Here is a 54965-nt window from a genome sequence, read left to right on the forward strand (position 1 = left end):
GTTCGCCGTGCGCGCGCGGGTGAGTAGGTCACATGGGAGACCGTCATCCCGCCCAGGGGCAGGATGCGGATGGCGCCACGGAAGTCGTCCGCGTGGTCGCTGTGGAGCACGACAGGCATCGACGGTTGCGCCACGTTCTCCCACCACCAGGCGAACCGGTGCTCCTTCGGCTGATCCGCGCTGCGCAATGCGATCTCCATCGCCCGCCCCCTCGACAAGCCCGACAGTTCCTCTCCCCGGCGGTTCATCAGTCCAGCAGTTCGGGAATTGTCTGGCAGCCGGTTCGCGGGCCGTGGACAAACGCCGGTGACGTGCGCGTCCTGCTCCGGTGGGAGGTGGGGCCGTGCTCCGGGTGGCGCCGCGCCGGTGGGGAGGCGGGCGCGGCTCAGGCGGCGTCTGCCGCGGTGAGGCGTTCGACGGTGGTCCACAGTTCGCGTTCGCGCCGCGGGTCGTAGGACTCCTCGGAGGAGCGGACCGGGCGGTCGCGGTCGATGTAGGAGCCGGTCGGGGCCTGGGTGGTGCCGAGGACGGCGGCGGCGAGGTGGCGGCCCGCGGTGGCGCGGCCGGTGGCGAGCGGGGTGAGGGTCAGCGCCGGCAGGAGCCGCCGCACGGCGAACCGCGTGACGGGGCCGGCGTCGCGGGTGAGGCCGGTGCCGGGGACGAACCCGGGGTTGTGCGCAACAGCGTCGATTCCGGCTGGCAGGCGGCGCGCGTACTCGTGGACGAGGTGGATGACGGCCAGCTTGCTCGTCGAGTACGCGGTGCGTCCGGCGGACGGGGGAAGGCGCCGGGGCGGGCCAGGACGTCCGGGGAGGCCCAGGCCGGACCCGGCACCATGCCCAGGTTGTGCCTGAGGTCGCCGAAGTGGGTGTCGCTCGCGGTGATCACGATCCGGGCGGGGGCGGCGAAGCGGTCCTGGAGCCGGCGGACGAGCAGGTGGTTGGCGAGCACGTTGACGGCGAAGGTGGCTTCGAACCCGTCGGGTGTCCCGGTGAGCGCGTCGGTGTGCTGGACGCCCGCGTTGCCGGCGAAGCCGCGCAGCGGCGGCAGGTCACCGCTGTCGAGCCGGTCGCCGATCTCGGCGGCGGCCGAGCGGACGCTCTCCAGCGCGCCGAGGTCGGCCGCGACGTGCGAGACGGCGCGCCCGCCGGCGGCGAGTTCCGCGGCGAGCCGCGCTCCGGAGGACCCGCGGGCGACGACGAGGAGGTGCACGTCCGGCGAGGCGCGCAGGATGTGCTCGGCGGCGCTGCGGCCGATTCCGCGGCTCGCGCCGGTCATCACGACGGTGTGCTTCATGGGTGGCTCCTTCACGGGTCAGCCGGTGGCGCCCGGTCCGGGCGCGGCACCACGTTCGCCGCTCGCCCCACCGCCCGGCCAGTGCCGTCCCCGTCGGCAGGACCGGCAGTACCCAGGCTGATGCGGCGCCGCGCGGCCACAATGGGCCCATGGCTTCCTCCCGCCCCGCGTTCGCCGGGCTCCTGCGTGCCTGGCGCGACCGCCTCTCCCCCGCCGACGCGGGCTTCCCCGCGGGGCCCGGCCGCCGGGCTCCGGGACTGCGCCGGGAGGAGCTGGCGCAGCTCGCCGGGGTGTCGGTGGACTACGTGCTGCGTCTGGAGCAGGGCCGGGCGAGGAACCCCTCGGCCCAGGTCGTCGGCGCCCTCGCCCGGGCCCTCCAGCTCTCCCGCGCCGAGCGGGACCAGCTCTACCGGGGCGCCGGGCTGCTGCCGCCGCGGGACGGGACGGTCGGCACCCATGTGCCCCCGGGCGTCCAGCGGCTCGCCGTGCGCCTGGGCGACGTCCCGATCGGGGTGTTCGCCGCCGACTGGACGCTGGTGTGGTGGAACGGCATGTGGAGCGCCCTGCACGGCGACCCCGCCGATCTGGCGGCCGACCAGCGGAACCTCGCCCGCGCGCTGTTCGGTGCGGGACCGGCCCGCGCCGCGCTGCGTCCCGTCCGGTCCGAGCGGGGGCCGGACGCCTTCGAGGCGTCGATCGTCGCCGACCTGAAGGACGCCGTCTCCCGCTATCCCGCCGACGCCCGGCTCGGGCGTCTGGTGCGGGAGCTGCGGGCGGAGTCCCGCGCCTTCGCCCGTCACTGGGACGCGGGGGCGGCCGCCGCCCCGCACACGACGGAGCGCAAGACCGTCCGGCACCCGGAGGTCGGCGAGATCCTGCTCGACTGCGACGTCCTGCTCGTCCCGGGCGCGGACCTGCGCATGGTCACCTACACGGCCGCCGCGGGCAGCGGCGACGCGGGCCGGCTCGACCTGCTGCGGGTCACAGGCGGCCGCACCGCGACGGCCGTCCCGTGACCCGCGGGAGCCGGGTGGCGGGGGTGGGCGGGTGACGGGGCGTGCCGGTGACGGGGCGGCGCGCGGTCAGGAGAAGATCGCGTGCACCTGGTCGCGCGCCGCCTGGTGGGCGAGGTCGGGCGAGTGATCCGCGCCTCACCGCCGAGGCCGGGAGCGGTCGGTAGGGCGCCGCAGGCGAGGGCTCACCGGGTCCCGTCGCCCGCCAGGAGGACCTTCCGGACGATGGGTCCGGCCGTGTCCGCGCCGTGGCCGCCGTTCTCGACCACGGCCGCTGCCGCCAGGTCGCCCGAGTACCCGGCGAACAGGCTGTTGGGCTGGTCGCCGCCGGTCTCCGCGGAGCCGGTCTTCGCGCCCTTGGGGAACGGGACGCCCGCCATCACCTCGGCGGCGGTGCCGTACGGCGCGGTGGCGGTCAGCTCCAGCATCGAGCGCAGCCGGGCGGCGGTGGCGTACGGCAGGGGCTGCGCCGTGGCCTGCCCGCCGTCGATCAGCGACGGGTCCACCAGCACCGGCTGCCGGAAGACGCCCTCCTCGGCGGTCGCGACGACCGACGCGACGGTCAGCGCGTTCATCTGCACCTTGCCCTGGCCGATGTACGACGCGGCCGTCTCCGCCTGCGACGACGGCGGGACGCTGCCGTCGAAGGACGCGATGCCGGTGTGCCACTCCTCGCCGATGCCGAAGTACTTCTCGGCGGTCCGTCCCAGGGCGGTGTCGGCGACGCCGAGCTCGTCGAGCTGTTTGACCGGCTTGATGAAGGCGGTGTTGCAGGACCGGGCGAAGCTGGTCGCGTAGCTGCCGTCCGGGATGGAGAAGCCGTCGAGGTTGGTGAACGTCCTGCCGTACCAGGTGGCCTCGGGGGTGCAGGGCGCCGGGCTGTCCGGGGTCGCCAGGCCGTGGTCCATCAGCATGGTCGCGGTGATCATCTTCATGGTGGAGCCGGGGGCGAGGCGTCCTTCGAAGGCGGCGTTGAACTCGTCGGTGCGGTTGTTGGCCACTCCCAGGACGTTGCCCGTGGACGGCTCGAGGGCCACCACGGACGACATGGCGTACTGCCGCACCGCCTCCTCGGCGGCCCGCTGGATCCCGGCGTCCAGCGTCGTCGCCAGTCGCGCGGGCTTGCCCTCGGCGAGGGTCAGCAGCGTCTCGTCGGCGGTGCTCCCGTCCGTGCTCTCGATCCTGAGCTCGGTGGCCGGGGCGCCGTCCTCGGCCACCGCCGCGTAGCGCTCCCGCAATTGGGCCAGGACCGGCCCGAGCGACGGGTACCGCTCCGCGGTCAGCTCCTCGCCGTTCCGGTCGACCGCGATCAACCGGGGCGCGGTCGTCTCGCCGACCGCGAGGGTCCGGCCCTCGCCCAGTCGCGGGTGCACCACGGACGGCTGCCAGTCGACCAGCGGGGCCCCGGTGGTCAGGCCCCGGACGACGGTCAGCTCGGACGAGTACGACCACGGCTCGCGCTGCCCGTCGTGGGCCACCACGGCCTTGACCGAAAAGCGCACGGTCGCCCCGACCCGGGTGCCCGGGGTCAGCGCCACCTCGGCAACATGGGCCTCGTCGCGATAGCCGGTGAGCGCGGGCCCGGCCTCCTCGGCGTTGTTGGTGAGCCGGGCGGCCCTTTCGGCGTCGCCCGCCGCCCAGGCGGCGAGGAACGCCCCGGCGGTCTTCTCGATGTCGTCCCCGGTCAGCGGGTCGTCCGCGGATCGGGTGTCGGCCGAGGCGGTGTTCCCCAGCATGTCGTTCAGCGTGTGGTGGCCGCCGTAGGCGACGCCTCCCGCCGCCAGCAGGAACACGCCCCCGACGATGGTCACTTTCGTACCGCTGCGCACCAGGCCCCCCACAGGTCTGTGTTTCCCCTCCCCCGCCGCGTGCACCCTACGCACGGGTGGGCGAACAGGGCGCGGGCGTGCGCCGGAACAGGACGGCGCCCGGGACCGGTTGCCGCCGGAGGGGGTGGCCCCGGTCAGCGTGTGATGAGGTCGGCCAGTCGCCGGACCGGTGCGGTGGGGTTGGCCGGGTGGACGAGCTCGGTGCGGTGGACCAGGCGGGGCCCGTCCACCGGCACCGCCGCGCCGGGGAGGGTGGCGGCCAGCGGCAGGGGGAGGGTGACGAGGCCGTGTCCCGCGGCGGCGAGCGCGGCGAGGCCGTGCACGTCGGTGCCGCGGTGGCGGACCCGGGGCAGGAAGCCGTCGGCGCGGCACAGGGCGCGCAGCCGGTCGAGCGGGACGGCGGTGTCCGGGGCGTCGATCCACCGGGCCTGCGCCAGGTCGGCCAGCCGCACGGAGCGGCGCCGTGCCAGGGGGTGGTCGATGGGGAAGAGCACGGCCAGGGGCGCGTCGGCCGCGGCGAGGGTGGTGGCGGGCCCCAGGTCGGGCAGCGGCAGCGGGTCGCTGGGGGCGGCGGCGCCGTCGACGAGGGCGGCGTCGGCCTGCCCGGTGAGCACCTGCTCGACCACCTGCGCCCGGCCCAGCACCCGCACCTCCAGGTCGAGGAGCGGGGTGGCGGCGTTCAGATGGGCCAGGGCCCGTGCGAGGGCGGGTCCCGCGGCGGCGGGCGAGCAGGCCAGGGTCAGCCGGGCGGACCGGGTCCGCCGCATCCGGGCGATGTCGGCGCGGGCCGCGTCCAGGCGCAGCAGCAGGGCGGGGGCGTGCTCCATCAGCCGTGCTCCGGCCGGGGTCGGGGCGACGGGGCGGCGTTCGACCAGCCGGACCCCCAGGTCGGCCTCGAGGGCGGCGATGTGCTGCGAGACGGCGGACTGGGTGTAGCCGAGGGCGGTGGCGGCGCCGGAGAACGAGCGCCGGTCGAGGACCGCGACGAAGGTGCGCAGCAGATGCGGATCCATGCCGATCAGTTTTCCTTATGCACAGTGCAGAAGCCATCGTTGGACCTGATGCGGGAGCGGGCCGCAGCATGGTCTGCATGAACCGCACCGCACGCATCGCGCTGGTCGCGGACCGGTCCGATGCCGTCCGCTCCCACACCCGCGTTCCCGGCCTGCTCGAAGCCCTCCGCCTGCGCGACGGGCTGGACCTGGACGCCTACTGGATCCCCACCGAGGACGCCGACCGGGGCATCGACGGCTTCGACGCCGTGTGGGTGCTGCCCGGCAGCCCCTACCGCAGCGAGGCCGGCGTCCTGGCCGCGATCCGGGCGGCGCGCGAGGGCGGCGTCCCGTTCCTGGGCACCTGCGCCGGTTTCCAGCACGCGCTGCTGGAGTTCGCCCGCAACGTCTGCGCCCTGGCCCGGGCCGGCCACGCCGAGAACGATCCGGGGACCGCCGACGAGGACGCCGTGGTGGTCCCGCTGGCCTGCTCCCTGACCGACCACGAGGGAATGGTGGAGGTCGCCCCCGGCTCACGGGCCGCCCTGCTGCTCGGCGCCGAGCGCGTCCGGGCGCGCTACCACTGCAACTACGGCCCCAACCCGCGCCACATCGACGCCCTGCGCGCGCACGGCCTGGCCTTCACCGGCACCGACGAGGACGGCGGCGTCCGCATCGCCGAACTGCCCGGCCACCCCTTCTTCCTGGCCACCCTCTTCCAGCCGGAGCTGGACGGCGACGGCACCCGGCCGCACCCGCTGATCACCGGGCTGGCCGCGGCCGCCGTCGAGCACGCCCGCACCCGGTGAGCGGGCGCGCCGGTGACGGGTGCCACCCGGCCACCGCCGTGCCGCCGTCGCGGCCGGTGAGGGCGCGGAACCGGTCGGACGTCGCCGTGGTGGCGGCGGCGTCGGATCCCGGGTGGCGGCGGGGGTGTCCTGCGTGTGCCGGGCGGAGGGGTCCTGTCACCTCCCCCTCTCGGCGGTCGCCCGCGCCGCCGTCGCCCTGGTGAGCAGCATCGCCAGGTCGGTGCCCAGGCGGCCGAGCTCTGTCTCGTAGCGGCGGAAGACGGCGTTCTCGTGTCTGAGTTCCACTCGGGGGGCCCTGCCGCTTCTGCGGAGGTCCTCGAGTTCCGCCATGGCGGCCATGCGCCGGCGTACGAGCGTGATGATGGCGGTGTCGATGTCCGCGATGCGGGCGTGCTGCTCCGCGGACGGGGACGCGGTGCTCGGCTGTGGCGGCGAGGGCAACGGGGTGCTCCTTTCCTCGCTTGAGGTCGCGGGGGTCACGTCGGCAGGGGGGTCCGCAGGCCGTTCAGCCGGCCCTGCCAGGAGGCGGCGCGCTCGGGGGCGCCGGCCGGGAGGGAGGTGCCGGTCCAGGCGGTGACGGGACGCAGGCCGTGCAGGGCGTTGGTCACCCAGACCTCGAGCCCGGCGAGGTCGGGCAGGCGCCGCCGGCGGGCCCGGACCTCGATGCCCGTCCGGGTCGCGTGCCCGGTCAGGAGGGAGGCCGTGACGCCGGGGAGGGTGGGCAGGTCGGCGGCCGGGCGGCACAGCGCGTCGCCCTCCCACCACAGCAGGGAGGAGTTGGCCGCTTCGAGCACGAGCCCGTCCGCGGTGACCAGCAGCGCCTCGTCGGCGCCCGCGTCGGCGGCCCGGCGGCGGACGGCGCCCAGCGCGGCGAGGTCCGGCCCCTTGTGCCGGGGCGCCCGCCGGGGGTCGGGGACGGCCCGGCCCCAGACCCGGGCGGACGTGCCGCGCGCCGGGGCGGGGCGCAGCCGGTACAGCAGCCGGTGGCCGCCGGGCAGGACCGTGTCCGGGGGCGCGTCCGGGGCGGCCCGCTGGAGTTCGGCGCGCGGGAACCACGCGCCGGGTCCCCGTGGCAGCAGGTCCACCATGGCGGTCCAGAAGGCGTCGAGGAGCCGGTCGGGGACGCCCGCGGTCTCGGCGCAGGTGGCGGTGAAGCGGTGGCGGTGCAGGTCCAGGGCGCGCACCCCGCCGTCCTGGACGAGCCAGGAGTCCGCGGCGAGCAGGGGGGTGCCGGTGTCCGTCCCTCCCCCGTCCAGTTCGCGCAGGCCACCGGAGACGGTGAGGGCGAAGAGCCGTGTGTCTCCGCCCGGCGGGGTCGCGGTGCTCAACGGGACACCGCCGGGTCGGGGACCGCGGCGACGGCGGGCGCGGGGTCGGGGTCGGGGTCCTGGCCGGGGAAGGCGGTGCCGAGGAGCCGGAGCAGGGGGGCGGTCTTGGTGACCGTCTCCTCGTACTCGTTGTCGGGCGCGGAGAGCGCGACGATGGCCCCGCCGACGCCGTAGCCGATCCCCCGGGGTGTCACCACGGCGGTGCGGATGACGATGCTGAGGTCGGCGGCGCCGGTCAGCGAGAAGTAGCCGATCGCCCCGGAGTAGACGCCGCGCGGGCCCTCCTCGAGTTCGTCGATGATCTGCATGGTGCGGATCTTCGGGGCGCCCGTCATGGAGCCGCCGGGGAACGCCGCGCGCACGCAGTCCACGGCCGTGGCGCCGGGCCGCAGCCGGGCCCGCACGGTGCTCACCAACTGGTGGACGGTGGCGTAGGTCTCCACGTCGAACAGCTTGTGCACATGGACGGAGCCGACCTCCGCGCACCGGCCGAGGTCATTGCGCACCAGGTCCACGATCATGAGGTTCTCCGAGCGGTCCTTCTCGTTGGTCCGCAGATCCGTGCGGAGCGCCTCGTCCTCCTCCGGGGTGGCTCCCCGCGGCCGGGTTCCCTTGATCGGCTTGGACTCGGCGCGGCCGTCGGCCCCCACGCGCAGGAACCGCTCCGGCGAGGTGCTGAGCACGGCCAGGTCCTCGAACAGCAGCAGGGAGGCGAACGGCGCGGGGCTGGTGCGGCGCAGGAACCGGTAGCCCTCCCACGCGTCCACCTTGGCCTCGCCGTGCACCATGTTGGTGAGGCAGACCTCGTACGTCTCGCCCGCCGCGATCTCCTCCTGGCTGCGCCGGATGCGGTCCAGGTAGGCGTCCCGGTCGTGCCGCAGCCGCAGGTCGGCGGCGTCCACGGGCTGCGGGGGGACGTCCGCGGCGGCGACCCGTCCGGTGAGGGCGCGCAACTGCTCGGCGGTGGTGCGCAGCCAGGTCCTGGCGGACGCGTCGAGGGCGGCGCCGTCGGGGTCCGCGTCCGGGTCCGCGGGGGCGAGGGCCAGCAGGTGCGTGGTGCCGGTCAGGTGGTCGAAGACCAGGGCCCGGGCGGCGAACACCATGGTGGCGTCGGGCTCCTGGGAGCGGTGGACGAGGGGGCCGGCCCCGCACTGCGCCTTGAGCTCGTAGCCCAGGTATCCGACCCAGCCGAGCGCGAAGTCGCAGGGCAGCGGGGGCGTCTCGACGTGGAGGGACCGCAGGTCCTCGTCGATCCAGTCGAGGAAGTGCTGCCGTGCGACCCGTACGCCGCGGACGCCGTCCCGCTCCGACATCACGGTGACCGTGCCGTCCGCCACGTCGGCGGTGGCCACCCGGGCCAGGTCGCCCGAGGCGTCCCCCATCACGGAGAACCGCCCCAGGTCGCCGTCGGCGCGGCTGCTGTCGAGCCAGAAGGCGTGGTCCCCGCCGCGCAGCAGCTCGTCGAAGACGATCTCGGGGTCCCACGCGGTGGGCAGTTGCTCGGTGAGGACGCGCAGTCGGCGGCGCGGGGCCGGGCGGGTGGGCGCGGCGGCGCGGACGGGCCCGGCCGGCGCCGCGGCGGCGCCCGTGCCGTGCTCCTCGTGCCAACGGGCCGTCAGGTCCCGGAAGTTGCGCATGAGTTGCAGCCCGTACTCGCTGCATATGGACTCGGGGTGGAACTGCACTCCCCACAGCGGCCGCCGCCGGTGGCGCAGGCCCATCAGGATGCCGTCCGGTGTCCACGCGGTCGCCTCGACCACGTCGTCGGGCAGGTCGGTCACGGTGAGCGAGTGGTAGCGTACGACGTCGAACCGCGGGGGGATCCCGGCGAAGAGGTCCGTGCCCGAGTGCTCCACCGGCGAGACGCGGCCGTGCCGGGGTTCGGGGGCCCGCCGCACGCGGGCGCCGCTCAGCAGCGCGATGCCCTGGTGGCCCAGGCACACGCCGAGGACCGGGCGGTCGGCGGCCCGGACGATGTCACGGCAGATCCCGAAGTCCTCGAGGCGTTCCGGAGTCCCCGGCCCGGGGGACAGGACGACGTTGTCGAAACTTCGCAGAAGGTCGGCTCTCCACCCTGGTTCGTCATTGCGTATGACGACCGGCTCCTGCCCGTTGGCCTTTGCCAGGAGGTGGAACAGGTTGAAGGTGAAGGAGTCGTAGTTGTCCACCAGGAGTGTGCGCATACTCACCTCATCGGGTCATGGAGGGACGCATTCGAGCGGTGCCGACGTCCGGCCATGCCAGGGCGGCACGCCTCGGCGCGCACCGGAAAAGAGAGCTCGATGAATGATGGGTGGAAGCTCGAGTTCAGGCGTGCGCGGCCGTTGCCCGAATCGGCGGCGTCAACGGGTGGCAATACACGGTTCACTTGGCCAATGCCCGTTGTTTCCGCACGACTTGGCGCATCCGTCCGCTCCCAGGCGCACGACACCCAGGCAACTCCGCACCATGAACGACACATCCCCCGATTTCCGCGCGACAGAGCTCGAGGGCCGACCCGATCTCTGTTCGACATGGGAGACCGTACATCGCGTCTTGATTCTGTCAAACGCCGCCGGGGCGCACCGGCCGCGCCGAGACCCGCGGGACGGAATTCATAATTCCGCGTGATCTCGTCATGTCCGGTCTTCTGGTCTTGACAGCTTCCAATTGCGCGTCCTTAGGATGCGGAGCTGCTGAGCCCGTCTGGGCAAATCAGCCGTACAACGGGGGAAGTTGTTTCGTGATCAGCGATTTCGCGCGCCCGGAACCCGGGAGAACAGGTCCGGAAAACCACGACGGGAGCTGGATCGACGAGCTGCTCCTGCACGCCGCCGCCGGCGACGGCACCCCTGCGGTGGACATCGGTGAGCGACTGGATCGAGCCGCGCTCCGCCGCAGGACCGACGCCGCGGGGAGGGAGCTGGCGGACGCCGGGCTGCGCCGCGGCGGGTCCGTCGTGCTCCTCCTCCCGCCGTCGCTCGCCCTGCTCACCACCCTGCTCGCCGCATGGCGGATCGGGGCCCAGGTGACCCTGCTCGACCACCGGCTGACCGAGCACGAGACCGACCGGGCCCTGCGCCGGGTCGCCCCGCAGTTCGTCGTCCGCCCGGCGGGCCCGGTGCGGCGCGGCAGCCTGCGCGGATTCCACGCGGTCGCCCCCCTCGTCGAGCCGTACCCCGGGGGACGCCCGGCCGCCACCGGTCACGCGCTGGTCCAGCTCAGCTCGGGCTCGACCGGCCCGTCCAAGGTGATCGGGCGGACCGCCGAGGAACTCGTCGCCGAGGTGCACCGCTACACCGGGATCGACGGCATGCCGCGGCGGGGCGACCGCGTCGTGGTCCTCAACTCGCTCATCCACGCCATGGGGCTGATGGCGGGACTGCTGCACAGCCTGCACGCCGGCATCGAGATCGTGCTGCCGGAGCGGATGACCGCCGACGGCATCCTCGCCGCGGTGGCCGCGCGCACCGCGCCGACCGTCGTCATGGGCGTGCCCTTCCACGCCCAACTGCTCGGCTCGGTCTCCGCCCCTCCCCCGCTGCCGCACCTGGTCCGGGCGGTCTCCGCCGGGGAACTGGTGCGCCCAGGCGTCGCGGAGACCTTCACCGCGCGGTACGGGGTGCCGCTCGGCGAGGTGTACGGCATGACCGAGATGGGCGTGATCGCGACCGACCTGTCCGGGGCCCACCGTCCCGCCACGGGTTGGCCCGCGCCGGGCATCGAGGTGAGGGTCGCGGACGGCGAGCTCCTGGTGCGGCGGCCCACCAGCCCGTACCTGGGGCCCGCCGATCCGGACCGCTGGTCGGACGGCTGGCTGCGCACCCGCGACGCCGCCGAGCTCGACCCGGGCACCGGACTGCTCACCGTCCTCGGCCGGCTGGACTCCCAGGTCTCGGTGGGGGGCCTGAAGGTCGATCTCCTCGAGGTCGAGTGGGCCATGACCGAGCTCGCCGGGGTGCGGGAGGCGGTGGTCGTCCACGACGGGGCCATCGAGGCCTACGCCGCGCTCGACGAGGGCGCCACCCCCGCCGCCGTGGAGGCCCTGCTCGCCGAGCGGGTCGCCGGCTTCAAACTGCCCCGTCGCATCCACCCGGTGGCGGCCCTGCCCCGGACCACCACCGGGAAGCCGGTGCGGGACCCGGCCGCCCTGCGGGCCGCGGCACAGGGGCGGGCATGAGACGGGTGGCGCGCGGCGCGGGCTCAGCCGTCCGCACGGCGCACGGACACCGGGGTCCCCTCGGTTCCCCGCCCGCCGGCGACGCACAGCAGCCAGCCGTCGGGCGCCGCCGGCGCGGCGCTGGTCAGGTCCGCCGCGGGGGTGACTCCCCGCAGCCTCACCGGGCTCCCGGCGGGCCGCCGCGGCACTCCGGAGGCGGGCAGCGGCACGGGCAGGAGCCGCCCGCCGTGCGCCAGGCCGGTGCCGCGCACCTTGCCCAGCGCCTCCTTGTGCGTCCACACCCACAGCAGGGCGCGGGACCGCTGGGCGGGGTCGTGGCCCTCGACCCAGCGCGCCTCCTCGTCGCCGAACCAGCGGCGGGCCAGGGCCACCGCGGGAAGCTCGCGCACCGCCTCGACGTCCACGCCGACGCGGCCGCCGGTGCCGACCGCGACCGCCGTCAGCCCGCGGGTGTGGCTCACGCTCACGCTCACCTCCGCGGCCGGCACCGGCCGTCGAGCCGACCCGCCGGGAGGTAGCAGCAGGTACGGGCGTCCACCGGGTTCCCGTGCCACCGCCAGCTCGTCGGCCTCCACGCCCAGCACCGCCGCGGCGGCCCGCCGCAGCAGCGCCCGCGCGTGCCGCCGCTGGTCCCCGACCGGAGCCGCGAGCCACACCTCGACCCGGGACACCGCCACCTGCCCCTCCCCTCCGCGGCCCGCGACGGCCGCGCCCGCCGCACCACACGGACACCGGAACACCGAACACCGAACACCGAACGAAGGAGCCCCCGCCATGAGCACCCCTGTGCGCGCGTTCGTAGTGAACACCCTGGAGACGATGAACATCGACACCTCGGACCTCACGGACGACACCCCGCTGGGCGACGACGGCCTGGAGATGGAGTCGCTCACCACAGCCGAGCTCGTCATGCACGTCGAGGAGGAGTACGGGATCAAGTTCTCCGACGACGACGTGGAGGGCATGCAGACCATGACCGTCGGCGCCTTCGTCGCCGAGGTCGAGGGCCGCGCCTCCCAGGTGGCGGCCGAGGCGGGCTCGGTATGAGCGCCCCGGCCGCGGCGCCCGGCCGCGACGAGGTGATCGCCCTGCTGGCCCGGCACGGCGAGTGCGGCCCCGAGGCCGTGGGCGAGCGCATCGACTCGCTGCAACTGGCGTGGCTGGTGCACGCCGTCGAGGAGCGGTACGGCGTCCGGCTGGATCTCGACGACGACGAGCTGGAGGCCATGGACACCGTGGACGGCGCCGTCGCGGTGCTGGGATCCGCGCTGGCCGCCCTCGCGCCGGACGGGACGCCCGCATGACCGGGCGGAGCGGGGACGTCGTCATCACCGGGCTCGGGGTCGTGAGCGCGTTCGGCCGCGGCCGGGAGGCGCTTCGGCGGGGACTCGCCGCGGGGCGGCCCGCGTTCGCCCCGGTCGGCCGCTTCGCGACGGACCGGTACCGCACGGGCGTCGCCGCCGTGCTGCCGGGCGCGCCCGACCTCGACGAGGAGCTGCGCCGCGTCGTCGCCGAGGCGTGCGACCAGGCCGGGCTCGACGCCGCGCAGCGGGCGCAGGCGCCGCTGCTGCTGGGCCGCCACGCCGATCCGGCCGTGGCCCGCAGGCCGCTCGCCGCCCAGGGGAAGACGGCCATCTCGGACACCGCGGCGGAGCTGGCGCGGGCCTGCGGGCTGCGCGGAGCCGCGCGGACGTACACCAACGCCTGCGTCGCCGCCGCCACCGCGCTCGCCGAGGCCGCCGTGCGCGTCCGCGACGGCCGCGAGGACCGGGCCGTGGTGGCCGCCGGGTACCTCGTGGACGAGGACAACTTCGCCCTGTTCTCCGCCGGCCGGGCGCTCGCCCCGGACGGGGCCCTGCGGTCCTTCAGCGCCGGGCGGCGGGGGCTGCTGCTCGGTGACGGCGTGGGCGCGGTGGTCCTGGAGTCCGCGGCGGCGGCCGCCGCGCGGGGGGCGCGGCCCCTCGCCGTGCTGTCCGGCTGGGGCCTGGCGGGCGACGCGTACCACGTGTGCCAGCCGCACCCGCAGGGCCTGGGCATGGCGCGGGCGATCGGCTCCGCCCTGGCCAAGGCGGGGCTCGCGCCGGGGGACATCGGCTACGTGAACGCGCACGGCACCGGCACGCCGCACAACGACGCCGCGGAGGCCGCCGCCCTGCGCCTGGCCCTCGGCGACGCGGCCGCCACCACGCCCGTGAGCTCCACGAAGTCCGTGCACGGCCACGCCCTGGAGGCCTCCGGCATGCTCGAACTCGCCGTGACCCTCCTGGTGCTGGCGCACGGGGAGCTGCCGGTGAACGCCGGTTACCTGGGGCCCGACGACGACTGCCCCCTCGACCTCGTGCTGGGCGAGCCCCGCCGCGCGGCTCCCCGGCACGTCCTCAGCCTGAACGCCGCCTTCGGCGGCGCCAACACCGCATGGGTGGTGAGCGCGCCATGACCGGGACCCGGCATGTGGCGGACGTGGACGTCCTGGCGGAGGGCGGCTGGCCCGGCCCGGACGACACCGGGCCGCCGCCGCCCCTCACCGGGTTCGTCGTGTCCGGTTTCAGCCCCATGGCCGCCGCGGCGGCCGACCGCTGCCTGGAGCGGGTCCACGGAGCGCCGGGGGCGCCGGGCGAGGCCCTGCGGCGGCGGGCCGAGCGCACGGCGATCGTGCTGGGCAGCCGCGGCGGCGACCTGGAGACGCACACCGCGACCGCCGCCGCCGTGGACGCGGGCCGGCCCGCGGCGCCGCTGCTGTTCTTCCAGTCCGTGCCCAACGCGGTGGTCGGGCACATCGCCAAGCGCTGGGGGCTCGCGGGCCCGGTGATCTGCTTCAGCCCCGACGACGCGGCCGGCGACCCGCTGGGCGAGGCGCTCGACATCACCCGCGCCCTGGTCGCCGGGGGCGACGCCGACGAGGCGCTGGTGCTGCTGGTGGAGCAGGTCGGGCCGGACGGCGGTCCCGGCGGGGCCCGCGCCCTCCTGGTGCGGCCCGCCCGGGACACCGGGGAGGGCGCGCCGTGAGCCGGCCGCACGACGTCCGGGTCACCGGCATCGGGCTGGTCACCCCGCTCGGGTCCGGCGTGCCCGCCTTCGTCGACGGCCTGGCCGCGGGGCGCTCCGGGCTGCGCCGGCTGGAGGGGGAGGAGTGGGCCGCGACCGGCGCCGACGTGGCCGGGGTCGCCCCCGACGTCCCCGCGCCGGACCTGCTGCCCCGCACCGAGGCCCGCTCGGTCGACCGGTTCGTGCTGATGGCCATGGCCGCCGCCGACGAGGCGCTGCGCGACGGCGGGCTGACGGTGGGCCGGGACGTGGCGGCGGAGCGCACGGCCGTGGTGGTGTCCACCGGCGCGGGCGGGCTGGGCACCTACGAGGAGCAGGCCGTCGCCCGCGCCGCCCGCGGCCGGGCCGCCGTCAGCCCGTTCCTGCTGCCCGGCATGCTGCCCAACATGGCGGCGGCGCGCATCGCCATCCGTCACGGCATCCGCGGAGTCAGCAGCTCCGTCGCGACCGCGTGCGCGGCGGGGGCGATGGCGGTGGCCGAGGGGCTGCGGCTGATCCGCGAGGGCGTCGCGGACGTCGTGCTGTGCGGGGGCACGGACACCGCGCTGGCCCCCTCGGTGGCCACCTCCTTCGGCAACGCCCGGGCGCTGGCGCGGGCCGGGGCGGGCGATCCCGCGGCGGCCAGCCGCCCGTTCGACCGGGACCGCCGCGGCTTCGTCCTGGCCGAGGGTGCGGGAGTCCTCGTGCTGGAGCGGGCCGAGCACGCCCGCGCCCGCGGGGCCGCCTCCTACGGGCGGGTGCTCGGCTGGGGGGCGACCACCGACGCCCACCACCCGACCGCGCCCCGTCCGGACGGCGCGGGCGCGGCGGACGCGATGCGCCTGGCGCTGGCGGACGCGGGCCTGGCGCCCCGGGACATCGGCTACGTCAACGCGCACGGCACCGGCACCAGGGCCGGCGACGTGGCGGAGGCGCGGGCCGTCCGCGCGGTCTTCGGCGACGGCGGGCCGCCGGTCAGCTCGGTCAAGGGCGCCATCGGGCACCTGCTGGGCGCGGCCGGCGCGGTGGAGGCGGCGGCGACCGTGCTCGCCCTGCATCACGGCAGCCTGCCGCCGACGGCCAACCTCGACGACCCGGACCCGGAGTGCGCGCTCGACCACGTCCGGGGCGGGCCGCGCGCCGCGGCCCCGGAGGCAGCGGTGTCGAACTCCTTCGCCTTCGGCGGCCACAACGTGAGCCTCGTGTTCGGCCGGTCCGCCACGGCGACCTGACCGCCCCCGCCCCCGCTCCCCTCCGGAAGGACAAGGAGATCGTGACCAGTCCCCCACCCCGGGCCCCCGGACCGGCCGGCCCGGACGAGCCCCCCGCCGACCTGCTGCGCCAGTTCTGGTGGCTGCACGACGCCCGCTGGTACCAGGGGGTCGCGCGCCGGTTCGGCCAGGACGCGGCCAACGAGGTCAACGCCGAGGCGATGCGGTTCGTCGCCCGGCGGATCGCCGCCGCCTACGCGCGGGAGCGGGGGCTGCGTCCCGGGCTCTCCGCCGCCGAACTGGCCGACGCGCTGACCGGCATCTCCCGGCTGATGACCGGGGACGCCGTGGAGGCCGTCAACAAGGTCACCGGCGAGACGACCTGGGAGACGGTCGTCACCCGCAACTTCGCCCTGGAGATGCTGGCGCGGGCCGGCACCCTGGACGGCTACGACTGCCCGTGCCCGCAGATGCGCCAGGGCTGGTTCGAAGGGCTGCGGACCGAGGTCAGCGACCACCGCGAGACGTGCCTGCGCACCGGGGGCACCGCCTGCCGCTTCCGGTCCCGGGCGATGACCGGCGCCGACCGCGCCCGGGCGGAGGAGGCCCCGTGACCGCGCACGGCACCGGCGGCGCGCCCGCCGCCTACGTCACCAGCGCCGTCGAGCAGTTCACCGGGTGGGGCGAGCGCACGGCGCTGCTGCACGGCGAGCGCGCCATGACGTTCCGGGAGCTGCTCTCGCTGGCCCACCGCACGGCCCGCGTCCTGCGGGACAGCGGCCTGGGGCGGGGCGACGGGCTGGTGCTGCTGGCCGCCAACCCGCTGGAGATGACGGCCGTCGGGCTGGCCGCGCACATCCTCGGCGTCCGCTACACGCCGGTGTACGCGGGCGGCGGCGACCGGGTGACCGGGCACATCCTGCGCGACGCCGCCCCGAGCGCCGTCGTCCTCGCCGACGCGGGCCCCGCCGCTCCGGCGCACCGGATGGCGGAGGCCGCGCGCGCGGCCGGGGTGAAGACGCTGTTCGGCCTGGGTCCCGTCGCGGACCCGGAGGTGACGGACCTGTCGGCCGCCGCCGCCGGACAGCCGGACGACCCCGTGCCCGTGGCGGCGCGGGAGGACGACGTCGCCCGGGTGCTGTACACCGGCGGCACCACCGGCCTGCCCAAGGGCGTGGCGTACACCTTCGGCGCGCTGACGGCGGCCGCCGGCGCCTGGGCGGGCGCCGCGCCCCCGCCGGGGCTGCGGTTCCTGGCCATGACGCCGATGGCGCACGCGGCCGGGGCGATCGCCTTCGGCCTGCTGCGCCACGGGGCGAGCGTCGAGCTGTTCGACCGGTTCGACGCCGGGGTGCTGCTGCGGCGGGTCGGGGCGGCGTCCGCCGCCGGGCAACCGGTCACCACGTACCTGTACCCGCCGTACCTGTACCGGGTCCTGGACCACCCGGAGCTGCCGCGGACGGACCTGGCGGGGCTGGCATCCGTCGGTTACGGCAGCGCCCCGATGGCACCGCACCGGCTCGCCGAGGCGGTCCGGCGCCTCGGCCCGAGACTGCGGCAGAGCTACGCGCTGACCGAGGCGATCGCGATCACCGGCCTGGGCCCGGAGGACCACGCGCTGGCCGCCGCGTCCCGGCCGGAGCTGTTCGCCTCCGTCGGGCGCCCGGTGCCCGGAGTGACGGTCCGGGTGACCGGGCCGGACGGGCGGGCCCTGCCGACCGGGGCGGAGGGCGCGGTCGAGGTGTCGGGCCCCACCGTGATGGCGGGCTACTGGAGGCGTCCCGACCTGACCGCGGAGGTGCTGCGGGACGGGTGGCTGCGCACCGGCGACCTGGGGCGGCTGGACGAGGACGGCTACCTCCACCTGACGGGGCGGGAGAAGGACCTCGTCATCGTGGACGGGGTCAACTGCCATCCGCAGGCCGTCGAGCAGGTGCTGGTCACCCACCCCGCCGTGCGGCAGGCCGCCGTCGTCGGCGTCCCGGACGCGCGCACGGGCGAGGCCCTGCTCGCCGTGTGCGCCGCCGGGCCGGACGGGGCGGCGGGCGTCGAGGACGAGCTGCGCGCCCTGGTGCGCGACGCCCTCGGTCCCGCGCACGTGCCGGGCAGGTTCGCGTTCGTGGCGGACATCCCCACGGCGTCCTACGGCAAGCCCGACAAGGCGGCGCTGCGCGCCCGGTTCTCCCCCACGAGCCCGACGACCCCCGGAAGTGACGCATGAGCACCGAGCTGAGAACGTGGCGCCGCCCCGCCGAGCCGCAGGGCCTCGACGGCTGGCTGGAGAGCCTGCGGAACCTGCTGGTCATACCGGAGGACCTGCGCGACGAGTGGGTGGACCGGACCGGTGCGCTCGAACTGCTCCAGTGCGGGCCGGAGATCCTCGACGAGCTGCTGCGAGGCGGCCTGCCGCACGGCGGGGAGCCGGGCGCCGAGCGCTTCGACCGGTTCGACCTGGTCAATCTCGCCCTGTACTCGGGGTCGGGCACCTCCGTCCCGGAGAAGACCATGCGCTACGCCCTGCGCTGGATGCACGCCGACCCGCAGACCCTGTTCCGGCCCCGGCGCTGGGACTGCTCCGTGGCGCTGTCCCCGCCGGCCGGGGACGAGGAGGCGGACCCGGCGCGGATGGAGTGGAGCCTGGCCACGCCGCGTCCGGAGCTGCACGGGGGCTGGACCGAGTCGCTGACCGTGGGGCCGCAGGGGGCGGTCCTCGGGGAGAAGGACATCACCGCCTGCGGCACCACCGGGCTGACCGCCTCCGGGGTCCTGGTGACCTCGGGCGAGCGGCGCGAGATCCGCTCGTCGCGACTGCGGGAGATCGTGACGGCGTTCGGGCCGGACCGCTACCGCTGGGGGCGGATGCCCGAGGAGTTCCAGTGGCGCAAGGACGCGGTGCTCTCCCAGGGGTACGCGCCCTGCATCGCCGTCTGCCTGGAGCTCGCCGAGCGGTGCCGGGCCGCCGGCTTCGAGGCCCGCACCCGGCGCGGCTGGATCATGGGCATGCTCGACCTCGCCCACTCCTGGCTGGAGGTCGTGGACGAGGACGGGCTGGTCAAGACCGTGGACCCGGCCTTCGTCATCCTGGCCGACCACCACGCGGAGGCCCCGCACCCACAGATCGCGGAGGCGTTCACCGGCTCCCTGCTCAACCGCCTGATGCCCACGGAGCACCACGCGAACGAGCCGGTGAACGGGTACCGCCGGGACGGCGTGTTCCGGCACCCCCGCCACCGGACCGACATCCAGCTCTCGGCGGAGCAGCCCGCTCCGGCCGGGACGGGCGGCGCCCGCGACGGCGCCGACGGAGAAGAGAGGAACACCCATGGCCGTACTTCAGGCTGACGAGCAGCTCCAGTCCATTCTCGACCGGCTCGTGACCATGTCCGAGCGGGACTACTACGACCCCTACAAGCTGTTCCAGTGGCCCGACACGCTGCCCGAGGACCAGTACTGGATGTCCCCCGAGCTGATGTCCGTCCACGGCACCGAGGTGGCCGAGTCGTTCACCGAGCGGCAGATGTGGGCGATCAGCAAGTGGGAGAGCGTCAACTTCTACAGCCTGAACGTGGACGGCATCCGTGAGCTGATCACGGAGATCATCGCCCGGATCCACACCAAGGACTTCGCCGTCTCCTCCGAGTACTTCCACCACATGATCGGCGAAGAGAACGAGCACATGTGGTTCTTCGCCACGTTCTGCCTCAAGTACGGGGGGAAGGTCTACCCGGACAAGGGCGTCCAGTTGGAGATGCGGTCCGAGGGCGAGGCGGCGCACTTCCTCGTCTTCGCCCGGCTGCTCCTCTTCGAGGAGATCGTCGACTTCTTCAACAAGAAGATGGGCGAGGACGAGCGGCTGCACCCGACGATCCGGCAGATCAACGCGATCCACCACCAGGACGAGTCCCGGCACGTGGCCTTCGGGCGGCAGATCGTCTCCCTGCTCCACCGGCAGCTCCGCGAGAAGCTCGGCACCGAGGAGCTGGCCGAGCTGGAGCTGTACCTCAAGCGGTACCTGCGCAAGTCCGTGGACGGCCTGGTGAACCCGCACGCCTTCCGGGACGCGGGCATCCCCGACCCGTACCGGGTGCGCAACCAGGTGCTGGCCGACCCGGCGTTCCACGAGCTGGAGCGCAGGATGCTCAAGCGCTCGATGAGCTTCCTGGTGAGCGAGGGCATCTTCACCGACGACACGCTGCCGCGGTCATGAGCGGGGTCGACGGGAAGGCCACCGCGTCGAGCGGGGTCGACGCGGTGGTCCGGTACCTGCTGAGCAAGCGGCCGGACCTGACCTCCATCGACCCGGACCTCGACCTGGTCGAGAACCGGATCCTCGACTCGCTCGGTTTCGTGAACTTCCTCTATGTGCTGGAGGAGCAGACCGGCGAGGAGATCCTGATGGAGGAAGTCAAGCCATCCGATTTCCGCACGATCAATGCCATTCGAAGGAGGTTCTTCCATGAGCCCGAGCAGACCGGGTCCTGAGGCGGGTCGCACGGCCTCGACCCGGGGCGGTCTCGCCACGCTGGGGCCCGAGGCGCTCCGGCTGCGGGCCGCGCTCGACGGGGTGTTCACCGGCTGGGCGGCCGAGGTCGGCGCACCCGCGGTCCAGTACCCGCCGCTGATGCGGGTCGAGGACCTGCACCGGCTCGACTACTTCCAGAACTTCCCGCACCTGGCGATCCTGGGCGCGGCGCTGACGGAACAGGCCGCGCCCGAGTACGCGACCGGGGAGCCGAGGCAGCCCGCCGTGCCGGCCGGTCACCTCACCGAGGCCGCGTACGCGCTGCCCTCGGCCGCCTGCTACAACGTCTACCTCGACGTGGCGGGCGTCGAGCTGGCGGACGGCCCGCACAAGGTGACCACCGTCGCCACCTGCTTCCGGCGCGAGACCCACTACGACGGCCTGCGCCGGCTGCTGGGCTTCAGCATGCGGGAGATCGTCTGCGTCGGTGAGCGCGACGCGGTGCTCGACCACCTCCAGGTGTTCCGCAAGAAGGTGTCGGGCTTCCTGGCCGACCTCGGGCTCCCGGTCGACATCCAGGCCGCCTCCGACCCGTTCTTCGACGCGAGCGCGGGACGCGCCCTGATGGCCCAGCTCTTCCCGGTGAAAGAGGAGTTCGTCTTCGACGGGGCGCTGGCCATCGGCTCGCTCAACTTCCACCGCAACTTCTTCGGCGAGCGCTGCGAGATCCGCACCGCGAACGGCGAGCCGGCGTTCACCGGTTGCGTGGCCTTCGGCCTGGAGCGCTGGATCAGCGCGCTCACCTCGCACTTCGGCACCGGCGAGGCCGAGCTGGCCGACCGGGTGCAGGCGGTCGGCCGGCAGTGACCCGCACCGCGGCGGACCCGGCGCCGGCGGCGGACCCCCGGGCGGGTCCCGCCGCCGTCCTCGGGGCGGGGCCGGGGCCGGTCCCGGGCCCCGCGGCGCACGTGCCCGCCGGGCCCGGGGCCGTCCACGCGTGGTGGGCCGACGGCCGCGGGCTGCCGGCCGCCGCGGTGGCGGAGCTCGCCGCCGGGCTGCCCGAGCCGGAGCGCGGGCGGTACGACGGCGTGTCCGACCCGCTGGGCCGGGCCGAGTTCGCCCTCGCCCGGTCCGTGCTACGCCGCGCGCTGGGCCGGGTGCTCGGCTGCCCGCCCGCCCGTGTCCGCCTCACCGCGGAACCCTCCGGGCGGCCCCGGGTGGAGGGCGAGCCGGGCGTGGACGTGAGCATCGCGCACACCGCGGGGCTGGTCGTCGTCGCCGTGGGCACCGGGCTGGCCCCCGGCACCCGCGTCGGTGTGGACGTCGAGCGGGTCCGTCCCGTCCCCCGGGCCGGTGAGCTGGCCCGCCGTCTGTTCTCGGCCGCCGAACGCGCCCGCCTGGACACGGTCGCCGGCCCGGCCGCCGACCGGGCGTGGCTGGAGATCTGGACCAGGCGGGAGGCGTACGCGAAGGCCCTGGGCACCGGGGTGCGCGCCGTCGCCGACGCTCCCGAGCAGCACACCGGCCACGCCTGGCACCCGCTCCGGCTGCCGGACGGGTTCACCGGCGGCCTGGTGGTCGTGCCTCCGGCCGGGCCGGCCGGCCCCTCCCCCGTTCCCCCACCCCCATCCCCCAACCAAGGAGCACTTCCATGACTGTCGAGAACGCCGCGCAGCTCGCCGTGACCGCGGTGGGCGGCCCCACCGTGGTCATCGACCTGGGCGGGCTGCGGTTCGTGACCGACCCGACGTTCGACACCGCCGACTCCGCCTACGAGCTGGGCCCGGTGGCCCTCCGCAAGCTGGCGGACCCGGCGCTCACCCCGGAGCAGGTCGGGCCGGTCGCGGCCGTGCTGCTGTCGCACGACCAGCACCCCGACAACCTCGACACGGCCGGGCGGGCCTTCCTCGCGAGCGCTCCGCTGGTGCTCACCACCGAGCAGGCCGCCGAGCGCGTCGGCGGCACCGGGCTCGCCCCGTGGGCCGAGCACGAGCTGGAGCGGCCGGACGGCGGCCGGGTGCGGGTCACCGCGGTCCCGGCGCAGCACGGACCGGCCGGCACCGAGCCGATGCTCGGCCCGGTCACCGGGTTCCTGCTGACCGGTGAGGGCCTGCCGACGGTGTACGTCAGCGGCGACAACGTCTCCCTGGACCCGGTGCGGGCCCTCGCGGAGCGCCTCGGCGGGGGCGGCGTGGACCTGGCGGTGCTGCACGTGGGTGCCGCGCAGTTGCCTCCGTTCGGTCCCACGCTGCTGTCCATGACCGCGGAGCAGGCGGTGGAGGCGGCCGGGCTGCTCGGTGCCCGCAAGGTGCTCACCGTGCACAACGACGGCTGGGCGCACTTCACCGAGGGGCAGGACGCCGTGGCCGCGGCGTTCGCCGCGAACGGCGGTGCGGAGCAACTGGTGGCGGCGGGTGCGGGCAGCAGCGTCGCCCTCTGAGGGAGGGGCCGGGCCGGCGCCGCGCCACGCCGGACGTCCGCCGACCCGGCCCGTCCGGGGAGCCGGGGCGGCGGACGTCCGCGCGCGCGGGTCAGGCGCCCATCGCGTGGTGTCCCCCGTCGACGTGGACGATCTCGCCCGTGGTGGCGGGGAACCAGTCGGACAGCAGCGCGACGCAGGCCCGTGCGGTGGCGTCGGTGTCGGTGACGTCCCAGCCGAGGGGAGCCTTGGCCGCCCAGTCCTCCTGGGTCCGGGCGAGCCCGGGGATGGCCTTGCCCGCGGTGGTGCGCAGCGGTCCCGCGGCCACCAGGTTGGCGCGGATGCCGCGCGGCCCCAGGTCCCGTGCCAGATAGCGGTTGACGGACTCCAGGGCGGCCTTGGCCACGCCCATCCAGTCGTAGGAGGGCCACGCCCTGGTGGCGTCGAAGGTCAGGCCGACGATCGAGCCGCCGCCGGGCATGAGGGGCGACAGGGAGGTGGCGAGCGCCTGGTAGGAGTAGGCGGAGGTGTGGACCGCGGTGGCCACGTCCGCCCAGGGCGCGGTGAGGAACCCGCCGAGGCAGCTCGGCGGGGCGAAGGCGATGGAGTGCAGCACCCCGTCGACGCCGTCGAGGTGCTCGCCCACCGCCTCCGGGAGCCGCTCCAGGGCCGTCGGGTCGGTCACGTCCAGCTCCACCACCGGCGGCCGCTCGGGCAGGCGGCGGGCGACCAGCTCGACCAGGGACAGCCGGCCGTAGCCGGTGAGCACGATCCGGGCGCCCTGCTCCTGGGCGAGCCGGGCCACGGCGAACGCGATCGACCGATCGGTGATCACGCCGGTGACCACGATGCGCTTGCCGGCGAGCAGTCCCGCGCCCGGGGTGCCCGGTACGGCCTGGGCGGCCGGTGACGTGGTGGTGGTCATGTCCTCAGTGCCCCATTCCCAGGCCGCCGTCGACCGGTATGACCGCTCCCGTGACGTAGCCGGCCCGCTCACCGGCGAGCCAGGCGACCGCGGCGGCCACCTCCCCGGCGCTGCCCGCCCGGCCCGCCGGGATCTCCTTCAGATGCGCGGACCTGCGGGTCTCGGGCAGGGCCGCGGCCATGTCGGTCTCGATCAGGCCGGGCGCCACCACGTTCACGGTGACGCCGGCCGTGGCGCACTCGCGGGCCAGGGAGCGCGCCATGCCGACCATGCCGGCCTTGCTCGCGGCGTAGTTCACCTGGCCCGCGTTGCCCCGCAGTCCGGCGACGGACGACACGAAGACGATGCGCCCCCACCGGCCCCTGAGCATTCCGGGCAGGGCCCGCCTGGCACAGCGCCAGCCACCGGTGAGATTCGTGTCGAGGACGCGGGAGAAATGCTCCTCCCGCATGCGGAGCATCGGCCGGTCGTCGGTGATTCCCGCATTGGAGACGAGAATTTCGACCGGGCCGAGCTCCGCCTCGGCGGCCGCGAAGGCGGCATCGACGCTCTCCGGTTCGGAGACATCGCACCGGACGGCGAGGAATTTCCCGTCCGGTGGATCTCCGCGATGGGTCACGGCAACCCGGTCGCCTTGTCCGAGAAACTCCTCGGCGATGGCGAGCCCGATCCCCCTGTTTCCCCCGGTGACCAGCACTGTGCGTGGCAAGGAAATGCTCCGTGTGTGATCGGTTCCGCTGTTCCGTCCCGGCCGGGAATTCAGCCCTGCACGGTGGTGCTCTGGAATTCCTTCATGTAGTAGGTGCCGTTCACCAGCACCGCGGTCCAGGAGACGATGATGCGCTGGCCGATGGGCACCTGCGCCGGGTCGGTGTAGGTGTCACCGGGCTTGAGCAGGCCGCCGAGCCCGTCGACCACGGCCGTGGTGCTGGACAGGCAGCGCACGCTGAGCGGCGTGCCGATCATCCGGGTGCCCTTGAGCGGACCGGCGAAGGCCCCCTTGTAGAACTGCGTGATCGCGTCCCTGCTGGTGAGATACGCGCCATTGCTCGGAATCATGTGCCCGTCCGTCGTGAACTGGGCGGCGACACCGTGCGCGTCGCCTCTGTTCCACGCGTCGAACAGTCTGTGCGGCACGTCGGTAATGGCGCTCTGCGTGGGCGAACAGGTCGGAGTCGTCGTGGTGGCGCTCTGTTCCGAGACGGCGCTCGCCACTGTGCTGGTGCCGGCCAGAAGCGTCAGGGCGGCAGCGGCCATGAGGATACTGCGGGTACGATTCACGAAAATTCCCCCGTGGTCCTGTGAGCAAGATCGTGCGTGTAGTCTAGAGGCGCCGAGGGGGGCTGTAAAGCTTTCGGCCCGATACCCTTCCCGGTTTTCCGGGAGGGGTATCGGGCCGGGAAATGCATGGGATTCGGAACTCAGCTTTCCGTTTGTTTTTTGTTCACCCGTTCCACGCGCACGGGCACCCCGTTGAAGACGGCCGTCCCCGACAGCGGGTCGACGACCGCGCTGTCGGTGAGCGCGTTGACGCTCGCGCCCGGTTCCGCGGCCGCGTGCCGCAGCCGGGTGCCCTCGCGGCCGTGCCCCCAGCCGTAGGGCATGCTCACCACGCCGGGGCGGAGCCGGTCGGTGGGCTCGGCCGGCACCACCACCTCGCCGGCGCCGGTGCTGACCCGCACCTCGTCGCCCGCGGCGACCCCGAGGCGCCGGGCGTCCTCCTCGCTGATCTCCAGGGTGCACCGGCTGGTTCCGCCGGAGAGCGACGCGATGTTGTGGGACCAACTGTTGACGGCCTTCGGCTGGCGGCGGGAGAGCAGCACCAGGCCGCCGTCGCCGAGGTCGCGCATCCGGGCGGCGAGGCGGGGCAGGTCCGCGGTGATCGCGGCCGGGCACAGCTCCACCAGCCCGGAGGCGGTCATCACCACCTCCCGGCGCCGCGGCCGCAGCGGCCCGAGGTCGACCCCGTTCGGGGTCCGCTTCAGCCGGGCCAGGTTCAGGCCGTCCGGGCGTGCCCCGAACAGGTCGCCCGAGGGGCCGAGCCGGAGCATCAGGTCCAGTCTGCGCTCCAGGGCGCCGTCACCGGTCAGTTCGCGCTTCAGCGCCTCCGGCGAGCGCTTCGCCAGCGGGGAGCCGGGGCGGCCGCGGGCGGCGCGCAGGGTCAGGTCGATCAGCGCCTCGTCCACGCTCTCCGGGTCCCCGCCGGGTCCCTTGCCGGACGCGATCAGGACCAGCCGGGCGAGGATCTCCGCCTCGCTGGGCCGCCCCGGCTCCAGGGGGCGCAGCGGCGGCGAGAAGCGCGCGTTGCGGCGCACCGAGCGGGTGGCCAGGACCACGTCGTAGTGCGGCGACTGCAACGGGGTCGGCGGCGGCAGGATCACCGACGCGTGGCGCGTGGTCTCGTTCAGGTAGGGGTCGACGCAGACCATGAAGTCCAGGCCGGGCAGGGCCCGGTCGAGCCGCTCGCCCTGCGGCGCGGCGAGGACCAGGTTCCCCGCGATGCACAGCAGGGCCCGCACCTGCCCCTCGCCGGGCGTCTCGATCTCGTCCACGAGGGTGGCGGTGGGCAGTTCGCCGTTGACCTCAGGGAGCCCGCGGACCCGGCTGTGCCGGCGTCCGGTGCGGAACGGCTCGGCGGGGCGGCGCGTCGCGTGCGGCGCCTCGCCGAACAGCACCCCGCCGGGGCGGTCGAAGTTGCCGGTGACGATGTTCACCACGTCCACCAGCCAACTGGTGAGCGTGCCGAACTCGGTGGTGCAGGTGCCGAGCCGCCCGTAGACGGCGGCCGTGGGCGCCGCGGCCAGGTCGCGGGCGAGCCGGCGCACGGTGTCCGCCGGGACGCCGCAGGCGGGGGCGACCTCGTCGGCGCCGAAACCTTTCACCAGGTCGGCGAGGTCACCGAAGCCGGCGAAGCCCTCGCCGGGATCGACGGCCAGCCCCTCGTCCAGGAGGGTGTGGACGATGCCCAGCAGGAGCAGGGCGTCGGTTCCCGGCCGGACGGCGACGTGCTCGTCGGCGAGGTCGGCGGTGCGGGTGCGCCGCGGGTCCACGACGACCAGGCGCCCGCCCCTGGCCCGCAGGGCCCGCAGCCGCCCCGGCAGGTCGGCGACGGTCCACAGGCTGCCGTTGGTCTCCGACGGGTTGGCGCCGAGCACGAGCAGATGGTGGGTGCGGTCGATGTCCGGCAGCGGGAAGGCGAGCGGGTCCCCGTACATCCAGCCGCAGGCGACGCTCTTGGGCATGGTGTCGAGCGTGGTGGACGAGTAGATGTTCCGGGTGCCGAGCCGCTCCCTGAGCACCAGCATGTACAGCGGGAGAGCGAGGGTGTGGATGACGGGATTGCCCATGTAGAGGGCCACCGCGTCACGGCCGTACCGGTCCGTCACGGCCCGCAGCCCCCGGTCCACGGCCTCGAACGCCTCCGCCCACTCCACCTGCTCGAAGCCGCCGCCGGGCCGGCGCACCAGGGGCGCGGTCAGACGGTCGGGATCGCCGTCGAACCGGCCCAGCGAGGCGCCCTTCGGGCAGAGGTACCCGTGGCTGAAGACGTCGTCCGGATTGCCGCGCACACGGGTGACGCGCTCGTCCGACAGCGTGACGCTCAGGCCGCACGTCGCCTCGCACAACGGGCACACGCGCGTCGCCGTTCGATCCAATGCCGCCCCCGTACAACTGATCGACTGCGCGCAGTGTAGCCAAGACGCGTGAACCCGCCGCCCGACTTCGGCGAGAAGCCCGGCCGTTGCGGCGGAGCCCGCCGCTCCGCGCGGCGTCCGCGGTCGTCCCGCCTCAACGGCCCGCCGCGGAGGGGGGCGGCCGACGGTCCGCGGGCAGCGCGCAGGCCGGTGTGCCGCCCGGCATCCGCTCGCGGTTGTTCGCGACGAGCCGGTAGACACCGTGGGCGAGCGGGCGCACGGGCGGCAGCGCCAGCAGCCCGCCCAGGACCGCCCACCCGCGGCCGGAGCTCATCAGCAGCGCGGCGACGGCCCGCGCGCCACCGCGCACCGCGCCACCCGGGGCGACCCACAGCAGTTCGTACTCGGCCCGCCGCCGGGTGACGCCGAGCGCGTCCAGATCCGCGAACTGCCACGGGATGATCTCGCACCGGGGACGCAGACGCCGCTCGGCGAACCTCGCGGCGGAGGTGCAGAACGCGCAGTCCCCGTCATAAACGAGCACGGGTCGCTTCGACATCCCGCCATCATGCCCCGCCCACCCCTGCCCGGAGGAGGAGCCCCCGCCGAACCGGACCCGGTGCGCCGGTCACGGCACAGCCCGGCAGAGCCCGCCCCGCCGCAGTGGGAGGGGTTCATCGGACGGGGGTGCCGGCGAGATGGTGTTTCGGGCAGAGAGGCTTCAACGCCGTGCATAGCGAGAAATGATCAGGGACACATGCCTTGCGCTCACTCGTTCGGCAAGGAACTCGTCAAGAAGGTCGAACAGTGCTTCAACGGCTTTGGCCTCGTCCTTGTGCCCGGCCGGGGGCGGAGCGGGTGGCAAACCGACCGCCGCGAGCACCAGAGAGGACCACGTCGCGTTCGCCTCTCGCCCGGCCTTCATGGCCAGCCATTCCGGAAAACCGGCCAGCAGGCCCCATTCATTCCCGGCGTCGCAGCCGGTCACAAACGCCACATACTCTTTGTATGTCCCGTCCAATCCGTACGCCGATGGGCGTTTACGAATCTCCGAGAAAAGCCTGCGGTAATCCACTGCCCCTCCGCAAACAATCATGGAGCCGGATCGAAGCGCAAGTATTCGCCCCACTCCCAGCGGCGGCGATACTCCTCAACCGGCTCCCCGTACCGCCCTGTCCACGCATCGTATACCCTGCCGTCCTTGACGACGACATCGTGGTGCCCCCAGAAAGTGTCCTGATCCCGGTACTTGCCGAGCAGGGGAGCGCCCGCCGAATCGGTGATGCGCATCCGTTCCCCTCCGATTCTGGCTTGGATGTCCCGCGCCACGGCTTCGCATCCACTGCTGCCGGGTATGGTGCCGGTGGGTCGTGGTTGCCAGTCATCCCCGAGATCGGCGTAGTCCGGGGCGAGACCAAGGGGATCCGTCCGAGTGTGGGGGTTGTGGACGTAGGAGGATGGATTCGGCGCGGTGGCCAGGCCGAGAGGGTCGCGGCTGATGTACTGCGCTGTTTCCGGATCGTAATAGCGGCGGAAGTTGTAGCAGAGGCCGGATTCCTGGTCGAAGTACTGCCCCGGGAAGCGCAGCGGAGTGTAGGCGGTACTTCGAGAAGGCCATGCAGTGGCACCCCAGAGTGTGGTACGGGTCCGCCACACCACATCACCCGACTCACGGACCAGCTCCCGAGGACTCCCGGCGAGATCCGTGACGATTTGCGAAGAACCGTTCGTCGACATCCTGTTGAGGTGCCTGCGTGGCGCTCAGACGCTCGGTCTGGGCGATGGGATTCAGGCCGTTGTGGTCCCAGGTGAGCGTAACGGAGCTCCGAAGCTCGGCGGATGTGGATGTCTGCTCGGCGAGCGTGGTGCCGTCCCAGGCGAAAAGCACCTCCTCGAGGAAGGACGCGTCGGCGGCCGTTCTCCGTTTGGCCGTACGGCGGCCAAGAGCATCGTAGAGATACTCCCAGCGAGTGCCGTCAGGGGTGTTGACCGAAGTGAGGCGGTCTTCGGCGTCCCATGTGTATCGCCACGTCTCGGATTTGCGTACGACAGCAACAACCGCGCATGTCTCCGGCCCGGGAGACTCGCCAACGCAGACGGACGTCACCGAGTTCCACCGTCCGTGTGGGGTCCTTCTCCGCGGATCAGCAATGTGCGTCCGGGTATGTGGCTCGCCGGTCGGCTCGCTGAGCCGCGATGGCTGTGATCTGCGTGGGTGTTCCCGGGTGACACGGACGCCCGGCCCCAGCGGGAGCAGACGGACGCGAGTCGCCCCCGCGGGACGCCGGTGGGGCCTCACGCCCGCCGGCCCGCCGCGGGCGGTGGGTTCGTGTCGGTTAGGATTCGCGGCGGTATCGCGTGTCGGTCACCGGTCGGGTGAGGCATGGAGGTGCCGGGAGATGCCTTCGGAGGCATTCCTTGTCGGTTGAGTTGAATCACACGATCGTCCATGCCCGGGACAACCGGGAGTCCGCCGAGTTCTTCGCCGAGCTGCTGGGGCTGGAGATCAGCGGCGAGTGGGGGCCGTTCGTCGCGGTCGGTCTGAGCAACGGTGTCACGCTGGACTTCGCCACGATCCCGGAGGACAGGATCACCCCGCAGCACTACGCGTTCCTGGTCTCCGAGGAGGAGTTCGACGCCGCGTACGCGCGGATCAGGCAGCGCGGCATCGAGCACTGGGCCGACCCGCAGCGGCAGCGGCCCGGCGCGGTCAACCGCAACGACGGTGGTCGCGGGGTGTACTTCCTGGACCCGGCGGGCCACTACCTGGAGCTCATCACGGTGCCCTACGGTGGTTGGCCCTCCTCCTGAGGGCCGGTGCCGCGGCTCGGGTGGGGTGAGCCCATACCACGCAGCCGCATCAATACCTCGTCATCTCTTCAGGTTTTCGCTCTTTCGGGGGTTTGTCCGGTGTGAGTCGATCCGCCCGCGTCACCCTGTGGGGGACCGACGCGGCGCCGGTGACACCGGCAGGCAGCACGGGAGGGCGACGCATGAGCGTGACGGGCGGTGGGGACGGTGGTCCGCAGCAGCGGGCGGTGCTGCTGGCGGCGGGGCTGGCGGACATCGCGCTGAGCGGCCTCGGCAGCGCGGTCGGGCGGGCGCGGGATCTGCTGCGCCGCTCGGACGGGGCCGGTCTGGCGGCCGAAGCGGAGCGGGACCTCGAGGCGCGCGGGCGGCTGCTGCTGGACCGGTACGCCTCCGTCCCGCCGGCCCACCTGGAGGTGCTGGCCCGCCACGCCGCGGCCCGGCGGGCGTCTGAAGGCGATGCCTGACCGGGACGAGGCCGCCGCGCTCAAGGCCCGCGTCGACCGGGAGCTGGCCCGGTTCCTGGCGCAGGAGGCGCAGCACCTGCGGCAGATCGATCCCGATCTGGAGCCGGTGGCCGACCAGTTGTGCGCCGCGGCCGCGCACGGCAAGCGGCTGCGGGCGGCGTTCTGCTACTGGGGCTGGCGGGCGGCGGGCCAGCCGGACAGCGACGCGCTGGTGCGCGCGGCGGCGTCCATGGAGCTGGTGCACGCCGCCGCGGTGGTCCACGACGACATCATCGACGGCAGTCCCGTCCGGCACGGGCTGCCCACCGCCCATGTGGCGCTGCGCACCGTACTGCCGGCGCGCCGGCAGCCCGCCACCGCGGCGCGGGCCCTGGCGATGCTGGTCGGCGACCTGCTGATGGCGCTGGCCGGCGGGCTGTTCACCAGCAGCGGGCTGCCCGCTGCCTATCTCGCGCGGGCACGCCCCCTGTGGACGGTCCTGGCCCGGGAGCTGATCGCCGGGGAGTGCCTGGAGATCCTGCGCACAGGGGCGCCGCCGCACACCGCCGCCGCCCTGAAGGTCATCAGGTACAAGACCGCCAAGTACACCGTGGAGCACCCCCTGCTCATCGGGGGCACCCTGGCCGGCGCCGCCCCCGGGCTGCGCGCGGTGTACTCCCGGTACGGGCTGCCGCTCGGCGAGGCGTTCCAGCTCCGTGACGACCTGCTGGGCCTGTTCGGCGACCCGGCCCGCACCGGCAAGGCCGACCTGGACGACCTACGCTGCCGCCGCCCCACCGCCCTGCTCGCCGAGACCTGGCACGCCGCCGGCCCGGCCGCACGGGAGGAGCTGCGCCGTCTGCTCACCCTGCGGCGCGTCGAGCGGCGGGACCTGGACCGGATGCGCGAGCTGATGCACGACGCCGGAGCCCCGGCCCGCGTCGAGCGGATGATCGCGGACCGGGTCCGGCAGGCCACCGCCGCGCTCTGCGAGGCGCGACTGCCCGCCCCGGCGGAGCACGCCCTGACCGGCCTGGCCCGCGTCGCCACCGTCCGCGAGCAATGACCGAAGGAGCCGCTGGTGACCTACACCGACACCGCCATGGACGCGCTGCGGCAGGACGGCGACGAGCTCGCCGACGCGACCGTGGCCGCGCTGTTCGAGCGAGGGCAGGTCGGTGCGTACAACACGCTGATGCGCCACTTCTCCACCGCGGGGCAGCAGCTTCCCGAGGGTCTCCCCGAGGTGGCCCGCGCCTATCTGCGGGCGACCGCCGCGCCGCCCGACTGGGTCGACTGGGACCAGATGGAGAAGGCGCGGCTGTTCTTCATCGACAACAACGTGCACATCTCCACCGCGCTGTCCTTCGCCGCCATGCCCGCCTGCTACGTCGTCCCGCACGTCGCCCGGCTGCTGTCGGCCACCCACTCGCTGGACTACCCCGCCAGGCGCATGGCCGAGACCGGCCAGTTCACCGTCCACCTCATGCAGCCGGACGCCTTCGAGTCCGGCAGCCGGTTCCTCCCGGCCGTGCAGAAGGTGCGGCTGCTGCACGCCGCCGTCCGCCACCACCTGCGGCGCGAGGACCGCTGGGACACCGCCGCGCTGGGCACGCCGATCTGCCAGGAGGACATGATCGGCGGGCAGATGCTCTTCTCCCTGCTGGTGCTCGACTCCCTGCACCGGCTGAACATCCACATCAGCACCGAGGGGGCGGAGGCCTACTTCTACGCCTGGCGGGTGGTGGGCGCGATGCTCGGCGTGGACCAGGAGCACGCCCCCGCCGACCTGCACGCCGGCCGCGCCTTCCTGGACCTGTACCTGACCCGCCACATGGGGCCGAGCGAGGAGGGCGTCCATCTGACGCGCGGGCTCATCCGCCTCTACGAGGACGTGGTGCCGGGCACGCTCCTGGACCCGGTGGTCCCCGCCCTGATCCGCCACCTCGTCGGCGACACCTGCGCCGACTGGCTCGATGTGCCCCGCACCGCCTTCGACACCCTCGTCAAGGCCGTGCCCGCCCTGCTCGGCGTCCTGGAGAGCATCGAGGACAGCTCCCCCCTGGGCGCCTGGGCCCTGGACCGTCTGGGGCACCTCACCACGATCTTCGAGCTCAGCTCCCTCACCCGCGGCCGGGTCATGCACTACGCCGTCCCCGAACACCTCAAGAAGGACTTCGGCGTCCCCACCACCGTCCCCCCGGCCCGGCGCTGGACCCCGCCCGCCCCCACCGTGGGCGCTCCCTGAGCCGGGCGTCCCCTCACCGGATCGCCCGCGGCACCCGCTCGTCGATGAGACCGGCGTCCGCCAGGTCGGTCCACAGGCCGTCGGGCACCCGCGCGCCGAACGCGGCCAGGTTGCGCCGCACCTCCTCGGCGGTGCGCATGCCGACCACGATGCCGGCGACCGCCGGGTGCCGGAGCGGGAAGGCCATGGCGGCCTCGGGCAGCGTCACGCCGTGGGCCTCGCACACGTCGGCGACGCGGTGCGCGCGCCGCAGCACCTCCTCGGAAGCGGGCCGGTAGTCGAACCGCGCGTCGGGGGCGGGACGCGGGGTGGCGAGGAGACCGGAGTTGAAGACGGAGGCCGCGAGCACCGACACGCCCCGTTCGGTGCAGGCGGGCAGCAGGTCGTCGAGGGCGGAGTGCTCCAGCAGGGTGTAGTGGCCGGAGAGCATGACCGCGTCCACGTCGGTCTCCCGGACGAGCCGGGTCAGCATGCCGGAGTGGTACATGCCCGCGCCGACGGCGCCGACGACGCCCTCCGCCCGCAGCTCGGCCAGCGCCGGGTAGCCGTCGCGCAGCGCGGTCTCGAAGTGCTCCTCGGCGTCGTGCAGGAAGAGCAGGTCGACGCGGTCCACCCCCATGCGGGCGAGGGAGTCCTCCACGCTGCGCCGGACACCGTCGCGGGAGAAGTCCCACACCCGCCGGTGGGTGGCGGGCACCTGGAAGGAGTCGTCGGTGCGGCCGGCCGGGTCCTGGGGCACCAGCAGCCGGCCCACCTTGGTGGACAGGACGTACTCCGCGCGCGGCGACCGGCGCAGGAACTCGCCGATCCGGCGCTCGGAGTGCCCGATCCCGTAGTGCGGGGAGGTGTCGAAGTAGCGGACGCCGCCCTCCCACGCCGCGGCCAGCGCCTCGCCGGCCGCGGCGTCGTCCGGCGGCGCGAACAGCCCGCCCAGCGGTCCGCCGCCGAAACCCAGTTCCGTGACCCGCACCGAACTGCGCCCGAGCCGCTTGCTCCGCATGCCCTGTCCTTTCGCCGGCCGTGCCTGCTGACGGCACCCAGCTCACCGCCAGGACGCGGAGCGGGCAAAGGATGTAGCGCAGCGCTTAAGGGTCTGTAGCGCAGCGCTTAAGGGTCGGTGTTCGTGGCGGGAGCGCGCCCGTGGCGCCCGGCCCGCGGCGCCGCTTGGGCGACGGCGCCGGCCCGGCGGTCGGGGGAGAGCGTCGGACGCGCGCGGCGGGTCACGTCCGCCAGGTGCCCTCCGCGTCGAGGTGGACCCGTCGGCGCCCGACGAGCGGCAGTACCCCGAGGGCGCCCTGGACCGACAGGCCCGCGCGGAGTACCGCGTGGAGCCGGGTCTCGCCCGTGCCGGCCGGCACCCCGACGAGGAGGCGCAGCTCGCGGTCCACGTGCAGCGGCTCCTGCCCGACCTGGGTGAAGTCCCACCGGGCCGCGCTGAAGCCCTGCCCGGAGCTGGTCACCTTGGGGTAGAACACGTCCTGCCGGGTGCTGCGCTCCGCGGTGGCCTCCGGCCCCACCGGGACGGCGGCGATCTGGAAGGCCAGCCCGCCGCCGAAGGTGGTGGTGACCCGGACCGGGTGGGCGGCGACCTCGTCCCTGGGGCTGAGGTCGAGGACGGTGCCGTCGCAGCCGGAGAGGTCCACCAGGAGGCTGACCCAGCGCAGCCTGCACTCCGGGTGCCGGTGGGCGACGCACCGCAGGGGGAGGTCGACGGCGGTGCCCGGGGAGGTGCCGAGTTCGTGCCGGACGGCGGGGCCGGCGCGCAGACCGAACCGGTTCTCCCTGGCCAGCAGGCGGGTGCGGGTGTCGAACGAGACGGGTTCCGCCCGTTCCTCCAGCGCCGCCTCGTCGATCTCCATGGGGAAGTCGGCCTCCCCGGGGAGTCCGGTCTCCGCGGGGAGCGCCTGACCCGGCCCGCCGGGGGCGCGCCGCTGCTCGTCCGCTTTCGCTTCCTCCGCCATGTTCATCTCCAGTCGCCCACGTTGACGAACGCGCCCCAGTGGTAGAAGTGCCGCCGGTGCGGCGCCGGCCCCGCCGCCTCGCGGGCCGCGTGATGAAGCGAGTCCGCGCATCCCAGGCCGCGGGCCAGCGCCGTGTGGAAGGCGGTCAGCAGCGCGGCCGCGGAGGCGTCGGCGACCTTCCACTGGCTGACCAGGACCGACCCGCCGCCGGCGAGCAGCAGCGCGCGGGGCAGCCCCACCGGTTCGTCGCCCGGCCGGTGCTCGTTGACGCCGGTCTCGCAGCCGCTGAGCACCACCAGGCCCGCCGCGACCCGGCGGCCGAGGAGGTCGGAGGCGCGGATGACCCCGTCGGACATCTCCATGCCGCGTTCGAAGCCGTCGCCGGTGGACAGGCGCCCGTGCCCGGCCAGATGGACGAGCGCGCGGGAGGCGAGCGCGTCGAGGACACGCGCCCCGGTCACCTCGGCCCCGAGCCGGGCCTCGACCGACAGCAGGCGCGCCACCGTGCGGCCCTCCGCCGCGGAGCCCGGGAGGTTGCCGAGGGAGTCCGCGAACACGGCCGCGGCCCCGGCTCGCGCGGCCGGTCCGCGGCTCCCGCGCCCGAACAGCTCCAGCAGGACGGCGCTGCTCGGGCTGTAGCACACGGGGTTGCGCAGCAGCAGCGGTTCGCCCGCCACGGGCAGGGTGTGCAGGGGCAGGTCGTGCAGGACGCCGTGCGGGACCAGGTGGACGACGTCACCGGGCGCGGCCCATTCGGCCAGGGGGGCGACGAGCGGGGCGAAGGAGTGCCAGTCCCGCTCCCCGCCGTCGGCGCGGTCCTGCAACTCCCGCACCCCGCCCGCGCGGCGGAAGTGCTCGGCGGCGAAACGGGAGAGCTTGGCGTGGTCGAGGCCGACGGCGGCCACGCGGGGGGCGTCCCAGTCGGCGCGCAGCCCGAACAGCAGGGTCTCCCGCGGGGTGCACCGGTACTCGGCCACCACCACGCGCCGTCCGGCCGCGGCCCGCTCCTCCCCGCGCAGGGCCGCGCGCAGGTGTGCGTAGGACGGCGGCTCGGCCGTCCTGGCCTGCGCGTAGCCGTCCAGGGAGCCGTCCCGCATGGCGGCGAGGAGGGCGTCGATCTCCTGCCGCAGGGCGAGTTCCTCGGCGTCGGTCGCGGCCGGGCGCCGCTGCAACGCGCGTTCGCGGGCGAGGTGCGGGCTGTCGCGCAGCACGGAGTCCGCCGGGGTGAGGGCGGCCAGCCCGTCGAGGAGGGCGCGCGCCTTGGCCCGCTCCAGCCAGCGCAGGGCCTGTGCCGCGTCGCCCCTGCGGTGCCAGTGCAGTTCGAAGCCCAGGCGGTGGACCTCGAAGGCGGCGTGCCCGGAGGCGATGCGCGCCACCTCGGAGCGCAGCGGGCCGGTGTCCGCGGTGGCGGAGGCGGCGCGCAGGCGGTCGATCTCCGCCGCCGCGGCGGTGAGCAGGGTGTCGGCGCGCGTCCACCGCCGGTCGCGCTCCCCCGGGTCCGGGCAGCGGTCGCCCGCCTCCAGGGCGCACATGCCCCGGTGGAACAGGGTGCGCCAGATCTCCCCGCGCAGGCCCGCGGTGATGAGCAGCTCCTGTGCCCGCGCCAGCCGGCTGTCGGCCTCGTCGTACAGGTGCGGTCCCGCCTCGCGGGCCGCCTGCGCCAGCGCCAGGGCCTGGTAGGACAGGGTGAAGGCCAACTGGGGGCCGAGGCCCGTGGCGCGGGCCACCGTCTCGGCGCGCCCCAGCCAGGTGAGGCACCGCGCCAGGTCGCCGGAGAAGAACGCGGCCTGGCCGCGCTGCTGGCACACCGACACGAGCTGGTCGCGGGCCTCCAGGGTGGTGAGCGGTTCCAGCAGGGCGACCGCGCGGTCGAAGTCCTCCTCCACCCCCGCCTCGGGGGGCGCCGCGCCGCCCCGCTCGGCGGCGGCCACGGCCACCCAGGCGCGCATGGCAAGGCACTGGGCCTCGTCCACCGCCAGTCCCAGATCGCGGGCGGCCGCGGCGCCGCGCCCGAGCAGGACGCGCGCCTCGGCGCCGTCCGTGGCGGCCACCAGGTTGGCCAGCGCCATCAGCACCTGCGGCAGCAGGCCGCCGGGCGCCGCGCGGCGGCTGAGTTCCCGGTCCGCGGCGCGCAGCAGCTCGACGGCCTCACCGGTCAGGCCCATGGAGGCGAGCACGGAGCTGCGGACGACCGCCTGGCCGACGAAGAACCGTCCCGACAGCAGGTCCTCGCCTGCGGTCAGGGCCTCGGCCCGGCCCCGGCTGCCGCCGCGCAGAGCGGCGTCCGCCGCACCGACCGCCCGCGCCTCTCCGGCCAGGGCGTGCCCGGTCCGCTCGGTGAGGGCGGCGGCCGTACGCCGGGCCCGCTCCCGTCCCGCGGCGTCACCGCGGCGGACGTACCAGACCTCGAGCGCCTGCCACACCGACAGTTCCGGCCCCGGCGCGTCCGCGCGGCGGAAGCCCCGAGCCGCCGACTCGGCCGGCGGCACGCCCTCGGGGAACCCGTGCTCGAGGCAGAGCCTGCCCACCGCCCACCGGGCCCGGGTCTCCCCCAGGCACCCGCCTGCCGCTTCGACGCGGCCCGCCGCGTCCTCCAGCGCGGCCAGGAAGGGCGACAGGTCCGCCCGCTCGTCCGAGCCGTCGGCGAACCAGGTCTCCAGGTCCAGCTCGGCGAGGGCGAAGTCCGCCTCGGCCCCGGCCAGCGCGTCCCCACGCGCCCGCGCCCGCTCCCCGGCGGACCGCAGCAACTCGCGCGCCCGCGGCAGGTCGGCGCCCGGCCCGCACCGCAGGAGGTACGCGGCCCGCCGCGTGGCGCGGTCGCCGTCCCGGGGCAGTCCGGCGCGGTGGTAGGCGTCCGCCGCGCGCTCCACCGCCGCCGCGGCGGCGGCCCGCTCCCGCGGGGGCGGGCCCGCCAGGGTCAGCCGGATCGCCAGGCCCTGCCCGTACAGGTCGGCGGCCACGGCGCCGGCCCAGGTGGCACCGTCGGCCTCCGCCGCGTGGCGCGCGCAGTGGGCGATGAAGTCCGCCAGGTCCTGCGGCGCCGGGGCGGGCCCGCCGCCGAGGAGGGTGGCGTACCGGCACCACAGGTCGGCGCCGCCTCCGGCGGGGACGCGCTGCCGGACGCGGGCGGCCAGGGCGCGCGCCTCACGCATCAGCCCCTGCTCCATGCGGCAGCGCAGCAGCAGCGTCCACGTCCGCTCGTCCAGGTCCCGGCCGTCCGGTCCGGAGCCGTCCGCCGCGCCGCCCAGGGCCGCCACCAGCTCCGCGTACCGCTGCTGGTCGAGTAACAGCCGGATGCCCTCGGCTTCGGCCACGACCTCGCTCAACCCGCGCCCCCGTCCCCCCGGTCCGCCGTGCGGGTACAGCGAAGCACATGCGGGACGGCGGAGGCGACGATTCAGCGTGACGCTCCCGGCCGGGGCCGGGCGGGCCGCCGGGCGACCGCGGCCGTACCCCCGCGGGGCCGGTCAGTGGCCTCCCCGGTTCTCGACGCAGGGGCCCGTCCCGGGCTGGGGCTCGACGTAGGCGCCGTGCACCTCGCTGGTGAGCTCGTCCTTCGACACATACCCGGACACGCACGCGTCGCCCGTGTGCACGCTGTAGAACCCGTACCCGATGTGGACGCCGTGTTCCTCCCCGCAGCCGAGCCGCTTCAGCGCCGCCGCGATCCGCTCCTCGCTCAGGTCCCCTTCCTTCCGGACCTTCTCGAGCTCCTCGCGGATGAGCTTCGCCGACGCCTCCCCTTGCAGACGCTGGTTCGCGGACATGGACGCCTGCATGCGGTAGGCGTGGTTGTCGGCGTAGTTGGGGGCGACGTTCTCGTTCTCCTCCTGGCGATCGCCGTCCGCGCTCGCGGCCGGAGAGGAGGGCGGCTGCGTGGGCACCTCGGCGGCCTGCGCGCACTTCGGCCGGGGAGGGTAGGAGGGGGACGGGCTCGCCGACGGCGCCGCCTGCCCGCCCTGCTGGGTTCCGCACGCGGTCAACGCGATCGCGACGAGGGCGGCTGCTGCGGTCGATCGTCTGATGGGCATGGGCGCAGTCTCACCGCCCAGGGCGGCGGGTGTCATGAGTGCCCGTACTCACTTTTGGCCGCCCCGCCCCGCGGCGAGTGGGCCGCGTCCCGCTCGCCGCGGGGCGGCGGGGACGCGGCCCGCGGCGTCAGCACATCCGGTAGTCGGCCCGCGAGCTGTTGTAGGCGCAGGTGTCCACCGTCGTCCCGGTGGACTTCTTCAGTGTGGCCGTGTCACTGGTGTTGTTCCACACGTACCACGTGCGGCCCCAGTACCGGTTGGCGGAGGTGTTCGTGCCCTTCCCGGTCCGCACCGTCACCGTCTTGCCCGCGCCCAGGGTGTACGTCCCGAAGGTGTACGTGTGGCCGGCCGCGTCGCGCAGCGTCCATCCCGTCAGGGACACGTTGCCGCTGGTGGTGTTCCTGACCTGCGCGTACTCGGCGGTCAGCGAGGAGTTGGCGCCCGTGTCCGAGCCCGGGCTGTCGTAGTAGATCTTGTACAGGTGCACCGAGCCGGCCGCTTCGGCCTGGTACGGCAGAAGGCTCACGGTGACGGCCGCGGCGACCGCGGCGGCAGCAGTTAACGAACGTCTGTGCAACGCGTTTCCTCCGATAGGGCCGGGCCCTCGTGCTCGCCCGGCGGGACCGCAAGGCTACGAGGAGCGCCGCGGCGCTCAGGGCGCGTGTTACGGAGTCGGGATCTGGTGTGCGAAGCGGTCGAACAGCCTTGGGGTCGGCGCCGGTACGGGCATGTTCGCCGCGGCGATGCCGGCCGGGGCCCGGCGGCACCACCCGCGTCCCCGCGCGCGGTACGTGTCCACCGGACGCGTTCCCGGCCGGAGGCGTGGCCCGCCCGACCGCGCGGGCGGGCGCGGCGTCGCGCCCGCGGCGGGACGCCGCCGCCTCCCGTCCGGTCCGAGCGGTCGCCGGGCCTCAGTCGGTGGCGTCGAGGTCCTGGGCGTAGTGCTCGATGGCCCGGCGGTACCGCCGCACATGGGGGTCCTCGCTGGTGGTGGCGAGCAGGGTCAGCACCGTGCGCATGGCCTCGTGGTGCCGGTCGGTGTTGTACAGGGCCATGGCGAGGAAGGTCCGCAGGGCGCCGTCGTCGGGGAACTCCGCCACGGCCCGCCGGAGGGTGTCCACCGCCTCGTCGTACCGGCCGAGGACGCGGTAGGTGCTGCCCAGGCCCAGGAGGGCCCCGCGCCGGTCCTCCGCCGACAGTCCGGGGCCGCGCAGGCCGCGCTCGTAGAAGGGGACGGCTTCGGCCTCCAGGCCCAGTACGTCATGGACCCACGCGGTCTGGTAGGCCACTTCCGCGTCCTCGGGGTGTTCCGCGGCCAGGTCGAGCAGCCGCCGGCGGGCCTCCTCCGGCTCCCCCTGCTCGCGGAGCCGGACGGCCTCGGCCAGGAGCTCGTCTCTGCTGTGATCGCTCATGTGAACATCGTGGCAGGTGAGGCCGGTGAGACCGGCGGCCGGGCCGCCCCCGCCTACGGCCGGCCGCCGCCGGGGCGGCCCGCGCGGGCGTGCGGTGCGGCGAGGTGGCGGTGGACGGCGGTGCCGGCGTCGTCCACCGCGGCGGAGAGCGCGGCCAGCAGGGCCCGGGTGAGGGGGTGGCCGGCCGTCCCGGAGCGGACGGTGACCAGGACCTCCCGGTGGTGGTCGGCCGCCAGGTGGCGCAGCGCGACCGGCGGCCTCCGGTCGTACCAGAGCAGGTCCGGCAGGAACGCCGCCGCGTGCCCGGCCGCCACCAGCTCGGCGTGCACCAGCATGTCGGCGGTCTCGAACGCGACGTCGGGCTCGAATCCGGCCTCCCGGCACACCGCCGTCGTCCACTCCCGGGCGGGCGTGCCCACCGGCTCCATCGCCCACGGCTGCCCGGCCAGGGCCGCGAGGTCCGCCGGGCCGGTGGTGGCCAGCCGCATCGGGTCGCGCCACAGCAGCCGGTGCTCGACCTCGGCGGCGCGGACCCGCGGGCGGCCGGGGAACACCTCGTCGATGACGAGGTCGCAGTCCCGGGCGAGGAGGGCGGGCAGCGCGGTGTCCGGCTCGGCCTGGGTGAACGTCACCCGCACCCCCGGGTGGGTCTCCCGCAGCCGGGCCAGCGCCCGGGGCAGCAGCGCCAGCGCGGCCGTCTGGAATCCGGCCACCCGCAGCGTGCCGGTCACCTCGGCCAGGGACGCGGCGATGTCGGCCGCCGCCCGGTCCAGTCGGCGCAGCACCGCCTCGGTGTGGGACACCAGGATCTCGGCCTGCGGCGTCAGCCGCACCCGGCGGCCGTGCGGCGCGAGCAGCGGCGCGCCCACCTCCTTCTCCAGCAGGGACAGTTGCTGGGAGACGGTGGACGGGCTGTAGGACAGGGCCGCCGCGACGGCCGCGAGCGTGCCGCGGTGCTTCAGCTCCCGCAGGATCTGCAACCGACGCAGGTTGTACACCGGGGCCCCCGGACTCATCGCTTTTTTCGAACGTTGGTGAGCGGAAACGTTCACTTTACCGGCGCAGGGGCTTCGGGCAGCGTGGAGCCATGGACATCGAAGCACTGCGCCGGGACACCCCGGGGGTCGCACACCGGGTGCACATGAACAACGCGGGCGCGGGCCTGCTGTCCCGTCACACGCTGCGCGCCATGACCGCGCATCTGGAGCTGGAGGCGGAGATCGGCGGCTACGAGGCGGCCGATCGCGAACGCGACCGCATCGACCGCGCCTACGCCGACGTCGCCGAGCTCGTCGGCGGCAGGCCCGCGGAGATCGCCCTGTTCGACAACTCCACGCACGCCTGGAACGCCGCCTTCCACTCCCTGTCCTTCCGGCCCGGCGACCGCATCCTGACCGGCCGCGCCGAGTACGGCAGCAACGTGCTCGCCTACTTCCAGGCCGCGCGGCGCACCGGTGCGGAGATCGTCGTCGTCCCCAACGACGCGAGCGGGCAACTGGACACCGCCGCGCTGGCCGAGCTCATCGACGAACGCACCAGGCTGGTGGGCGTCACCCATGTCCCCACCGGCGGCGGCCTGGTCAATCCGGTCGCCGAGATCGGCCGGGTCACCCGGGCCGCAGGGGTGCCGTTCCTGCTGGACGCCACCCAGTCGGTGGGCCAGTTCCCGGTCGACGTCCGCCGGATCGGCTGCGACATGCTCACCGCCACCGGCCGCAAGTTCCTGCGCGGGCCGCGCGGGATCGGCTTCCTGTGGGTGCGGCCCGAGATGCTGGAGCGCCTGGACCCGTTCGTCATCGAGATCGCGGCCGCCACCTGGGACGGCGGCCGCGGGTTCACCTGGCACGAGGGCGCCCGCCGGTTCGAGACCTGGGAGCGGAACCACGCCGCCGTGCTCGGCCTGGGCTGCGCGGTGCGGCAGGCGCTGGACCTGGGCCTGGCCGCCATCGGCGACCGGGCGCTGGCGCTCGGCGCCGCCCTGCGGTCCCGGCTGGCCGGGCTGCCCGGCGTCACCGTGCACGACCAGGGCGAGCGCCGCTGCGCCATCGTCACGGCGAAGGTGGAAGGCGTGCCCGCGGCCGAGGTGGCCGCCGCGCTGGCCCGGCACGGCGTCAACGTCAGCACGACCTCCCCGGAGCACACGCAGTTCGACGCCGAGGACCGCGGCGTGCACCCCTTGGTGCGGCTCTCGCCGCACTACTACAACACCGAGGACGAACTCGACCGCGTGGCCGAGGTGATCGCCGCCCTGCCCCGCCGGGAGGGCACGCCCCGCCCCGCCGGGGCGTGACACCGAGGGGCCCGCGGCGCGGGGGCGGCGGGTCTGCGCTCGTCGCCTTCGCCGCCCGCGCCGACGTGGCACGCCGGCCCGGCAGCCGGCGTGCCACGCGGCCGGAAGTGCCCCGTGCGGGGCCCGCTCAGGAGGTCGCGCGAACGAATTGGAGGGACGCGGTGACGGTGGTCGAGCCGCTGATCATCCCCATCTTGTTCCAGCCCATGCCGAACTGGTCCCGGTCCACGGTGAACTCCGCCGTGAGCGTGACCGCGTCGGCGCTCACCTCGGTGAGGTGCGCGGTGAAGGTCTGCGGGCGGCTGACGCCGCGCACGGTGAGCTGACCGGCGACCTCGACCGTGCTGTCGTCCCGGTGCGTCGCGCTGCGCAGCACGAAGGTGATCTCGGAGTGCTGGTCCGTGTCGAAGAAGTCGGCGGACCGCAGGTGCTTGTCGCGCTTGGGGTTCTTGGTGTCCAGGGAGGTGGCGTCCAGGGTGAGCGAGCCGCTGGCGGAGCCGTCGGCCGCGACCTCACCCCCGCCCTTGACGCTGGTGAAGGTGCCCTTCACGGGGACCAGGCCCCACATCGCCTTCTGCCGGAAGCCGACGGTGGAACGGGCGGAGTCGAGCTGCCAGGTGCCGGTTTCAACGGTCATGGCCATGGGACCTCCTGAGGAGATGCGGAGTAAAAGGGGCCGGAAATGGGAGCACGACAAACAGTGATCATCCAGATGGATGACCGCAGGCTAGCCTATACTCCAAATTTGAACAACCGGTACACTGGGACAGCATGGCCGACTCCCCCGTTCCCGCCGACCTGCCCGGACGTGACACGACAGGCGAGTCCGCCCTGCTGCCTCCCGAACTGCGCACCTGGATGCTGCTGCTGTCCGCGGTCGGCGCGGTCGAGCAGCAGTTGCGTTCCCGCGTGAAGGAGGCGCTCGGCGTCTCCCACGACGAGTTCCTCGTGCTGTGCCTCCTGGCCGACGGCCCCGTCACCGGTCTGCGCATGACACAGATCGCCGAACGCCTTGGCCGTCCCAAGACCCGGCTCACCTATCAAGTCGCCTGCCTCCAGCACGCCGGACTGATCACCCGCAGCACCGCGCGGTGCGACCGGCGCGGCATCCAGGTGACGCTCACCGACGAGGCGCGGCGGCTCCTGCGAGAAGCCTCCGGCGCTCTGGCCGAAGCCGTCACCCGGGCCGTCGGAAACCTGCAAGGCCCGCACGGCTGCACGATGATGCGCATCCTACTGCCGAATTCGGCGGATGGTGAGGAAAACACGCACAGCCCCGCGGGGCCCGGGCGGCAATGCCCTTGAGAAGAGCCCCTGATGGGGCGTCCCGTCGCCGACCGGGCGTCAGGTGCGGGGCGGCGCGCGGCGGGGATCTCGCGGCCGCCGGGCGAGCGCGCGGCCCGTGCGGTCGTCCGGCGGGCGCCTCTACCGAGCGGGGCGGACCGAGTCGCGGACGACGATGTGCGTGCCCAGGGTGACGTGGCGGGCGGCGCCGGAGGTCCCCAGGCTCAGGGCCAGCCGCACGGCGGTGCGGCCCAGCTCCTCGTGCGGGACGTGCACGGTGGTGAGGTCGATGTCGGCGGCCGGGGGAAGGTCGTCGAACCCGACCAGCGAGACGTCGTCGGGGACGCGCAGCCCGTGCTCGCGCAGCGCCTGGCGGGCGCCGGCGGCGATCTGGTCGTTCCCGGCGAAGACGGCGGTGAAGTCGCGCGGTCCCCGGTCGAGCCGTTCCCGCATCATGCGGTGGCCCTCGTGCCGCTCCATGGTGCCGTCGGCCTCCAGACCGGGGTCGTGGGGGACGTGGTGCGCGGCCAGCGCGGCCCGGTAGCCCGCGACCCGGCTGTCCGGCGTGGTGTACCCGGCCCGCCGCCCCAGGAAGAGGATGCGCCGGTGGCCCGCCGACAGCAGGTGGCTGGTGATGGCGTGGGCGCCGGCGGTGTTGTCGTACTCGACCGCGATGGCCGGTACGCCGTCCCCCAGCGGGGGCCGGCCGCACAGCACGAGTTGCGAACCGGCCTGGGCGAGCGCGCGGGCGTGGTGGGTCATGCGCTCGCGGTAGGCCTCGTCGGCGACGATGTTCCCGACGAGGACGACGGCCTCGGCGTGCTGCTCGCGCATGAGCCGGATCGTGGCCAGCTCCCGTTCGGGGTCGCCGCCGGTGGTGCCGACGATGCAGAGCCTGCCCTCCCGCGCGGCCTGGTCCTGCACCCCCTGCGCGACATGCGCGTAGTGCGGGGAGACGACGGAGTTGACCACGATGGCCACGCTCCTGGGCTGTACGCCCGCCAGTCCCCGGGCGTGGGCGTTGGCCACGTAGTCCAACTCCCGTACGGCGCGCATGACCTTGCTCCGGGTGGCGGGAGCGCTGGGGTAGCTGCCGGACAGGATGCGCGAGACGGTGGCGACCGACACACCGGCGTGTTCGGCCACGTCGCGGATGGTCGTGGGCCGGGGCTGTTCGTTGCCGGGCGCGGCCCGTCGAGCCATCGAACCTCCCCGAGTCCGGACGCCGAGCAACCGTTGCAACCCGACGATGACGGAAGCGGTACGGCGCGTCAAACCGTCGGCACCGCGTCCGCGCACGATCGGCCGGTGCGGAAGTGAGCTGCGTCGGAGCGTGCGACGGTGATCGGACCTGGCGGTGCGGGCACCGGGTCGCGCCGGCTGCCTTGACGCGCCCTCAGACCGGTGCTTCCCTCTCCTGCGTGTAAACGTTTTAACTTTCGGGCGCCGAGGCCGGCGGGGTGGGCCCTCGCGCGTGGAGGGCCGGTTCGCGCGCCCGTGCCCGCCGTGTGCTCATCACCAGCCAAGGAGGTCCTCGTGCACGGAAAGCCACGACGGCGAACCCCGCGACGGGTGGCCGCCGTCACCTCGGTGGTCGCGGCCATGGGCATGGCGGCCGTCGCGGGCGTCGCTCCCGCGAGCCGGGCCTCGGCCGGTGAGCCGGCCGTCCCCCCGTCGGACGACCGGACGACGGTGCAGGCCGCGCGCGTGATGGAGAACCTCGGCCGCGGAGTGGTGGCCGTGCGCTCCGGCAGCGCCGAGGTGCTGGTGTCCTGGCGGCTGCTGGGGCTCGATCCCCGGGGCATCGGGTTCGACGTCCACCGGTCCACCGGCGGCGGCGGTTACGTCAAGCTGAACTCCGCGGTCCTGACCGGAGGAACCAACTTCGTCGACCGCACGGCCGACCTGACGCGGAGCAACAGCTACCGGGTGGTGCCGGTGGTCGGCGGCGTCGAGCAGGCGCCCAGCGGAGCGTTCACCTTGACCGCCGGCCACGCCCGGGAGCCCGTGGTCCGGGTGCCGCTGCGGGCCGGCGGTCCGGTGAAGTTCGTCTGGGTGGGTGATCTCGACGGGGACGGCGAGTACGACTACGTGCTGGACCGGCAGACCTCCCCCCAGAAGCTGGAGGCCTACAGCGGCACCGGAAGGTTCCTGTGGCAGGTCGACATGGGGCCGAACAGCACCGACCAGGACAACATCGAACCGGGCTCGTCGGCGATCGACCTGGGCCACTGGGACGGCGTCACCGTCTACGACTTCGACGGCGACGGCCGCGCGGAGGTCGCCGTGCGGATCGCCGACGGCGTCAGGTTCGGCGACGGCACGACCTGGACGCACAGCGACGACTCGCGGCAGTTCATGGCCGTCCTCGACGGCCGCACCGGGGCGCTGCGCAACTGGTCCGCCGTACCGACCACCTACCTGGCCGACGGCCCGATGGGCGCGCGGCTGGGGGTGGCGTACCTCAACGGCACCACGCCCAGCCTGGTCGCCTACATGAAGAACCGGCGCGACGACGGCGGCTTCAACCTGATGATGGCCGCCTGGAGGTTCGACGGCGACTCGCTGGACCGGCAGTGGACGTGGCTGCGCGGCGGCCAGGACGCGCCCGACGGGCACAACACCCGCGCCGTCGACGTCAACGGCGACGGGACGGACGAGGTCGCCGAGATCGGGTTCGTCCTCAACGGCGACGGCACCCTGCGCTACTCGATGGGGCCGAGGGGCGTCGTCCACGGCGACCGCTTCCACATCGCCGACCTGGACCCCGCCCGCCCGGGCCTGGAGGGCTACGCGGTCCAGCAGAACAACCCCAGCGGCCTGCTCGAGTACTACTACGACGCCAAGGACGGCTCCGTCCTCTGGCGGCACAACGGCGGTCCCTCCGACGTCGGACGCGGCATGGCCGGCGACGTCGACCCGCGCTTCCCCGGCATGGAGGTGTGGTCCTTCTCCGGCCTGTACAACGCGCCCACCAACCGGCTCACCGAACCCGACACCTCACTGCGCCCCTGGCCGCAACTGGGCCTGTGGTGGGACGGCGACCTCACCGTGGAACTGCTCAACGACGGCAAGATCGAGCAGTGGGACCCGGCGAACCCCAGGCCGAGCGGCAGCCTGCCGCGGCTGGTCAGCACCTGGAACCACGGCGCGGTGACCGCCGCCCAGGGCGGGCCCACCCTCGTCGGCGACATCCTCGGCGACTGGCGCGAGGAGGCCGTGTACACCAACGCCTCCCACAGCGAACTGATCATCTTCACCACGAACCAGCCGACCGACACCCGGCTGTACACCCTGGCCCACAACCCGGCCTACCGGAACGCCATGACCTTCAAGGGGTACATGCAGTCCCACCACCTCGACTACTTCCTCGGCGCGGGCATGGCCCCGCCCCCGCAGCCGAACATCACCTACGCGGGTGGCGGGTCCACCGGCGGCGCGGCGGAACGGCCGGGACACCGCTCCGGCGGGTAGCACGGCCCGGGGCGGGGGCGCCGCACCCCGCCCCGCGGTTCACGCCGCCGCGGGCGGACTCCCCGCGGCGCGGCGGCGCCTCCAGTAGGCGAAGGTCAGCACGGCCAGCAGCGGGCCCCACAGGGTCAGCGGCAGGTAGCAGGCGTAGAACCAGGCGGCCTCCCAGCCGCCGGACCGGCTCGGGTGGTCGGCCGGCAGGTCGTCGCCCCGGATCGTCGTGCCCCGGATCTCGCAGACGACGAACAGGAAGGTGAAGGCGAGGGTGAGCGTCGCGGCCCCGACGGCGGCCGGCACCACCGCCGCCCTCGTCGGGACGCGGCGGCCGCGCAGGAGCGGGACCCAGCGCGGGAACACCTCGCCCCACCGGGCGATCAGGCCGATCGCGGTGAACGCGAGGGCTTCGGACAGGACCGACAGGAAGACGACGTAGGCCCGCTCGCCGAGCCCTCGCCCATCGTCGAACGCGGCCGGGAGCCGCCAGACGCCGGACGGCAGGACGGTGAACGGCACGGCGTAGGCGAGGAGCCGCACCCGTCGGGGCACCGCGGCGGCGGGCTCGTGCGCCGCCCGCCATGCGGCACGGAGCCGTCCGGGGCGGGCGGTCGCGGGTTCCTCGACGTGCACGAGCGGCGGCATGCGCGGTCCTCGGTGTCGGCGGGCTCGTCACCGGCCCGTTCGGTGCTTGCGGTCATCAAGATCGCAGCCGGAGGGGCGGCCGCGGATCGCCCCGCGGGCTGACCCGGCTCCGCCCGGGTGCCGACGCGGCGGTACGACCGGAGGATGACGGCGCGGCGCCGCGGCAACCGCGGTCGGACCGGCGATCCGCCCCTGCGCCGCGGCGGCGACGGCCCCGCGGGAACGCGGCGCCGCCCGCGGGAACGACGGTGCGCGCAGCGTGCGTTGTCCCGGCATGGTCGCAACACCGTTGGACATGGCCCCGGACGCGCCGGGCGGTGCCCGTCCGCCCGCCGGGGAGGCGGGACACGGAGGGACGCCCGTATGAGTGAGGTCGTCCCGTATCTGATCGGACTCGCCTGCCTCGGTGCGGTGATGGCGTTCCTCACCTGGCTGAAGGGCGTCATCCGGCGCCGCGGCCTCGCCGGATCGGCCATCGCCGGGGCACTGGCCTCCTACGAGGAGGCGATGCGGATCACCGCGCACGACTCCCACCACGAGGTCCGCGCCCAGGCGGACCGCAAGGCGCCGGCCCTCTCCCCCGACGATCCACGCTGGACCGGCCACCTGGCGTCCGTCCGGCGGGACGGGGCGCGGCGTCCGGCCCGCGCGGGCACCGGACGTCTGCGCCGCCACCTGCGCCGCCGGCGCGGACGCGCCTGAGCGGGCGTCCCGCCCGGGCGCTCGCGTCCGTCCGCCGCCGCGGGCGTCAACCCCGGTGCCCGGGGTGGTGGAAGCGTCGCTCCTCGGCGGTGAGCGGGGGGTCGGGCGGGGGCGGTGCGAGGGGGCCGCGCAGGGCGGCGGCGATGACGTGGGGGGCGATCAGGCGGCGGAAGCCGGTGGAGAGGGTGTAGAGGTCGAGCAGGGCGCGGGTGGCGGCGGGTCGGCTGGTGGCGGTGAGGGTGAGCCGGTCGAGGTAGCGCTGGAGCAGGCGGTCGGCGGGGGTGGGGCGCTTGCCGGTGGCGCCGGGGTAGAGCATGTCCTGGGCGGTGGCCATGGCCCAGGGCTGTTCGACGGTGCGGGCGAGGGCGCGCTGGAGGGCGCGGGCGTGGCCGGGGTGGAGGCCGTGCCGGGTGAGGTGGGCCTTGAGGGCGGCGGCGCTGTGCGCGGCGACGACCATGCCGTGGCCGTAGACGGGGTTGTAGGTGGCCAGGGCGTCGCCGGTGACGAGGAGTCCGGCCGGCCAGTGGGGCAGGCGTTCGTAGTGGTGGCGGCGGTTGGCGGTGCCGCGGGTGAGGTGGACGGGCGTGAGGGGTTCGGCGCCGGCCAGGAGGTCGGCGACGATCGGGTGGCGGGCGCTGCGGGCGAAGGGGAGGAAGTTGTCGGGGTCGGCGGTGGGTTGGCCGCCGTGGGTGCCGGAGACGGTGACCATCCAGCGGTGGTCCTCGATGGGCACGAGGATGGCGGTGCGCGCGGGCCGGGGCAGGTGGGGGTCGGCCTGGACGTTGACCATGGGCATGTTGTCGGTGCCGGGCGGGGCGCGGAAGATCCGGGTGGCGTAGACGAGGCCGGAGTCAACGGTTTCGGTGCGGACTGTGGGCAGGCCGAGTTCGGTGAGCCACCGTCGTGTCCGGGAGCCGCGGCCGGTGGCGTCCACGACCAGGTCGGCCTTCAGCGCTTCGGTGCGGCCGCGCGGGTCGCTCACGCGCACGCCGGTGATCCGGCGCGCGGTGCCGTCCAGGGCTTCGGCGCGGGCGTGGCGCACGGTGATGCCGGGCCGGGCGAGGACGGCGGTGCGGATCGGCCAGTCCATCAGGTCGCGGCCGGCCAGGATCATGTGCTGCATCTCGCTCTGGCGGCGGAACCAGCCCTGCGGGGAGAGCGCCACCAGACCGTCGGGGACGCCGACGCGGCGGGCCCCGGCCTGGAGCCACCGGTGGGTGGCGCCCGGGAGCAGGGCCTCGATGGCGCGGGCCCCGGCGGACCACAGCAGGTGGGAGTGGCGCGCCTGCGGCACGCCCCGGCGCGGGTGGGGTCCCTCGGGCAGCTCGTCCTGCTCGACGACGGTGACGTCGGCGTGGTCGGCGAGCACGGCGGCGGCCAGCAGCCCGGCGAGGCTGCCTCCCAGCACGACGACATGGGCACGGGCCGGCATGCGCATCTCCTCCTCGGGTCGGTGCGCCGGTTCGGGGCGGGGCGAGCGGCGGCGACCGCGCGCCCCGGTGGCCGCCCGGCGCCGCCCTCTGTCCATGCCCCGGTGAGCGGCCGCGCCGAACTCGGTGGGCGGGCCAATCCGCGCGGGAACAATGAGGATCATGGACGTCGGTGTGACGGATCACGGTCACCGGCCCGGAGCTCGACCGCGCCGTCCACACCGAGCCCTGATTCCGGCGGGCCTTCCGCCGCGCCATGGACGAGGCGTTCGCGCAGGGCCCGGACGGCTGTGCGCGGGACACCGCCGGAGCGGCTCCCGGGGCGGATCGCCGCCGGCTCAGTCCAAGCTCGCGGAGCTCATCCAGGGCGTGGGCGCGGCTTCCCGGACGACGCCGGCCGCAGGCGGGGCCGGAGCCGGAAGCCAAGAGGACAGGAACTGGCCGCAATGCGGTGCACGCTGTTTCCCATGACGACGACACTCCGTGGCCTCGCCACCATCCGCTACCACGCCGACGACCTGGCCGCCGCCCGCGCCTGGTACACCGAAGTCCTCGGCGTTGAGCCGTACTTCGAACGCGCCGAGTACATCGAGTTCCGGATCGGCGACCACCTCCAGGAGTTCGGCATCTCGCGCACCCCCTCCGCCCCGGCCGGCGTGGTCGCGTACTGGCACGTGGACGACGTCGACGCGACGCTGGCCCGACTGCTGGGGCTCGGCGCCAGGGAGCACGAGCCGCTGCGGGACTACGGCGACTTCCGCGCCGGAGCCGTGCTCGACCCGTTCGGCAACGTCCTCGGTGTGATGCACAACCCGCACTACCTGGAGTTCCTGGGCGAACGCGGCTGAGCCTGCGGGGCCGTCACGCCAGGAAGGCCGCGGTGGCCGTCACGAAGCGGCCGGCGTCGTCGAGCCAGGGGTAGTGGCCCGACGCCGGCTGCACGACGAGCGTGGCGCGGGGGAACAGCGCCGCGAACTCGGCCGTCGACCGCGGTGGGCTGTTCAGGTCGAACTCCCCGGTGAGCAGCAGGACGGGGGCCAGGCAGGAGGCGAGCGCCGCGCGGGTGGCCCGGGGGGTGAAGGCGCCCTCGGCCGAGAAGAGCGCGACGGCCTCCGGGTTGTCCGGCCGTCCTGCCGCGTGGTGCCTGCGCGCCGCGGCGTCCCACCTGCCCCGGAGGAAGGGGGCGATGGCCTCCCAGTCGCTGCCGGTGCCCGCGGTGATCGCCTCCAGTGCGGCGAACGCCGCGGGGAACCACGGCTCGTCCTTCCGCAGTCGCGCGAGCTCGCGCCGCGTCTCCCCGGTGATCGGCACACCGACGGCCGCGGTGCCGGGGCCGATCAGGGCGAGCCTGCGGAGGCGCCGCGGGAACCGGGCGGCGTACTGCGCCGCGATGTTCGCGCCGGCGGAGTGGGCGAGCACGTCCATCCGGGGCAGCCCGAGGTGCTCGCGCAGCGCCTCGACGTCGCCGGTCAGGCGGTCGCAACGGTAGGTGGAGGTGTCGTCGGGGATCGCGGAGCGGCCGGTGCCGCGGAGGTCCAGGACGATCAGCCGGCGGTGCGCGGACAGGCCGCCGAGGTCGCCGAGGTAGGCGGAGTCCGCGGGGCCTCCCGGGAGGCAGACGAGCGGGTCGCCGTCTCCGTGGACGCGGTAGGCGAGTCGGGTGCCGTCGGGGGCGGAGAAGGTGGGCATGCGGGGATCCTGACAGCCATAACCAGGTTTTACAACTTGGTTATGGCCGGTCGGTGCGGCCGGGTGTATAACCGTGTCGTGGCAGGCGCAGAGAGCGGGGACGACGACAACGGGGCGCTGACCGAGGAGCAGGCCGGGCGGATACTCGCCGGCATGAACGAGGTCATCCGGGCGGGCGAGGAGATGCGGCGGATCCGCGCCGAGCTGATCAGGCTGTTCGCCGACCTCGGCTGGACCCAGGAGAGGATCGCCCGGCTCGCCGACATGAGCCAGCCCGCCGTCTCCAAGCAGGTGGGCAAGGACCGGAGGGGCGCCTCCGTGCCGCCCACGGCGCTCTCCCTCGACCAGCACGACACCCCGTGGCTCGAGGGGCGGCTGTGGGGCCTGGCCGAGGAGATCTCCGAGGCCCTCGACGACACCGCCTGCTGCACCCGGTACCTCAACGCGATCGCCCGGGGCAGGAAGCGCTTCACCCCCCAGAACGTCGACGAGCTGCGCCGCCTGGTCGAGGAGGACCTGAGGGCGCGCCGGGCGGAGCTCCCCGGCAGCCACCGGGAGGCGTACGACGCGATCAGCCGCGGCCTCGACGTCCTCTCCCGGCACGCCGCCGCGGAGGCCGACGCCGCCGGCGCGTCGGCCTCCGCGCGCCGCGCCCTCGCCTACCGGATGCAGCGCGACCGGCTCGGCGGCACCGCCTGAGCCCGGCCGGGCATCCGGTGCGCACTGGTCGCCCGCTCCGCGGTCCGGGTGCCCGCGCACCGGTCACGGGCGGCCGGAGCTCGCGGCGCGTTCGAGTGCCTGGGCGGCCTGCCGCAGGGCCGTCAGCCCGGAGCGGAGCTCCTGCTCCCGCTCGGTCTGCTGCCGGTCGGCGGCCCGCCGGGACAGTGCCTGGACCGGTGCCTGAAGCGCGCCCAGGGCGCCGGCGAGCGCGTACAGCACGCGGTCGGGTGCCTCGGTGTCCGCGATGTCCTCACGCAGCGCCAGCCGGCTCACCGCCGCGCACACCGCGTCGGTCAGGTCCTCAATCGAAGGGGAGGTCATATCCGGGGATCGTACGTACGCACCGTCCCCCAGGGAGGGTGCCGTCTTCCTCCGCCGGAGCGGGCGGTGGGGTCCGCGGTGCCCGCGGGCCGTCCGGGTCGGGAAAGCGTTTGACGCGCGCCGGGCTCCGCGGGTCGGATGGCACCCCATGAGCGCAGCGCAGATGCATCCCGGTCAGCACCCCGTGGACGTGGACCTCGTGCGGCGGCTGGTGCGCGGGCAGTTCCCGCGGTGGGCGGGGCTGGCGGTGGAACGGGTCCCGTCCGGCGGCACGGTCAACGCCATGTACCGGCTGGGCGACGAGATGGTGGTACGGCTGCCGCTGGTGGCGGGCGGGGCGGGGGACGTCGCGCGGGAGCAGCGGTGGCTGCCCCGTCTCGCGCCGCTGCTGCCCGCGGCGGTCCCGGAGGTGCTGGGGGCCGGGGAGCCCGCCGAGGGGTATCCGTGGCCGTGGTCGGTGTACCGGTGGCTGACGGGGGAGAACCCCGAGGCGGGGGCGCTGGGGGAGCCCGTTCCGCTGGCCGAGGACCTGGCCGCCTTCGTCGCGGCGATGCGCGGCGTCACCCTGCCGGGGGCGCCGAAGGCCCACCGCGGCGGGCCGCTCGCCGAGCTGGACGCCTCGACCCGGGCGGCGATCGAGGAGCTGCGCGGGATCCCGCAGGAGGGCGTCGACTGGGACGCCGTGGCCGCCGTGTGGCAGGACGGGCTGCGGGCCCCCGCCTGGGAGGGGCCCGGGGTGTGGCTGCACGCCGATCTGATGCCGGGCAACCTGCTGGTGGACGGCGGCAGGCTGGCCGCGGTGATCGACTTCGGGTGCGCGGGGGTGGGCGATCCGGCCTGCGACCTGTTCCCGGCGTGGAACCTGCTGCCGGCCGAGGCGCGGGAGGTGTTCCGCAAGGCGCTCGGCGTGGACGACGCGACGTGGCGGCGCGGCCGGGCGCGGACGCTGTCGCAGGCGCTGATCGCCCTGCCGTACTACCGGAGCACCAACCCGGCGATGGCGCGCAACGCCCGGCACGTGATCCGGGCGGTGCTGGACGAGGGCTGAGGCCCGCCCGTCCCCCACCGCGCGGCCGGCGCACCGGGCGGGGCGGCGCGCCCGCTCCCGCTCAGCGGGCCGCTCCGACCCGGCCCCGCGGGTCGCCGCCCATCCGGTCGCCCGCGTCGCCGGCCTGGGCGGCGTTCCGGTGCTCCCGGGGGGAGACGCCGTAGGCGGCGCGGAAGGCGCGGCTGAAGTGGGCGGGGGCGGTGAAGCCCCAGTGGGCGGCGATGGCGTGGATGGGGCGGGCGGCCAGTTGGGGGTCGGCGAGGTCGTGGCGGCACCGCTCCAGGCGGCGGTGGTGGATCCAGGCGGCCACGGTGCGGTCGTGCTCGGCGAACAGCCGGTGCAGGTGGCGGGTGGAGATGCCGTGGGCGGTGGCGATGGCCTCGGGGGTGAGACCGGGGTCGCCCAGGTGCTGGTCGACGAAGGTGTGGACGCGCAGCCACAGGGTGCGCCTGGCCGCCTCCGCGGAGACGCCGTCCTCGGCGTCCAGTCGGCGGGCGAGGGTCGTGGTCACCAGGTCTGCGGTGACCGAGGCCAGGGTGGGGGCCGCGGTCGGGGCGAGCTCGTGGGCGCGGGAGTGCAGGTCGGTCAGCCAGCCGCGGAGCATCCTGGCCATGCCGTCGTCCGCCGGGAAGGCGACGCCGAGCAGGCGCCGCACCGCCTTGTCGGGCAGGGGCAGCAGGGCGTGGGGCAACTCGGCGATGATGGACGACCAGTCACCGGCGGTGGTGTGCAGCTCGCCGACCGAGGGGTGGCTGCTGTCGACGACGATGAGCTGCCCCGCGCGGAACTGCGAGCACCGTCCGCCCTGCTCGTGGCGTCCGCTGCCGGACAGCAGGACGTGCACGTGGTAGACCTCGGGGTCGGCCTGACGGATCAGCCGCGAGCCGCGCACGACCTTCAGGTGCGGATTGGCCAGCCCGGTGATCTTCACGTCCCCCAGGGACAGCAGGCGCAGCCGCCCGCAGAAGTCGTCCCTGTCGTCGCTGCTCAACTCGACCTTGATGGTCGACGCCGAGCGGAACGCCTCCCACCTGTCGAACCGCTCCGGCGCGGCCACGGTCTCCGAGCCGAACTCCTCCACCAGCATGCCGAGCCTCGCCCCCGCTGACTCCTACGGCCCCGAACATGACATGCGAACGTGTATGCAGTCCAGCGGACGTCCGGCCGGCGCGCAGGCGACGGAGGCCGGGTCCGAGGGTTTCGCGCAGGTCGTCGCGGTGCGGTCGGTCGCCGGGTCGAACAGGTCGAGCGGCGGCCGACCGGCACGCCCGGGGACACGCGAGTCGCACTGGACGAGCCGCCGCGCGGTGGTCCCGCCGCGGCCGGCGGGAGATGGCAGCGGGGGTCGGCCGCGGTGCCGTGC

General features: G+C 74.8%; 55 protein-coding genes and 2 pseudogenes. 27 read left to right on the top strand and 30 right to left on the bottom strand.

Annotated elements, in window-relative coordinates; genetic code table 11:
• The 3 genes and pseudogenes from ACYVO2_RS29630 to ACYVO2_RS29640 all read right to left on the bottom strand — a co-directional run.
• Positions 1-200 (bottom strand): annotated as a pseudogene (locus ACYVO2_RS29630) (AraC family transcriptional regulator); the annotation flags it as partial.
• A gap of 185 nt (positions 201-385) precedes the next feature.
• Positions 386-610 carry a hypothetical protein gene (locus tag ACYVO2_RS29635; RefSeq protein WP_461011115.1) on the bottom strand — a complete coding sequence of 75 codons (225 nt, stop codon included), beginning with the start codon at positions 608-610 and terminating at the stop codon, positions 386-388.
• Positions 586-1296, bottom strand: coding sequence for an SDR family NAD(P)-dependent oxidoreductase (locus tag ACYVO2_RS29640; protein ID WP_461011116.1), 711 nt, complete (start codon positions 1294-1296; stop codon positions 586-588). The genes ACYVO2_RS29635 and ACYVO2_RS29640 overlap by 25 nt, the downstream gene beginning before the upstream one ends.
• A gap of 149 nt (positions 1297-1445) precedes the next feature.
• Between ACYVO2_RS29640 and ACYVO2_RS29645 the strand changes: the two genes are divergently transcribed.
• Positions 1446-2312, top strand: coding sequence for a helix-turn-helix domain-containing protein (locus ACYVO2_RS29645; protein WP_461011117.1), 867 nt, complete (start codon positions 1446-1448; stop codon positions 2310-2312).
• 182 nt (positions 2313-2494) lie between these two features.
• Here the strand turns inward: ACYVO2_RS29645 and ACYVO2_RS29650 are convergent, their stop codons facing one another.
• Both ACYVO2_RS29650 and ACYVO2_RS29655 read right to left on the bottom strand, forming a co-directional pair.
• The gene (locus ACYVO2_RS29650) at positions 2495-4120 is read right to left on the bottom strand and encodes a penicillin-binding transpeptidase domain-containing protein (protein WP_461011118.1); all 1626 of its coding nucleotides are present in this window, start codon (positions 4118-4120) and stop codon (positions 2495-2497) included.
• A gap of 152 nt (positions 4121-4272) precedes the next feature.
• Positions 4273-5151: a LysR family transcriptional regulator gene (locus tag ACYVO2_RS29655; protein WP_461011119.1), complete on the bottom strand. Its 879-nt coding sequence runs from the start codon at positions 5149-5151 to the stop codon at positions 4273-4275.
• Between the two features lie 77 nt (positions 5152-5228).
• Here ACYVO2_RS29655 and ACYVO2_RS29660 point away from each other — a divergent pair, with 77 nt between their 5' ends.
• Positions 5229-5939, top strand: coding sequence for a CTP synthase C-terminal region-related (seleno)protein (locus tag ACYVO2_RS29660; RefSeq protein ID WP_461011120.1), 711 nt, complete (start codon positions 5229-5231; stop codon positions 5937-5939).
• Positions 5940-6095: 156 nt separating this feature from the next.
• Here the strand turns inward: ACYVO2_RS29660 and ACYVO2_RS29665 are convergent, their stop codons facing one another.
• Genes ACYVO2_RS29665 through pabB form a run of 3 tightly spaced genes read right to left on the bottom strand, consistent with a single transcriptional unit; the run spans position 6096 to position 9450 of the window.
• Positions 6096-6380, bottom strand: a complete 285-nt coding sequence (locus tag ACYVO2_RS29665) for a chorismate mutase family protein (RefSeq protein WP_461011121.1) — start codon at positions 6378-6380, stop codon at positions 6096-6098.
• Between the two features lie 35 nt (positions 6381-6415).
• Entirely contained in the window at positions 6416-7267 is an 852-nt protein-coding gene (locus tag ACYVO2_RS29670; protein WP_461011122.1) for an aminotransferase class IV, read from the bottom strand.
• The gene (gene pabB, locus ACYVO2_RS29675; protein ID WP_461011123.1) at positions 7264-9450 is read right to left on the bottom strand and encodes an aminodeoxychorismate synthase component I; all 2187 of its coding nucleotides are present in this window, start codon (positions 9448-9450) and stop codon (positions 7264-7266) included. The genes ACYVO2_RS29670 and pabB overlap by 4 nt, the downstream gene beginning before the upstream one ends.
• A gap of 539 nt (positions 9451-9989) precedes the next feature.
• Here pabB and ACYVO2_RS29680 point away from each other — a divergent pair.
• Positions 9990-11426, top strand: coding sequence for a class I adenylate-forming enzyme family protein (locus ACYVO2_RS29680; protein WP_461011124.1), 1437 nt, complete (start codon positions 9990-9992; stop codon positions 11424-11426).
• 23 nt (positions 11427-11449) lie between these two features.
• Here the strand turns inward: ACYVO2_RS29680 and ACYVO2_RS29685 are convergent, their stop codons facing one another.
• Complete coding sequence (locus ACYVO2_RS29685; RefSeq protein WP_461011125.1) at positions 11450-12103, bottom strand: 4'-phosphopantetheinyl transferase family protein; 654 nt, start codon at positions 12101-12103, stop codon at positions 11450-11452.
• A gap of 97 nt (positions 12104-12200) precedes the next feature.
• Between ACYVO2_RS29685 and ACYVO2_RS29690 the strand changes: the two genes are divergently transcribed.
• Genes ACYVO2_RS29690 through ACYVO2_RS29750 form a run of 13 tightly spaced genes read left to right on the top strand, consistent with a single transcriptional unit; the run spans position 12201 to position 22563 of the window.
• Complete coding sequence (locus tag ACYVO2_RS29690; RefSeq protein WP_461011126.1) at positions 12201-12473, top strand: acyl carrier protein; 273 nt, start codon at positions 12201-12203, stop codon at positions 12471-12473.
• Positions 12470-12730, top strand: coding sequence for an acyl carrier protein (locus ACYVO2_RS29695; RefSeq protein WP_461011127.1), 261 nt, complete (start codon positions 12470-12472; stop codon positions 12728-12730). Before ACYVO2_RS29690 ends, ACYVO2_RS29695 begins: the two co-directional genes overlap by 4 nt.
• Positions 12727-13863 (top strand): beta-ketoacyl-[acyl-carrier-protein] synthase family protein, encoded by a 1137-nt coding sequence (locus ACYVO2_RS29700; protein WP_461011128.1) that lies wholly within the window; start codon positions 12727-12729, stop codon positions 13861-13863. Before ACYVO2_RS29695 ends, ACYVO2_RS29700 begins: the two co-directional genes overlap by 4 nt.
• Positions 13860-14432: a beta-ketoacyl synthase chain length factor gene (locus ACYVO2_RS29705; RefSeq protein ID WP_461011129.1), complete on the top strand. Its 573-nt coding sequence runs from the start codon at positions 13860-13862 to the stop codon at positions 14430-14432. Before ACYVO2_RS29700 ends, ACYVO2_RS29705 begins: the two co-directional genes overlap by 4 nt.
• Positions 14429-15682: a beta-ketoacyl-[acyl-carrier-protein] synthase family protein gene (locus ACYVO2_RS29710; protein WP_461011130.1), complete on the top strand. Its 1254-nt coding sequence runs from the start codon at positions 14429-14431 to the stop codon at positions 15680-15682. The genes ACYVO2_RS29705 and ACYVO2_RS29710 overlap by 4 nt, the downstream gene beginning before the upstream one ends.
• A 41-nt stretch (positions 15683-15723) precedes the next feature.
• Positions 15724-16275, top strand: a complete 552-nt coding sequence (locus tag ACYVO2_RS29715; RefSeq protein ID WP_461011131.1) for a hypothetical protein — start codon at positions 15724-15726, stop codon at positions 16273-16275.
• Positions 16272-17882, top strand: a complete 1611-nt coding sequence (locus tag ACYVO2_RS29720) for an AMP-binding protein (protein WP_461011132.1) — start codon at positions 16272-16274, stop codon at positions 17880-17882. The genes ACYVO2_RS29715 and ACYVO2_RS29720 overlap by 4 nt, the downstream gene beginning before the upstream one ends.
• Positions 17879-19003: a hypothetical protein gene (locus ACYVO2_RS29725; protein ID WP_461011133.1), complete on the top strand. Its 1125-nt coding sequence runs from the start codon at positions 17879-17881 to the stop codon at positions 19001-19003. The genes ACYVO2_RS29720 and ACYVO2_RS29725 overlap by 4 nt, the downstream gene beginning before the upstream one ends.
• Positions 18984-19868 (top strand): diiron oxygenase, encoded by an 885-nt coding sequence (locus tag ACYVO2_RS29730; protein ID WP_461011134.1) that lies wholly within the window; start codon positions 18984-18986, stop codon positions 19866-19868. Before ACYVO2_RS29725 ends, ACYVO2_RS29730 begins: the two co-directional genes overlap by 20 nt.
• The gene (locus ACYVO2_RS29735; protein ID WP_461011135.1) at positions 19865-20143 is read left to right on the top strand and encodes an acyl carrier protein; all 279 of its coding nucleotides are present in this window, start codon (positions 19865-19867) and stop codon (positions 20141-20143) included. The genes ACYVO2_RS29730 and ACYVO2_RS29735 overlap by 4 nt, the downstream gene beginning before the upstream one ends.
• Positions 20118-20990: an aminoacyl--tRNA ligase-related protein gene (locus tag ACYVO2_RS29740; RefSeq protein ID WP_461011136.1), complete on the top strand. Its 873-nt coding sequence runs from the start codon at positions 20118-20120 to the stop codon at positions 20988-20990. Before ACYVO2_RS29735 ends, ACYVO2_RS29740 begins: the two co-directional genes overlap by 26 nt.
• Positions 20987-21778, top strand: coding sequence for a 4'-phosphopantetheinyl transferase family protein (locus ACYVO2_RS29745; protein ID WP_461011137.1), 792 nt, complete (start codon positions 20987-20989; stop codon positions 21776-21778). Before ACYVO2_RS29740 ends, ACYVO2_RS29745 begins: the two co-directional genes overlap by 4 nt.
• Complete coding sequence (locus tag ACYVO2_RS29750; protein WP_461011138.1) at positions 21775-22563, top strand: MBL fold metallo-hydrolase; 789 nt, start codon at positions 21775-21777, stop codon at positions 22561-22563. Before ACYVO2_RS29745 ends, ACYVO2_RS29750 begins: the two co-directional genes overlap by 4 nt.
• A gap of 91 nt (positions 22564-22654) precedes the next feature.
• Here ACYVO2_RS29750 and fabI read toward each other — a convergent pair whose 3' ends face one another.
• The 7 genes and pseudogenes from fabI to ACYVO2_RS29785 all read right to left on the bottom strand — a co-directional run.
• A complete protein-coding gene (fabI, locus tag ACYVO2_RS29755; RefSeq protein ID WP_461011139.1) occupies positions 22655-23467 on the bottom strand; it encodes an enoyl-ACP reductase FabI in 813 nt (270 codons plus the stop codon).
• Positions 23468-23471: 4 nt separating this feature from the next.
• Positions 23472-24176 carry a 3-oxoacyl-ACP reductase FabG gene (fabG, locus tag ACYVO2_RS29760; RefSeq protein ID WP_461011140.1) on the bottom strand — a complete coding sequence of 235 codons (705 nt, stop codon included), beginning with the start codon at positions 24174-24176 and terminating at the stop codon, positions 23472-23474.
• 50 nt (positions 24177-24226) lie between these two features.
• Positions 24227-24748 (bottom strand): SgcJ/EcaC family oxidoreductase, encoded by a 522-nt coding sequence (locus ACYVO2_RS29765; RefSeq protein WP_461011141.1) that lies wholly within the window; start codon positions 24746-24748, stop codon positions 24227-24229.
• A gap of 140 nt (positions 24749-24888) precedes the next feature.
• Positions 24889-27123 carry a molybdopterin-dependent oxidoreductase gene (locus tag ACYVO2_RS29770; RefSeq protein WP_461011142.1) on the bottom strand — a complete coding sequence of 745 codons (2235 nt, stop codon included), beginning with the start codon at positions 27121-27123 and terminating at the stop codon, positions 24889-24891.
• A 133-nt stretch (positions 27124-27256) separates the two neighbouring features.
• A complete protein-coding gene (locus tag ACYVO2_RS29775) occupies positions 27257-27661 on the bottom strand; it encodes a thiol-disulfide oxidoreductase DCC family protein (RefSeq protein WP_461011143.1) in 405 nt (134 codons plus the stop codon).
• A gap of 162 nt (positions 27662-27823) precedes the next feature.
• Positions 27824-28099: a hypothetical protein gene (locus ACYVO2_RS29780; RefSeq protein WP_461011144.1), complete on the bottom strand. Its 276-nt coding sequence runs from the start codon at positions 28097-28099 to the stop codon at positions 27824-27826.
• Between the two features lie 95 nt (positions 28100-28194).
• Positions 28195-29146, bottom strand: a pseudogene (locus ACYVO2_RS29785) (RHS repeat-associated core domain-containing protein); the annotation flags it as partial.
• Positions 29147-29520: 374 nt separating this feature from the next.
• Between ACYVO2_RS29785 and ACYVO2_RS29790 the strand changes: the two are divergent.
• From ACYVO2_RS29790 to ACYVO2_RS29805, 4 genes are all read left to right on the top strand, one after another.
• Entirely contained in the window at positions 29521-29913 is a 393-nt protein-coding gene (locus tag ACYVO2_RS29790; protein WP_461011145.1) for a VOC family protein, read from the top strand.
• Between the two features lie 182 nt (positions 29914-30095).
• Positions 30096-30377, top strand: a complete 282-nt coding sequence (locus tag ACYVO2_RS29795) for a polyprenyl synthetase (RefSeq protein WP_461011146.1) — start codon at positions 30096-30098, stop codon at positions 30375-30377.
• On the top strand, positions 30370-31422 hold the full coding sequence (locus ACYVO2_RS29800) for a polyprenyl synthetase family protein (RefSeq protein WP_461011147.1): 1053 nt from the start codon (positions 30370-30372) through the stop codon (positions 31420-31422). Before ACYVO2_RS29795 ends, ACYVO2_RS29800 begins: the two co-directional genes overlap by 8 nt.
• A 15-nt stretch (positions 31423-31437) precedes the next feature.
• Positions 31438-32604, top strand: coding sequence for an oxygenase MpaB family protein (locus ACYVO2_RS29805; protein ID WP_461011148.1), 1167 nt, complete (start codon positions 31438-31440; stop codon positions 32602-32604).
• A 13-nt stretch (positions 32605-32617) separates the two neighbouring features.
• Here the strand turns inward: ACYVO2_RS29805 and ACYVO2_RS29810 are convergent, their stop codons facing one another.
• From ACYVO2_RS29810 to ACYVO2_RS29840, 7 genes are all read right to left on the bottom strand, one after another.
• Positions 32618-33604 carry an aldo/keto reductase gene (locus tag ACYVO2_RS29810; RefSeq protein ID WP_461011149.1) on the bottom strand — a complete coding sequence of 329 codons (987 nt, stop codon included), beginning with the start codon at positions 33602-33604 and terminating at the stop codon, positions 32618-32620.
• A 220-nt stretch (positions 33605-33824) separates the two neighbouring features.
• Complete coding sequence (locus ACYVO2_RS29815; RefSeq protein ID WP_461011150.1) at positions 33825-34565, bottom strand: hypothetical protein; 741 nt, start codon at positions 34563-34565, stop codon at positions 33825-33827.
• A gap of 2 nt (positions 34566-34567) precedes the next feature.
• Positions 34568-37891 (bottom strand): CHAT domain-containing protein, encoded by a 3324-nt coding sequence (locus tag ACYVO2_RS29820; protein ID WP_461011151.1) that lies wholly within the window; start codon positions 37889-37891, stop codon positions 34568-34570.
• 141 nt (positions 37892-38032) lie between these two features.
• Positions 38033-38596 carry a hypothetical protein gene (locus tag ACYVO2_RS29825; protein ID WP_461011152.1) on the bottom strand — a complete coding sequence of 188 codons (564 nt, stop codon included), beginning with the start codon at positions 38594-38596 and terminating at the stop codon, positions 38033-38035.
• Positions 38597-38723: 127 nt separating this feature from the next.
• On the bottom strand, positions 38724-39122 hold the full coding sequence (locus ACYVO2_RS29830) for a lamin tail domain-containing protein (RefSeq protein WP_461011153.1): 399 nt from the start codon (positions 39120-39122) through the stop codon (positions 38724-38726).
• A gap of 385 nt (positions 39123-39507) precedes the next feature.
• Complete coding sequence (locus ACYVO2_RS29835; protein WP_461011154.1) at positions 39508-40008, bottom strand: tetratricopeptide repeat protein; 501 nt, start codon at positions 40006-40008, stop codon at positions 39508-39510.
• A gap of 53 nt (positions 40009-40061) precedes the next feature.
• Entirely contained in the window at positions 40062-41006 is a 945-nt protein-coding gene (locus tag ACYVO2_RS29840) for a LysR family transcriptional regulator (protein ID WP_461011155.1), read from the bottom strand.
• An 89-nt stretch (positions 41007-41095) separates the two neighbouring features.
• On the opposite strand from ACYVO2_RS29840, the gene ACYVO2_RS29845 reads away from it, so the two are divergent.
• Positions 41096-42298, top strand: a complete 1203-nt coding sequence (locus ACYVO2_RS29845; protein ID WP_461011156.1) for an aminotransferase class V-fold PLP-dependent enzyme — start codon at positions 41096-41098, stop codon at positions 42296-42298.
• A 127-nt stretch (positions 42299-42425) separates the two neighbouring features.
• On the opposite strand, the gene ACYVO2_RS29850 is transcribed toward ACYVO2_RS29845, so the two are convergent.
• Positions 42426-42941 carry a YceI family protein gene (locus ACYVO2_RS29850; RefSeq protein WP_461011157.1) on the bottom strand — a complete coding sequence of 172 codons (516 nt, stop codon included), beginning with the start codon at positions 42939-42941 and terminating at the stop codon, positions 42426-42428.
• Positions 42942-43069: 128 nt separating this feature from the next.
• On the opposite strand from ACYVO2_RS29850, the gene ACYVO2_RS29855 reads away from it, so the two are divergent.
• Positions 43070-43603: a MarR family winged helix-turn-helix transcriptional regulator gene (locus ACYVO2_RS29855; protein WP_461011158.1), complete on the top strand. Its 534-nt coding sequence runs from the start codon at positions 43070-43072 to the stop codon at positions 43601-43603.
• A 120-nt stretch (positions 43604-43723) separates the two neighbouring features.
• On the opposite strand, the gene ACYVO2_RS29860 is transcribed toward ACYVO2_RS29855, so the two are convergent.
• Positions 43724-44785, bottom strand: coding sequence for a LacI family DNA-binding transcriptional regulator (locus tag ACYVO2_RS29860; protein WP_461011159.1), 1062 nt, complete (start codon positions 44783-44785; stop codon positions 43724-43726).
• A 333-nt stretch (positions 44786-45118) separates the two neighbouring features.
• Here ACYVO2_RS29860 and ACYVO2_RS29865 point away from each other — a divergent pair, with 333 nt between their 5' ends.
• Positions 45119-47056 carry a rhamnogalacturonan lyase family protein gene (locus ACYVO2_RS29865; RefSeq protein ID WP_461011160.1) on the top strand — a complete coding sequence of 646 codons (1938 nt, stop codon included), beginning with the start codon at positions 45119-45121 and terminating at the stop codon, positions 47054-47056.
• 39 nt (positions 47057-47095) lie between these two features.
• On the opposite strand, the gene ACYVO2_RS29870 is transcribed toward ACYVO2_RS29865, so the two are convergent.
• Positions 47096-47692, bottom strand: coding sequence for a hypothetical protein (locus tag ACYVO2_RS29870; protein ID WP_461011161.1), 597 nt, complete (start codon positions 47690-47692; stop codon positions 47096-47098).
• 363 nt (positions 47693-48055) lie between these two features.
• Here ACYVO2_RS29870 and ACYVO2_RS29875 point away from each other — a divergent pair, with 363 nt between their 5' ends.
• Positions 48056-48394: a hypothetical protein gene (locus tag ACYVO2_RS29875; protein ID WP_461011162.1), complete on the top strand. Its 339-nt coding sequence runs from the start codon at positions 48056-48058 to the stop codon at positions 48392-48394.
• A gap of 46 nt (positions 48395-48440) precedes the next feature.
• Here ACYVO2_RS29875 and ACYVO2_RS29880 read toward each other — a convergent pair whose 3' ends face one another.
• Positions 48441-49826 carry an NAD(P)/FAD-dependent oxidoreductase gene (locus ACYVO2_RS29880; protein ID WP_461011163.1) on the bottom strand — a complete coding sequence of 462 codons (1386 nt, stop codon included), beginning with the start codon at positions 49824-49826 and terminating at the stop codon, positions 48441-48443.
• A 465-nt stretch (positions 49827-50291) separates the two neighbouring features.
• On the opposite strand from ACYVO2_RS29880, the gene ACYVO2_RS29885 reads away from it, so the two are divergent.
• Positions 50292-50672: a VOC family protein gene (locus ACYVO2_RS29885; protein WP_461011164.1), complete on the top strand. Its 381-nt coding sequence runs from the start codon at positions 50292-50294 to the stop codon at positions 50670-50672.
• Positions 50673-50685: 13 nt separating this feature from the next.
• Here the strand turns inward: ACYVO2_RS29885 and ACYVO2_RS29890 are convergent, their stop codons facing one another.
• Positions 50686-51513 (bottom strand): alpha/beta fold hydrolase, encoded by an 828-nt coding sequence (locus ACYVO2_RS29890; protein WP_461011165.1) that lies wholly within the window; start codon positions 51511-51513, stop codon positions 50686-50688.
• Positions 51514-51591: 78 nt separating this feature from the next.
• Here ACYVO2_RS29890 and ACYVO2_RS29895 point away from each other — a divergent pair, with 78 nt between their 5' ends.
• On the top strand, positions 51592-52212 hold the full coding sequence (locus ACYVO2_RS29895; protein ID WP_461011166.1) for a sigma-70 family RNA polymerase sigma factor: 621 nt from the start codon (positions 51592-51594) through the stop codon (positions 52210-52212).
• Between the two features lie 63 nt (positions 52213-52275).
• Here ACYVO2_RS29895 and ACYVO2_RS29900 read toward each other — a convergent pair whose 3' ends face one another.
• On the bottom strand, positions 52276-52554 hold the full coding sequence (locus ACYVO2_RS29900) for a hypothetical protein (RefSeq protein WP_461011167.1): 279 nt from the start codon (positions 52552-52554) through the stop codon (positions 52276-52278).
• Between the two features lie 148 nt (positions 52555-52702).
• Between ACYVO2_RS29900 and ACYVO2_RS29905 the strand changes: the two genes are divergently transcribed.
• Entirely contained in the window at positions 52703-53602 is a 900-nt protein-coding gene (locus tag ACYVO2_RS29905; RefSeq protein WP_461011168.1) for an aminoglycoside phosphotransferase family protein, read from the top strand.
• Positions 53603-53663: 61 nt separating this feature from the next.
• Here the strand turns inward: ACYVO2_RS29905 and ACYVO2_RS29910 are convergent, their stop codons facing one another.
• The gene (locus tag ACYVO2_RS29910) at positions 53664-54689 is read right to left on the bottom strand and encodes an AraC-like ligand-binding domain-containing protein (RefSeq protein WP_461011169.1); all 1026 of its coding nucleotides are present in this window, start codon (positions 54687-54689) and stop codon (positions 53664-53666) included.
• Positions 54690-54965: the final 276 nt, after the last annotated feature.

The organism is Streptomyces capparidis, from assembly GCF_054782095.1.

Coding starts and splice junctions, on each gene's coding strand:
- ACYVO2_RS29640 (WP_461011116.1), bottom strand. CDS start 1,296: ATGAAGCACACCGTCGTGATGACCGGCGCGAGCCGCGGAATCGGCCGC.
- ACYVO2_RS29645 (WP_461011117.1), top strand. CDS start 1,446: ATGGCTTCCTCCCGCCCCGCGTTCGCCGGGCTCCTGCGTGCCTGGCGC.
- ACYVO2_RS29655 (WP_461011119.1), bottom strand. CDS start 5,151: ATGGATCCGCATCTGCTGCGCACCTTCGTCGCGGTCCTCGACCGGCGC.
- ACYVO2_RS29660 (WP_461011120.1), top strand. CDS start 5,229: ATGAACCGCACCGCACGCATCGCGCTGGTCGCGGACCGGTCCGATGCC.
- pabB (WP_461011123.1), bottom strand. CDS start 9,450: ATGCGCACACTCCTGGTGGACAACTACGACTCCTTCACCTTCAACCTG.
- ACYVO2_RS29690 (WP_461011126.1), top strand. CDS start 12,201: ATGAGCACCCCTGTGCGCGCGTTCGTAGTGAACACCCTGGAGACGATG.
- ACYVO2_RS29695 (WP_461011127.1), top strand. CDS start 12,470: ATGAGCGCCCCGGCCGCGGCGCCCGGCCGCGACGAGGTGATCGCCCTG.
- ACYVO2_RS29700 (WP_461011128.1), top strand. CDS start 12,727: ATGACCGGGCGGAGCGGGGACGTCGTCATCACCGGGCTCGGGGTCGTG.
- ACYVO2_RS29705 (WP_461011129.1), top strand. CDS start 13,860: ATGACCGGGACCCGGCATGTGGCGGACGTGGACGTCCTGGCGGAGGGC.
- ACYVO2_RS29725 (WP_461011133.1), top strand. CDS start 17,879: ATGAGCACCGAGCTGAGAACGTGGCGCCGCCCCGCCGAGCCGCAGGGC.
- ACYVO2_RS29730 (WP_461011134.1), top strand. CDS start 18,984: ATGGCCGTACTTCAGGCTGACGAGCAGCTCCAGTCCATTCTCGACCGG.
- ACYVO2_RS29735 (WP_461011135.1), top strand. CDS start 19,865: ATGAGCGGGGTCGACGGGAAGGCCACCGCGTCGAGCGGGGTCGACGCG.
- ACYVO2_RS29740 (WP_461011136.1), top strand. CDS start 20,118: ATGAGCCCGAGCAGACCGGGTCCTGAGGCGGGTCGCACGGCCTCGACC.
- ACYVO2_RS29750 (WP_461011138.1), top strand. CDS start 21,775: ATGACTGTCGAGAACGCCGCGCAGCTCGCCGTGACCGCGGTGGGCGGC.
- fabI (WP_461011139.1), bottom strand. CDS start 23,467: ATGACCACCACCACGTCACCGGCCGCCCAGGCCGTACCGGGCACCCCG.
- ACYVO2_RS29775 (WP_461011143.1), bottom strand. CDS start 27,661: ATGTCGAAGCGACCCGTGCTCGTTTATGACGGGGACTGCGCGTTCTGC.
- ACYVO2_RS29795 (WP_461011146.1), top strand. CDS start 30,096: ATGAGCGTGACGGGCGGTGGGGACGGTGGTCCGCAGCAGCGGGCGGTG.
- ACYVO2_RS29800 (WP_461011147.1), top strand. CDS start 30,370: ATGCCTGACCGGGACGAGGCCGCCGCGCTCAAGGCCCGCGTCGACCGG.
- ACYVO2_RS29810 (WP_461011149.1), bottom strand. CDS start 33,604: ATGCGGAGCAAGCGGCTCGGGCGCAGTTCGGTGCGGGTCACGGAACTG.
- ACYVO2_RS29815 (WP_461011150.1), bottom strand. CDS start 34,565: ATGGCGGAGGAAGCGAAAGCGGACGAGCAGCGGCGCGCCCCCGGCGGG.
- ACYVO2_RS29825 (WP_461011152.1), bottom strand. CDS start 38,596: ATGCCCATCAGACGATCGACCGCAGCAGCCGCCCTCGTCGCGATCGCG.
- ACYVO2_RS29835 (WP_461011154.1), bottom strand. CDS start 40,008: ATGAGCGATCACAGCAGAGACGAGCTCCTGGCCGAGGCCGTCCGGCTC.
- ACYVO2_RS29845 (WP_461011156.1), top strand. CDS start 41,096: ATGGACATCGAAGCACTGCGCCGGGACACCCCGGGGGTCGCACACCGG.
- ACYVO2_RS29850 (WP_461011157.1), bottom strand. CDS start 42,941: ATGGCCATGACCGTTGAAACCGGCACCTGGCAGCTCGACTCCGCCCGT.
- ACYVO2_RS29855 (WP_461011158.1), top strand. CDS start 43,070: ATGGCCGACTCCCCCGTTCCCGCCGACCTGCCCGGACGTGACACGACA.
- ACYVO2_RS29860 (WP_461011159.1), bottom strand. CDS start 44,785: ATGGCTCGACGGGCCGCGCCCGGCAACGAACAGCCCCGGCCCACGACC.
- ACYVO2_RS29870 (WP_461011161.1), bottom strand. CDS start 47,692: ATGCCGCCGCTCGTGCACGTCGAGGAACCCGCGACCGCCCGCCCCGGA.
- ACYVO2_RS29875 (WP_461011162.1), top strand. CDS start 48,056: ATGAGTGAGGTCGTCCCGTATCTGATCGGACTCGCCTGCCTCGGTGCG.
- ACYVO2_RS29880 (WP_461011163.1), bottom strand. CDS start 49,826: ATGCCGGCCCGTGCCCATGTCGTCGTGCTGGGAGGCAGCCTCGCCGGG.
- ACYVO2_RS29885 (WP_461011164.1), top strand. CDS start 50,292: ATGACGACGACACTCCGTGGCCTCGCCACCATCCGCTACCACGCCGAC.
- ACYVO2_RS29890 (WP_461011165.1), bottom strand. CDS start 51,513: ATGCCCACCTTCTCCGCCCCCGACGGCACCCGACTCGCCTACCGCGTC.
- ACYVO2_RS29900 (WP_461011167.1), bottom strand. CDS start 52,554: ATGACCTCCCCTTCGATTGAGGACCTGACCGACGCGGTGTGCGCGGCG.
- ACYVO2_RS29905 (WP_461011168.1), top strand. CDS start 52,703: ATGAGCGCAGCGCAGATGCATCCCGGTCAGCACCCCGTGGACGTGGAC.
- ACYVO2_RS29910 (WP_461011169.1), bottom strand. CDS start 54,689: ATGCTGGTGGAGGAGTTCGGCTCGGAGACCGTGGCCGCGCCGGAGCGG.